Origin of the sequence: Psychrobacter sp. A3, assembly GCF_028823565.1 — a bacterium.
Lineage (GTDB): Bacteria > Pseudomonadota > Gammaproteobacteria > Pseudomonadales > Moraxellaceae > Psychrobacter > Psychrobacter celer.
In genome coordinates, this window is the sequence record NZ_JAPEHS010000003.1 from 1 (window position 1) to 57,671 (window position 57,671).

The 57,671-nt window shown below is 45.6% G+C and carries 44 protein-coding genes, 1 pseudogene and 1 riboswitch (1 of these 46 running past the window's edge); of the genes and pseudogenes, 13 read left to right on the forward strand and 32 right to left on the reverse strand.

The window, feature by feature from the left end; genetic code table 11:
• The 3 genes and pseudogenes from NK638_RS01030 to galE all read right to left on the reverse strand — a co-directional run.
• Positions 1–482 (reverse strand): annotated as a pseudogene (locus NK638_RS01030) (glucose-6-phosphate isomerase); the annotation flags it as partial.
• 3 nt (positions 483–485) lie between these two features.
• A complete protein-coding gene (locus NK638_RS01035; RefSeq protein ID WP_274631581.1) occupies positions 486–1,370 on the reverse strand; it encodes a UTP--glucose-1-phosphate uridylyltransferase in 885 nt (294 codons plus the stop codon).
• Between the two features lie 73 nt (positions 1,371–1,443).
• The gene (galE, locus tag NK638_RS01040) at positions 1,444–2,520 is read right to left on the reverse strand and encodes a UDP-glucose 4-epimerase GalE (protein WP_274631582.1); all 1,077 of its coding nucleotides are present in this window, start codon (positions 2,518–2,520) and stop codon (positions 1,444–1,446) included.
• A 215-nt stretch (positions 2,521–2,735) separates the two neighbouring features.
• Between galE and NK638_RS01045 the strand changes: the two genes are divergently transcribed.
• Genes NK638_RS01045 through NK638_RS01060 form a run of 4 tightly spaced genes read left to right on the forward strand, consistent with a single transcriptional unit; the run spans position 2,736 to position 7,163 of the window.
• Positions 2,736–3,749: a capsular polysaccharide export protein, LipB/KpsS family gene (locus NK638_RS01045; RefSeq protein WP_274631583.1), complete on the forward strand. Its 1,014-nt coding sequence runs from the start codon at positions 2,736–2,738 to the stop codon at positions 3,747–3,749.
• A gap of 19 nt (positions 3,750–3,768) precedes the next feature.
• Positions 3,769–5,028, forward strand: a complete 1,260-nt coding sequence (locus tag NK638_RS01050; RefSeq protein ID WP_274631584.1) for a nucleotide sugar dehydrogenase — start codon at positions 3,769–3,771, stop codon at positions 5,026–5,028.
• 3 nt (positions 5,029–5,031) lie between these two features.
• Positions 5,032–6,123 (forward strand): glycosyltransferase family 2 protein, encoded by a 1,092-nt coding sequence (locus NK638_RS01055; RefSeq protein ID WP_274631585.1) that lies wholly within the window; start codon positions 5,032–5,034, stop codon positions 6,121–6,123.
• Between the two features lie 2 nt (positions 6,124–6,125).
• A complete protein-coding gene (locus tag NK638_RS01060) occupies positions 6,126–7,163 on the forward strand; it encodes an ATP-grasp fold amidoligase family protein (protein WP_274631586.1) in 1,038 nt (345 codons plus the stop codon).
• 62 nt (positions 7,164–7,225) lie between these two features.
• On the opposite strand, the gene NK638_RS01065 is transcribed toward NK638_RS01060, so the two are convergent.
• The 13 genes from NK638_RS01065 to sdhC form a co-directional block, all read right to left on the reverse strand.
• On the reverse strand, positions 7,226–8,584 hold the full coding sequence (locus NK638_RS01065) for an APC family permease (protein WP_274631587.1): 1,359 nt from the start codon (positions 8,582–8,584) through the stop codon (positions 7,226–7,228).
• 94 nt (positions 8,585–8,678) lie between these two features.
• Entirely contained in the window at positions 8,679–9,737 is a 1,059-nt protein-coding gene (locus tag NK638_RS01070; protein ID WP_274631588.1) for an ATP-grasp fold amidoligase family protein, read from the reverse strand.
• 170 nt (positions 9,738–9,907) lie between these two features.
• A complete protein-coding gene (locus NK638_RS01075) occupies positions 9,908–11,503 on the reverse strand; it encodes a hypothetical protein (RefSeq protein WP_274631589.1) in 1,596 nt (531 codons plus the stop codon).
• Between the two features lie 103 nt (positions 11,504–11,606).
• The gene (locus NK638_RS01080; RefSeq protein ID WP_274631590.1) at positions 11,607–13,811 is read right to left on the reverse strand and encodes a glycosyltransferase; all 2,205 of its coding nucleotides are present in this window, start codon (positions 13,809–13,811) and stop codon (positions 11,607–11,609) included.
• Positions 13,812–13,923: 112 nt separating this feature from the next.
• Positions 13,924–14,799, reverse strand: coding sequence for a succinate--CoA ligase subunit alpha (gene sucD, locus NK638_RS01085; protein WP_274631591.1), 876 nt, complete (start codon positions 14,797–14,799; stop codon positions 13,924–13,926).
• A 187-nt stretch (positions 14,800–14,986) separates the two neighbouring features.
• The gene (gene sucC, locus NK638_RS01090; protein ID WP_274631592.1) at positions 14,987–16,153 is read right to left on the reverse strand and encodes an ADP-forming succinate--CoA ligase subunit beta; all 1,167 of its coding nucleotides are present in this window, start codon (positions 16,151–16,153) and stop codon (positions 14,987–14,989) included.
• A 186-nt stretch (positions 16,154–16,339) separates the two neighbouring features.
• On the reverse strand, positions 16,340–17,794 hold the full coding sequence (lpdA, locus tag NK638_RS01095) for a dihydrolipoyl dehydrogenase (RefSeq protein ID WP_274631593.1): 1,455 nt from the start codon (positions 17,792–17,794) through the stop codon (positions 16,340–16,342).
• 352 nt (positions 17,795–18,146) lie between these two features.
• Positions 18,147–19,394 carry a 2-oxoglutarate dehydrogenase complex dihydrolipoyllysine-residue succinyltransferase gene (gene odhB, locus NK638_RS01100; RefSeq protein ID WP_274631594.1) on the reverse strand — a complete coding sequence of 416 codons (1,248 nt, stop codon included), beginning with the start codon at positions 19,392–19,394 and terminating at the stop codon, positions 18,147–18,149.
• Positions 19,395–19,556: 162 nt separating this feature from the next.
• Complete coding sequence (locus tag NK638_RS01105; protein WP_274631595.1) at positions 19,557–22,439, reverse strand: 2-oxoglutarate dehydrogenase E1 component; 2,883 nt, start codon at positions 22,437–22,439, stop codon at positions 19,557–19,559.
• A 1,113-nt stretch (positions 22,440–23,552) separates the two neighbouring features.
• Positions 23,553–24,263: a succinate dehydrogenase iron-sulfur subunit gene (locus NK638_RS01110; RefSeq protein WP_105244551.1), complete on the reverse strand. Its 711-nt coding sequence runs from the start codon at positions 24,261–24,263 to the stop codon at positions 23,553–23,555.
• Between the two features lie 186 nt (positions 24,264–24,449).
• On the reverse strand, positions 24,450–26,300 hold the full coding sequence (gene sdhA / locus NK638_RS01115) for a succinate dehydrogenase flavoprotein subunit (RefSeq protein WP_075101403.1): 1,851 nt from the start codon (positions 26,298–26,300) through the stop codon (positions 24,450–24,452).
• A gap of 389 nt (positions 26,301–26,689) precedes the next feature.
• Positions 26,690–27,094 carry a succinate dehydrogenase, hydrophobic membrane anchor protein gene (gene sdhD, locus NK638_RS01120; protein ID WP_075101435.1) on the reverse strand — a complete coding sequence of 135 codons (405 nt, stop codon included), beginning with the start codon at positions 27,092–27,094 and terminating at the stop codon, positions 26,690–26,692.
• Positions 27,095–27,096: 2 nt separating this feature from the next.
• A complete protein-coding gene (sdhC, locus tag NK638_RS01125) occupies positions 27,097–27,483 on the reverse strand; it encodes a succinate dehydrogenase, cytochrome b556 subunit (protein WP_274631596.1) in 387 nt (128 codons plus the stop codon).
• Positions 27,484–28,570: 1,087 nt separating this feature from the next.
• Here sdhC and gltA point away from each other — a divergent pair.
• Complete coding sequence (gene gltA / locus NK638_RS01130; protein WP_274631597.1) at positions 28,571–29,851, forward strand: citrate synthase; 1,281 nt, start codon at positions 28,571–28,573, stop codon at positions 29,849–29,851.
• A 125-nt stretch (positions 29,852–29,976) separates the two neighbouring features.
• Here the strand turns inward: gltA and NK638_RS01135 are convergent, their stop codons facing one another.
• Together NK638_RS01135 and NK638_RS01140 are read right to left on the reverse strand one after the other, a co-directional pair.
• On the reverse strand, positions 29,977–30,891 hold the full coding sequence (locus NK638_RS01135; RefSeq protein ID WP_274631598.1) for a hypothetical protein: 915 nt from the start codon (positions 30,889–30,891) through the stop codon (positions 29,977–29,979).
• A gap of 254 nt (positions 30,892–31,145) precedes the next feature.
• On the reverse strand, positions 31,146–31,649 hold the full coding sequence (locus NK638_RS01140) for a type IV secretion protein Rhs (RefSeq protein ID WP_274631599.1): 504 nt from the start codon (positions 31,647–31,649) through the stop codon (positions 31,146–31,148).
• A 311-nt stretch (positions 31,650–31,960) separates the two neighbouring features.
• On the opposite strand from NK638_RS01140, the gene NK638_RS01145 reads away from it, so the two are divergent.
• Together NK638_RS01145 and ribBA are read left to right on the forward strand one after the other, a co-directional pair.
• Positions 31,961–33,250: a replication-associated recombination protein A gene (locus tag NK638_RS01145; protein ID WP_274631600.1), complete on the forward strand. Its 1,290-nt coding sequence runs from the start codon at positions 31,961–31,963 to the stop codon at positions 33,248–33,250.
• A gap of 306 nt (positions 33,251–33,556) precedes the next feature.
• Entirely contained in the window at positions 33,557–34,669 is a 1,113-nt protein-coding gene (gene ribBA, locus NK638_RS01150; RefSeq protein WP_274631601.1) for a bifunctional 3,4-dihydroxy-2-butanone-4-phosphate synthase/GTP cyclohydrolase II, read from the forward strand.
• A gap of 125 nt (positions 34,670–34,794) precedes the next feature.
• On the opposite strand, the gene NK638_RS01155 is transcribed toward ribBA, so the two are convergent.
• From NK638_RS01155 to NK638_RS01180, 6 genes are all read right to left on the reverse strand, one after another.
• Positions 34,795–35,277: an acyl-CoA thioesterase gene (locus tag NK638_RS01155; RefSeq protein WP_274631602.1), complete on the reverse strand. Its 483-nt coding sequence runs from the start codon at positions 35,275–35,277 to the stop codon at positions 34,795–34,797.
• A gap of 66 nt (positions 35,278–35,343) precedes the next feature.
• Complete coding sequence (locus NK638_RS01160; RefSeq protein WP_274631603.1) at positions 35,344–36,297, reverse strand: hypothetical protein; 954 nt, start codon at positions 36,295–36,297, stop codon at positions 35,344–35,346.
• A 99-nt stretch (positions 36,298–36,396) separates the two neighbouring features.
• Entirely contained in the window at positions 36,397–37,485 is a 1,089-nt protein-coding gene (locus NK638_RS01165) for a uroporphyrinogen-III synthase (protein ID WP_274631604.1), read from the reverse strand.
• Positions 37,486–37,575: 90 nt separating this feature from the next.
• Positions 37,576–38,610: a hydroxymethylbilane synthase gene (gene hemC, locus NK638_RS01170; RefSeq protein ID WP_075101392.1), complete on the reverse strand. Its 1,035-nt coding sequence runs from the start codon at positions 38,608–38,610 to the stop codon at positions 37,576–37,578.
• A gap of 206 nt (positions 38,611–38,816) precedes the next feature.
• Positions 38,817–39,554: a LytR/AlgR family response regulator transcription factor gene (locus tag NK638_RS01175; protein WP_274631605.1), complete on the reverse strand. Its 738-nt coding sequence runs from the start codon at positions 39,552–39,554 to the stop codon at positions 38,817–38,819.
• 324 nt (positions 39,555–39,878) lie between these two features.
• Positions 39,879–41,030 (reverse strand): histidine kinase, encoded by a 1,152-nt coding sequence (locus NK638_RS01180; RefSeq protein WP_274631606.1) that lies wholly within the window; start codon positions 41,028–41,030, stop codon positions 39,879–39,881.
• A 113-nt stretch (positions 41,031–41,143) separates the two neighbouring features.
• Between NK638_RS01180 and argH the strand changes: the two genes are divergently transcribed.
• A complete protein-coding gene (argH, locus tag NK638_RS01185) occupies positions 41,144–42,517 on the forward strand; it encodes an argininosuccinate lyase (protein ID WP_274631635.1) in 1,374 nt (457 codons plus the stop codon).
• 306 nt (positions 42,518–42,823) lie between these two features.
• A complete protein-coding gene (locus tag NK638_RS01190) occupies positions 42,824–43,114 on the forward strand; it encodes an oxidative damage protection protein (protein ID WP_075101388.1) in 291 nt (96 codons plus the stop codon).
• Positions 43,115–43,244: 130 nt separating this feature from the next.
• On the opposite strand, the gene phoU is transcribed toward NK638_RS01190, so the two are convergent.
• The 5 genes from phoU to pstS form a co-directional block, all read right to left on the reverse strand.
• On the reverse strand, positions 43,245–44,033 hold the full coding sequence (gene phoU / locus NK638_RS01195) for a phosphate signaling complex protein PhoU (protein WP_274631607.1): 789 nt from the start codon (positions 44,031–44,033) through the stop codon (positions 43,245–43,247).
• A 98-nt stretch (positions 44,034–44,131) separates the two neighbouring features.
• Positions 44,132–44,890, reverse strand: a complete 759-nt coding sequence (gene pstB, locus NK638_RS01200; protein ID WP_274631636.1) for a phosphate ABC transporter ATP-binding protein PstB — start codon at positions 44,888–44,890, stop codon at positions 44,132–44,134.
• 251 nt (positions 44,891–45,141) lie between these two features.
• Positions 45,142–46,044, reverse strand: a complete 903-nt coding sequence (pstA, locus tag NK638_RS01205; RefSeq protein WP_446739792.1) for a phosphate ABC transporter permease PstA — start codon at positions 46,042–46,044, stop codon at positions 45,142–45,144.
• Positions 46,045–46,114: 70 nt separating this feature from the next.
• Complete coding sequence (pstC, locus tag NK638_RS01210; RefSeq protein ID WP_192993400.1) at positions 46,115–47,068, reverse strand: phosphate ABC transporter permease subunit PstC; 954 nt, start codon at positions 47,066–47,068, stop codon at positions 46,115–46,117.
• Between the two features lie 209 nt (positions 47,069–47,277).
• Positions 47,278–48,444 carry a phosphate ABC transporter substrate-binding protein PstS gene (gene pstS / locus NK638_RS01215; RefSeq protein WP_274631608.1) on the reverse strand — a complete coding sequence of 389 codons (1,167 nt, stop codon included), beginning with the start codon at positions 48,442–48,444 and terminating at the stop codon, positions 47,278–47,280.
• A gap of 271 nt (positions 48,445–48,715) precedes the next feature.
• Positions 48,716–48,832: riboswitch (TPP riboswitch) on the forward strand.
• A 289-nt stretch (positions 48,833–49,121) separates the two neighbouring features.
• Between pstS and thiC the strand changes: the two genes are divergently transcribed.
• Complete coding sequence (gene thiC / locus NK638_RS01220) at positions 49,122–51,092, forward strand: phosphomethylpyrimidine synthase ThiC (protein WP_274631609.1); 1,971 nt, start codon at positions 49,122–49,124, stop codon at positions 51,090–51,092.
• Between the two features lie 114 nt (positions 51,093–51,206).
• On the opposite strand, the gene NK638_RS01225 is transcribed toward thiC, so the two are convergent.
• Positions 51,207–52,097 (reverse strand): fructose bisphosphate aldolase, encoded by an 891-nt coding sequence (locus NK638_RS01225; protein ID WP_274631610.1) that lies wholly within the window; start codon positions 52,095–52,097, stop codon positions 51,207–51,209.
• Between the two features lie 378 nt (positions 52,098–52,475).
• A complete protein-coding gene (locus NK638_RS01230) occupies positions 52,476–53,342 on the reverse strand; it encodes an EamA/RhaT family transporter (protein WP_274631611.1) in 867 nt (288 codons plus the stop codon).
• Between the two features lie 302 nt (positions 53,343–53,644).
• On the opposite strand from NK638_RS01230, the gene NK638_RS01235 reads away from it, so the two are divergent.
• From NK638_RS01235 to NK638_RS01245, 3 genes are read left to right on the forward strand one after another with little or no spacing between them, the layout of a single operon-like run.
• A complete protein-coding gene (locus tag NK638_RS01235; protein ID WP_274631612.1) occupies positions 53,645–55,570 on the forward strand; it encodes an ABC transporter ATP-binding protein in 1,926 nt (641 codons plus the stop codon).
• A 44-nt stretch (positions 55,571–55,614) separates the two neighbouring features.
• On the forward strand, positions 55,615–56,505 hold the full coding sequence (locus NK638_RS01240; RefSeq protein ID WP_274631613.1) for an alpha/beta fold hydrolase: 891 nt from the start codon (positions 55,615–55,617) through the stop codon (positions 56,503–56,505).
• Between the two features lie 17 nt (positions 56,506–56,522).
• Positions 56,523–57,140 carry an alpha-ketoglutarate-dependent dioxygenase AlkB family protein gene (locus NK638_RS01245; RefSeq protein ID WP_274631614.1) on the forward strand — a complete coding sequence of 206 codons (618 nt, stop codon included), beginning with the start codon at positions 56,523–56,525 and terminating at the stop codon, positions 57,138–57,140.
• A 23-nt stretch (positions 57,141–57,163) separates the two neighbouring features.
• Here the strand turns inward: NK638_RS01245 and NK638_RS01250 are convergent, their stop codons facing one another.
• Positions 57,164–57,671, reverse strand: the 3' portion of a protein-coding gene (locus NK638_RS01250) for an NADP-dependent oxidoreductase (protein WP_274631615.1). 512 nt of this gene lie beyond the right edge of the window; 508 of the gene's 1,020 nt are visible here — the last part of the coding sequence; its start codon lies off the right edge, out of view; it ends in the stop codon at positions 57,164–57,166.

Sequence of the window (57,671 nt, forward strand, 5' to 3'; positions counted from 1 at the left end):
CCGCCGACGCCGATATTGACCACATCAGTAATGGCCTTGCCCGAAAACCCACGCCACGTGCCATTGCGTACCCGCGCTGATAGGCGAGCCACCTGCGCCAGACTGTGATGCACATCAGCCACCACATCTTGCTCGCCGACTTGTAGCGCGGCGCTCGCTGGCAGACGTAGCGCTGTATGCAGTGCCGCGCGCTGCTCGCTGGTATTAACCATTGCGCCTTGTAGCAGCGCCTCGATACGAGCCGATAGATCGCAGCTATCAGCAAGCCCTAACAGAGCGGATAACACCGACGTATCGATACACTGCTTGCTATAATCCATGTATAGCGCCCCCGCCCGCGTACTAAAACGCGTGGCGCGCGTGGCATCTTGCGCAAACAAATCCGCCACCGACCAGCGCTGCGCCGCTACACTCTGTAGCTGCGACCAATATAACGAGTGGCGGGCGCTGCGATAAGCGCTATCTTGCTGTCTATCGTCCATGGGTTACTTATCATCCGCGAGTTGGCGCTCGGCAAAATAGACAAACGCCTGCATATATGAGCGCATATCGCCAGCATCATAGCTATCGCCGCGCATCGTCGTCACATTGACCCCCGATTCACTAATAAGCGCATCGATGGCATCGGTCAGCTGAATCTCACCGCCGACCGAGGCTGTGGTATTGACCAAATAATCAAAGATTTGATTGCTAAACACATACCGGCCGACCACGGCGAGATTGGACGGTGCGTCTGCTAAGCTGGGCTTTTCGACGAACCCTGCCACCTTAACACTGCTATTGCTGTTTGTGTTGTCATCGATATCGCTCACATCACTAAATGCTTGACTCAACTGCGCGATACCGTATTTATGCACATCCTCATCTGCCACGCTCTCGACCAATATCTGTGAATGACCATCGTTGGCAAAGGCATCGATCATAAAGGCTAAGTTATCCACGCTCATGTCGGTGGTGTATGGATCGAGCACCACATCAGGCAATAACACGGCAAAGTCATGCTCGCCTATAATAGGTCTAGCGGCCAATACCGCATGACCCAACCCCAATGCCTTGCCTTGACGGATCATCGACACCGTCACATCCTCTGGCAGCCAGTTGAGGCTATCGGCCAGTGCGTCTTTGCCTTTATGACGCAGCTGCGTATCTAGCTCGGCATTGATATCGAAGTAGTTTTCGATCGCGCTCTTTTGCGCATGACCGACGAGGACGATGTGTTTGATACCAGCAGCGATGGCTTCTGCCACTACATAATGAATGGCGGGGCGATTGCCCAGCGGCAGTAGCTCTTTGGGTACGGATTTGGACAGTGGCAGCATACGGGTGCCAAAGCCTGCGACGGGGATAACGGCGTGGGTGATATTTTTCATAGTGGTTTATTCAAATCGATTTATTATAAAGTAGAAGCATGATAGGGTTTTACTCGTACTGAGTACATTGCGTTCAGTGGCTATCATAACCGTTTGGATTTTGACTTTGCCAGCGCCACGTGTCTGCACACATCTCCGCGACAGACAGCTTAGCTTGCCAGCCAAGTAGCGACTTTGCTTTATCGGCACTGGCATAGCAGCTGGCAATATCTCCGGCACGCCGCGCGACAAACTGATACGGCACGCGCTGCCCTGTGATGTCGGTAAAGGCATTGACCAGCTCTAACACAGACGTACCTGTGCCAGTTCCTAAATTAATAGGCAAAAACCCTACTGAGCTTTTCTTATTGATACTGGCTTTATCAGAGCTGTTTTGTTCTGAGTTAACTTGCTGCTGTAGGTAGTTCAATGCCGCGACATGACCGGCTGCCAAATCACTGACATGGATAAAATCCCGAACGCCTGTACCATCGATGGTCGGATAGTCATTGCCAAAGATGCTAAGCTTCTCCAGCTTACCGACAGCGACTTGCGAGATATAGGGCATGAGATTATTTGGAATGTCGTTTGGGTCTTCACCTATCTGCCCTGAGGGATGCGCGCCCACTGGATTGAAGTATCTCAGAGAGATTAGACTCCAGCTAGGATCGGAGACTGCTAGATCTTCTAGGATATGCTCGACGGTCAGTTTGCTCTGACCATAGGGATTGGTACAGGAGCGCGGGGCAGTCTCATCGATAGGCAGGGTTTCAGGATCACCATAAACCGTAGCAGAGGAGGAAAAGACAAGGTTTTTAACGTCGTACTCTGCCATGACTTCGAGTAAGGTGATGGTGCCACTGACGTTATTATTATAATATAGTAAGGGCTTGGCGACGGACTCACCGACGGCTTTGAATCCGGCAAAATGTATGACACCAAAGAATTGATGCGCGTCAAATACTTGCCTCAATGCCTTGACATCACGGATGTCACCCTTAATAAACTCAATAGGTACACCGATAAGGTGAGAGACACGATTTATCGCTTCACGGCTACTATTAGATAGATTGTCATAAACAACTATCTCGTAGCCTGCCTGATGCAAGGCTATACAAGTATGCGAGCCGATGTAGCCTGCGCCGCCTGTGACGAGGATTTTTTGTTTCATAGACAGTGCCAACAATTTTATTGTGTGTTATTTCATTTTTTTGATTATAAATGCAACTATACTGGTAACCAATCAATATTACCAACATCAATAGCTTATATACAGCTATCGCCAGCTATAAATGCCATAAAGATCAAAGCTGACTTTAGCACATTATGGTTGAAGCACGTTATACTGGTATTTGTTTTCTACCTACTCAAGCTATCCATTATATTATGAAATTTGAAGCCTATATCCAGCCACTACTCTCAGGCTACTACAAACACTATCGCCAGCCTGAACAACGGTTAGCCTTGGTCGTCGGTATGTGGCCATGGCGAGATATGGTGGGCGACTGGGTATTTGAGTCATTTCATATCCAGATTCAGCGGCACTTTACTCAGCGCTATTTTGAACAGTGGCTCAAACCCTTTATCAGTCGGGTCAATCCTGTCATCTATATTTGGGGCTATAAGGCACCTTCATACTTTATCGATTATATCCGTGAGCAAGGTTTAGATATTTTTTTCTTAGAAGATGGTTTTATCCGTTCAGGTCCTGATGATGATAGTAACACGCCGCCGTTGTCTATCGTAATGGATAGCCAAGCGCCGTATTTTGATACTACTAGGCCTAATGACTTGACTGATCTCATCGCAAACTTTGACTTTGAGCAAGACAGCTACGACGATGAATGGGCGCAAGAAATGCTAGATTATTATATCTCGCATCGGGTGAGCAAATACAATCATCAGCCTTATGTCGATGTCGCACCCATCTATGGGGTGAAAACTAAGAAACGGGTACTGGTACTAGGACAAGTGCCGCATGATGACTCATTAAAATACGGTGGCGGTGAAGATATCATATTGCTGGATGTGGTCAATCAGGCCATCGACGACAATCCTGATGCGCAAATCATTGTCAAACCACATCCGATGACACTAGATGACCTCTCTGTCGTTAGCACCCTTACTGACTTGAACTGTCTAATCCTTACCCAGTCTATTCATTTGGTGGATGCATTGGACACCATCGATCACGTCTACACGATTACGTCACTGGGTGGATTTGAGGCGTTACTCAGAGGAAAAAAAGTCACCGTATTAGGGCGACCTTTTTATGCGAATCTCTATAATAGTGATGCAAAATCAAACATACCGTTACTTTCTCAGTTATTTTATATCTGCTATTATGCTTATACTCTAAAAACGACTACCTTAAATAGCCGAATATTGTTTTCTAGTTAATTCTTAAAAAGGTCATCTAATGATTTCTAAAAAAATCGCCGTGATAGGTTTGGGTTATGTAGGTTTACCACTGGCTTGTGCATTTGCAAAGAAATACGATGTTATAGGCTTTGATATAAATGAAACACGTATTAGCGAGCTATCGAATAACATCGACAAGACCAGAGAGGTCACTAGTGAGTACTTACAAAATACTTCCAACCTTACATTTACTTCTGAAACCGGCAAACTAGTTGAAGCCAATGTATTTATCGTTACGGTTCCTACGCCAATCGATGATAACAACCTACCAGATATGACACCATTGATTAAAGCATCGCAGATGCTAAGTGAAGTCATTAAATCAGATGATATTATTATTTATGAGTCAACCGTTTATCCAGGAGCAACAGAAGAAGTATGTATTCCTGAGTTAGAAAAGTCTGGGTTGAAATTGAACGATGATTTTGGGGTTGGGTACTCTCCAGAGCGGATAAATCCAGGAGATAAGCTGCGTACTGTAGAAAACATACTTAAGGTCACGTCAGGCTCAAATACTTACTATACCGATATAGTAGATCAGCTGTACAACTCAGTAATCACTGCAGGTACTTTTAAAGCATCCTCTATTAAAGTTGCTGAAGCGTCTAAAGTTATTGAAAACACTCAACGCGACGTCAATATTGCTTTGATCAATGAGCTAGCACTTATTTTTAATGAAGTCGGTATAGATACTCATGAAGTTATAGAAGCGGCTGCTACTAAATGGAATTTTATCAAATTAATGCCCGGTCTAGTTGGTGGGCATTGTATTGGTGTAGATCCTTATTATCTCGCTCATAAAGCTTCATCTTTAGGATTAAATCCGAACTTGATACTAACTTCGAGATCCATAAACAATTCTATGAGCAAGTTTGTGGCTGAACAGACTATTAAGAAGCTTATCTCGCAAGGGAAAAACATCAAAGATGCCCGTATTTTATTACTAGGTGTCACGTTTAAAGAAAATTGTCCTGATGTAAGAAACACTAAGGTAACTGATATTGGAGCTGAGCTTGAGAAGTATGGCGTACGTATGACTTACTCTGACCCTTGGGTGACTAATGAAGACTGGAATAGTTTAAATGTTCATCATGTTGACTATCAGAGCATTGAAGAAAACAGCTTTGATGCAGTTATTGTTGCTGTTAATCATGCAGACTTCGTAGGTGAAGATGATAAAATCAATAGTTTTTGTACTGAGTCTAAAGTTATAATTGATGTGAAAGGGGCACTATTAAATCCAGATTGGCGCTTATAACCGATGAGTCATATATTAAAAAAGTTTGAACACTATGTTCAAACTCAGCACTATTCTAAAGCAGACGCTTTGGTAAAGGGTCTGCTTAATTCTAATACCATTACTGACTTAAAAAGAAAGGACGCTCTCCAGCTTCTATACAGAATAGGATATGTCTATCCTGACTTGACTCTAGAGCTCTGCAACCAACGTGATGATATTCCTAGACCATTTAAAGATACTTTAAGAATAGCTCTAGGAGATATCCCTCCTCTGCGCTTTTACAAACAAGCTGATACGCTAATTGCTATAAAAATCGCTCTTATGCGACATAAACCTTTATTGGCAAAACTACTCATTTATAGGTTTTACCGTCAGTATGGGCTACAACCTATCAACTTAGTTAAAAGCAATAGACTTACTATTGGTAATAATCGTAAAAAAGTAAAAAAAATTCATAACTCTCAAAAAGTCAGCATTATAGTCACTACCTATAATTCTGTAGATTTCATAAATAACTGTATTGACTCTTTGTTGAATCAGTCCATTAACAATCTTGAAATCATTGTAGTCGATGATGCTAGCACTGATAGTACTGTAGAAGTGCTCAAAAAGTATTCATCCATAAAAATCATTGAACTTAAAGAAAATCGTGGCACATATCACGCTAGAAATATCGGTATACAACATTCATCTGGCGAGTTTGTAACTTTTCAGGATTCAGATGATTGGTCACATCCAGAACGTGTCGCACGACAACTATTACAGTTGAATGAAAATCCCCATACTATAGCCAATTTTTCTAATTTTTTTAGAGTAGATGATCAGACAGGATTGCCTATTTGTCGTCAAAACTATCCACTTCTACGGCTTAACCTTTCTTCAATGATGATTTATAGAAAGACAATAGAAGCGTTAGGAGGGTTTGATGATCAGCGCAGAATTGAGTCAGATAAGCGCTTTCTTAATAAAATCCTTTCTAATCATGAAGAAAACTCTATTAAATATATTAAACTTCCTTTAGCCATTGGGCTACTGCGAAAAGATTCTTTAACTACCTCGAAAGACTCAGGGTTTGATAAGTATGGTTGCTCACCTTTAAGAGAGTTAATATAATTATGACTAATGAAGTCACTCCACCTAAATTATTGATGAATGCTCTATCGCAGCTTGATATAAATATTAAGCAGTTTGGAGCTATTCAGGAACATATAAGTTTGACTTTAGATAGAGTAGCGCTGTTATACGGACGAGACAGCCAAGAATACACAGAGAGCTTAAAAAAAGTATATAAAATCATACCTTTAAAAGAGATCAGACAATCATATATCACCCCTTATATGTCTTTACCTGCTACATACTCTCATGTAGCAAAACAAGTAGAGTATATGCGATTCAAACAGCATCTGAGTGCTATAGACTACCATATATCTCCTTGGAACAATAATAAAAAAATAGACCAAGAATTTGCAAAATCTCTAGACATTCCAACTGTAGAACTGCTTCAAAGTGAATGTAAGTTTGATGATATTGAATTTTCTGACTATATTGTTATCAAACCTTCTTTTGGTAGCTCTTCTAGAAACGTTTTCCTCTATTTTAACAGCGAGAGCATAGTAGAAGTCAAAACAAACCAGACTTTTACAAGCTTGGAGGCATTCAAAGCAGAAATAGCTCGTAGACAAATCCAAGGTTTGTGGCAGACTGAAACTCTTATATTGAACAATAACGGGAAAGCAGCTCATGATATAAAAGTATATGCTTATTATGGAAAAATCGGAGCCGTATTAGAAATAAAAAGAACAGATAAAGCCTATCAGTGCTGGTACAACGCTGAAGGCGAAATATTAGAGAGTGAACGTCGTAGCCAGCCATGGTTCGAAGGAACAGGGTTTGAGTCTCAAGTAATAGAATACGCTAAGAAAATATCTTTGAACATTCCTGCTCCATTTATGCGTATCGATTTTTATAAAGGTGCAAATGGCTACTACTTAGGAGAGTTGACACCTCATCCTGGTCGTTACTTTCCAGAGTATAGTCCAGAATTGGATAAGCAGTTAGGTAAATTTTTCTGTGAAGCAGAGGCTAGGCTATTTAGAGACTTGCTAGATCAAAAACACTTTGACAGATATTCAGAGTTTTATAATCGTAAATAACTGTCAAAGCACTAAGCCTACGGCAATTAAAACTCACAACCGACTTATAAGGTTATAAGACTTTAATAAGTTTTTTCTAAATAACAGTCTATACTTAATTTTTTGTAGCCTACAGCACCTATAGTAACAAAGCATACTAAGAGTATATAAGAATTTAATGATAATGCGGCAGGTGAAAAAGGTAAAAGAAGTAATAGTATAAATACTATGCTTACTATAACAGACAGGTAATTAGTAATATTAGCCTTATTTTTCCGTCTCTCATTAATAAGATCTGCTATCGTCACATAACTGAATCCAACAGTGATACCTAGAGAAGCCATATTTACGATATCAAGTAAGTAATTTCTACCAAGCCATGGAGATAATAAGCAGATTAAACATATTAAGATTACTATTCTCTTTTTGCTAAATTGATTATTACTAATAAAAACTGATGGCAATAAAGATGACTGACCCATTGATTCTAGCAACTTAACTGAAGAGAGTATAAAACCATTTATACCACTTAAAATTGAACCAATCATAGCAACTGATAGCAGCCAAATACCCATGCTACCAATACGACTATCAACTCCTTCACCCGTAGCCCAAGCACTATTTTTAATACGCTGATAATCAAAATCCATATTCAATGCAGTAAAATAATTTATTAAGAAATAGAATAAAAATCCTGCTACTAATGAGATTAAGATTATACTTTTAGTTTTCGTCTTAGAATTTGCAATAGACTTGGATATCTGGGGTGTGGTTTCAAAACCAACATAAGCCCATGGCATTATAGCCAGAATAGGTATCCATGCTAAACTTGTGACTGAGCTGGTTTCTATACTGTTTGGTAAGAACGTCTGAGTTGCTGGCACAGCCCAAAGAGATCCAAAAAAGAGAGCAGTTACTGACAGTATCATAAATAAAGCTATATATAACTGGACCTTAGCACCAACTTGCATCCCCTTTAGATTAATATAGCTGAATAGCAAAATAGCAGCACTACATACAACTACTTCACTTGCATAAACTTCCCAACCTGCAATAGTATATAAATAACCTATTTGTAGACTACTGGGTATCAGATATCTTAATAATAATGCTACAGCAGAAATATTTAAAGCAACAATAGATATATACCCTATAGCTACCCCCCACCCGTAAACATAAGCATGTTTCTTATTAAGATATTTTTCAATCCAGTATATTCCTCCTGACTCATCTTCAGGAGTTTGAGCTAGTAAGTTGATATATGCCTGTGCTACCGTATAAATAGCTATTGTACCGATAACAATTGCTATCGAAGACCCCAATAACTGCGATTGGGGCAAGAAGAGATCGCCTGGCATAATGTAGGCACCCCACCCTATTATTGCACCTACACTAATTGCTATCGCTTGTAAATAACTAATACTTTCAGTACTGTCGCTCATAGAATCCTCCTTGAAAACCAACACTCCAATAAGAGAACACACTCATTACAGAGTCAAATTTATACATGTTATTCCTTGATAACAAGTTTGTAAGTTACTTCAAGTACCCTTTATAAGTATCAAAATACAAATCAAATTTTTTACCTTTTATTAAATCGGCAAACAAACGAGCTTCAGCCTCTACGAAGCAGCGGCCTAACTGACTATCTACCTGATTACTATATTCTGTATAGTATTTCCCAGGATGAGGAGTAATCTCACCAAGATAGTAGTCATTTTCGTCTTGATAAAAATCTATTCTTAGAAATGGTGTAGGTGTCGCTAATGCTATTTTACTAGCATATTCAAGTAATTTAGGACTAAAACCATTGCCATTGAACCATTCGGTCTTTAAATTCTCGGATTCAAGAATTTTGCCTTCTGGCGAATACCAACAACGATAAGTCTTATCCTCTCGAAGCACCTCCATGACACCACCTGTTTCGCCATAGTAAGCATAAACTTTTAAATCGGTAGAAGGTTTACCATCAACACCTGTCATCAATTGCTCTGTCTGCCAGGTTTTATTATAACCAGAGGCACTTATGTAGGATTTCATAGCTGATATTGAATCAAAACATCTCGCAGACTTCGCTTCCACAATCTTACTTATGGAATGCACGTAAAAAACGTTTTTAGCATTCGAACCGTAAGTAGGCTTCAAAACAAAAGGAGCCTTTTCAAAACTTACATTGTCTAATGTGATGTTCTGTTGATATACAGAAGGAGTCGGTATGTTTAAAGCATCAGCAAACTTCATATCTAATAACTTGTCATTCCCACCTGGACTAACTGTCAGACCATATTTCCTTCTTAGTATTCTTTTAAAGAATATTAAGTCTATTTGTTTTTCTATTTGTGAATACTTTTTTTCATTATTTAATACTACTGATAAGTACCTTTGCTTAGTCATTCTAGTAGGTAATTGCTTTAGAGCATCAGACATAATTAGTTCTATTTCTAGGAAACATTCATTAGCTGATTTCTTCTTATTTCTTTCAATTACTAAACTATCTAAAACCTCTTCTAAATTCAAAATGTTTTTTTTAAACTCTTGTTTTATTTTATCTAATTCTTCTTTTGCTTTATTTAATTTTTCTTTCTCAATATTCATCGAGCACCTATAATTAAAACGTTTTAGAAAAGTATAATAATTTTAAGATAAACAATTATACTAGTGATGAGACTGAAGATTTATAAAGGGTTAATCTATCTTTAATTCATAAATTTAAAACTAAAGATTAGATACAGAAATATGATTTAAATCCCACTAAAACATTTGTTCTAATCAAAAAGGCTGGCTGCAATAATAGCTGCAATACTTTGCGCATAAATAGCATGAGGAAACCTTTTACTCTCAATTGCATCAGCCATGGCTGTCTCAGCTTGTCCAATAAATTCTGTACCAAAAAATTCTTTAACAAAACTATTCTCTTTAGCCTTTTGAAAATCAATATTTAGCAACTGTAGTGCGGGTAAGGTCTTTTCTTTATCATGAATTTTAGGATTATTATCGATATAAACATTACCAGTTTCAAACTCTTGCCAGCTATCTAGAACTGTAAGGTTTTCTTTCCTGACTTCATTGAGTGCTTTTGCTTCATTATCGAATGGTATATTTAAGATATCGGGAAGCAGAGTTGCCATAAGATCATAATTGAGTTGGCCTACCTTTAATCTGTTTTCACCTGCGACCTCAGATACATCTTCTAGAATTTTAGAGCCTAGAGGATTGAATAGTGATATGTATTGTGGTGTCCTACCCGAGTGCATTCTATTCCTATATTCTCGGTAGTGCAGTATTAATGGATCCATTTCAGAGTTCGCATTAGTCATTCTCTGCAATTCTGTCTCAAGGTCCGCAATAACATTATAAGACAACCATTTTGGTGACACCTTAGAAGCATTAGAGTTTACAAAATCCTGTACACTAGGATTTTTATAAAAATGACGATGATTCTCCGCACCTGCACCGCCAAGTGATACTATATGATGCTGAGGTCCAGAGTTAGGAAAATATACAGGATGATATACTCCTAAACAAAGGATTTTCCAAGATAAAAAAGACTCTTCTCCTGAGAAAGTATTGACTCTATCGATACCTTTTTCATTAATGGGAAAATTATAAATATTGGCAATTTTTGTAGCAATTTCTAAATCAGTTGTATTACTTGGAGTAGATCCTGAACGCAGTACAGGGATATTATTAGCTCGTATAGTTTTTTCTGCTGCTTTCTTCAAAAATGTAAACACAGTTCTTGAATCTGCACCACCGGTTAAGTCTGCCTTTATATTTATACCATGATTAAGCAATCCCGCTAATCGTGCAATCCAAGTTCCTATAAATATAGACAATCCTTCTTCGTAGCTATCAAAGCTTCTAGTTTTCTCAATCTTTTCAATAGAATATCTTGATTTTGATATTTTTAGACTATGACCAATAGGGAGCAACTTGATATTATTCACGAAAGTATCAATAGAATATAGCTGATTAAAGAATGAACCTCTAGGTACTGCTATTGCAGCTAATTGCGAATAATTAACAGATATATTAATATTATTATCTTTCAAATGCTCAACAATCAAAAATATAGAATTAGAAACAACCCAAAAATCAGGGGTCCAATAATAAAATATTTTTTTATTTCCAGAAAAATCAGATGATAATAAAAAACTATCATCTACGCTTTCAGCTATTACGTAACAGCCGTCCTCCCCTCCAAAAATGTTATTACCTGTCTCATCGTAGTACTTCTGCCTACCTATATCTCCAAAAATATAATCAGTACCTACAAAACAGTAACCTTGAAAGAATTTATTTGGATTTTCCAAATCACTAGCAAAAACAAAGTACTGATTCTCAAGTTTTTTAACATTCATAAGTAGCCTAATTTGATAGAATTTAGAAAAATGGGATTTTAAGCATTATTTGATATTCGAAATAGCCTAAATTATTTATATAATCATTTAATATAAAAAGCAGTTAAAAATTAAAATTTGTTTCTATACTCTTAATAGCTCTTAATATATTTTCTTTCGGTATCTCTGTACCTTCAGGAACCTGAAACTTCCTATCTAAATGAGGAAACTCTAGGTATACATCATTCTTATTGATGGTTTTATGCCACTCTGTCCACTGCTCTTTGTAAAACTTCCTCGTGGGAGATATACCCGAAGTTTTAGAAACACCGTGTATAGGATGATTGGTCAGACTAGTAGGCTCATCTAAACAAATCATACTTAATGATTTATAGTTTTTAAACTCATCACCAATGACCATTTTACAGCGGCTTATAATTTCACTATCGGCACCGAAACGAGAACAGTCCCATCCTCCTAGCGTATTACGTAAGAAATTTACTTCAAACATACAGGTAATAGAAGCCACTCTCATAACTCCATCATGGCAGAATGGACCGAATGGATACAACGGTAGATACCCACTTTCTTCCATTCTGATCATACGTGTATTACTAGCACGAGGCGGTGTAACTTCAGACCTTATAAGTTTCATATGCTGCTCAAGACGCTGCGGATAAGCCCAATCATCAGCATCATGTCCAGTAATATAATCGCCAGTTGCAATTTTTAAGCCTAGATTTTTGGAAACGTATGCCCCCACATTACATGGGTTATCTATAAACTTAACTCTTGAATCAGTTAAAGCTATCTTTTTAATAATCTCAGATGTGCGATCAGCACTACAGTCATTAATAACAATCAACTCTAAATTTTGCCAAGTTTGATTTAAAATTGATTTCATAGAAAGTTCAATTGTCTTCTCAGCATTGTACGCTGGCATGATGACAGATATCTTTGTTCTATCTTCGACTTTGTAACTTGTTGAACTATGAATACGATAAAATTTTTCTTTTTCGTTTTCTTTTAACTCTATAGGTTGCATACCATGATCTTTAATGTATGTATTTATATAGCTTAACCATCTTGTTTCATTGATTAGTTCATTGTTGGCATAAAAAATATTAATCGTACTTTTTTGATCTTCAGGAGTATATTTTTTTAAAAATAATAGTGCAATGTCAAAACCCTGTTGTTTTTGTATCTCTATTGCCTCTCTAAATAGTGAACTCTTCTTCTTAGGCTTAGGAATTATTCTCTCATTGGAAATAACTTCGTTACTATTGTTCAGGCTATCACTATCTAAAATAATATTATTATGATGCCCTATCTGTAAAAGATGTATAAAAGAAGGAACACCACGTTTTTTTCTAAAAACAACTTCAATAGTTCCGTTGGAACTCATTACTTGCATAAACTGATGAGCTTGATCATCATTAACCGTAATAGTAATCGTCATAGCTTCGTTAGCAGAAAGATGATGCACATGCTTTAGATCTGGCATTATTCTGAAAATAGCATCGCTTTGATGTGCGCGAATTGTTAGTTCAATGTCAACAGTTGCAGAGGGTTTTACACCATATAGCTGCAAATCTAAAGATCCTTTGAAGCCTTGATTAAAAATAATCGTGTTGGGTTTACTTTTGAGTGGCAAAGTCGCACTTTTATTGAAAATTGTATATTCTCTATTATTATTATAAATTGGTTGCGAGGCTGAAGGCACAGTTTGCGTTATGAGTGATAAGGTAGAAGAGTTATCAATTTTAGACTTAACAGAAACATAATCGTCCAATAAATTTTTTGGTAGTTTTAATAAGTCTTTTGATTTTTTTAATCCAATTATCCTGCTGCCGAGTTTATATGATAACTGGTTTTTCAGATTATCGTAGCGTTGCTCTTGTTTTTCAATATTATTTTCTAGACTAACTATCTCTTGTCTCAGTTTTTCAGTTAATAGCCTGTAATTAAAAAGCTCCTTCTTGTCTGCTGAGTATAGCTCAAAAAGTTTTCTGTTATTTTTTTCATGCTGTTCCATCTGTTTTGCATAATGGTCTTTTTTCTTAATATTCTTATTATTTTCATACTCTAAGTTTTCTTTTTCTGTTTTCAAAGATGTGATTTCTTGAGTTAATATTCGATTTTTAGAGTTGGCTTCTTCTAGTTCTTTTCTCAACTTACTGAAACTTAGAGATAGTTCAGAATCGTTTTCATCGTTAACGATATTTGTATGAGCATTGACTTTAGAATCAATTGCAGCATCTTCTACTCGCTGGCTCAACTCAATGAGCATTTTTTTGAGGTTGTTGATTTCATTCTGAGCATCTGACATAACTGTTGATCCATGTGGCTAAGCAAAAAAAGACACCCCATTGTAGGGGTGTCTTAATCATATTTCAATATAGTTTTAGTAGCTTAACTGTAGGCTAATGTCTATTTTACTCTTACCAACCGGTAACTTCTTTAACGGTTTCACCAATCTTAGATGGGTCGCGAGTATAAGCGATGCCCGCATCTTCGAATGCTTTGAATTTCTCTTCAGCAGTACCTTTACCACCAGAGATAATTGCACCAGCATGGCCCATACGCTTACCTTTAGGGGCAGTAACACCAGCGATGTAACCGATAACTGGCTTAGTTACGTGCTCTTTGATGTATGCCGCAGCTTCTTCTTCAGCAGTACCACCAATCTCACCGATTAGTACAATCGCTTCAGTTTGTGGATCTTCTTGGAACATCTTCAAGCAATCGATTTGGTTCATACCTGGGATTGGATCACCACCAATACCGATACAAGTAGACTGACCAAAACCAAGCTTAGTAGTCTGTGCTACTGCTTCATAAGTCAAAGTACCTGAACGTGAGATGATGCCCACTTTACCTGGCAAGTGGATGTGGCCTGGCATGATACCAATTTTGCACTGACCTGGAGTGATAACGCCTGGGCAGTTTGGACCAACCATTTTCACATCGCCAGCTTGCTCGATGTAACGCTTCGCTTTAAGCATGTCTAGCGTTGGAACACCTTCAGTAATCACAACAATTAGCTTAACGCCAGCGTCTACTGCTTCAATGATTGAATCTAATACAAATGGTGCTGGAACATAGATAACTGACGCATCAGCGTTAGTCGCTTTCATAGCTTCCGCCATAGTGTTGAACACTGGTAGACCTAGGTGAGTTTGACCACCTTTACCTGGGGTTACACCACCCACAACTTTAGTACCGTACTCAATAGCTTGTTCTGAATGGAAAGTACCATTTTTACCAGTAAAACCTTGCACCAATACTTTGGTGTCTTTGTCGATTAATACACTCATTATTTTTTCCTTGTATTCGGTTGTCTTGTGACAGCGACTTGACGACTGATGACCACTATCAATAATGATCTGACAATGACGATCCGAGCCTAGCAAGTGCCATCACGCTTTGACGACTATGCGATAGCGCTTATATGCTTAGAGTTTGGTTTTATCGCCCTACTCTAAAGCACTGGCGCAATCGGTATTAAGCTTTTACAGCTTCGACAATTTTTTGTGCAGCGTCTGCGAGGCCCTGAGCTGAGACCAGTTTTAGACCAGACTCTTCTAGGATTTGCGCGCCTTTTTCAGCATTGTTACCTTCTAGACGGACGACGACAGGTACTTGTACATCGACTTCTTTGACCGCAGCGATGATGGCTTCTGCGATCATGTCACAGCGTACGATACCACCGAAGATATTGATTAGAACGCCTTCTACGCTGCTGTCTTCTAGGATGATTTTGAACGCTTCTACAACGCGATCTTTGGTTGCACCGCCGCCCACGTCTAGGAAGTTAGCAGGCTTGCCGCCGTACAGTTTGATGATGTCCATGGTCGCCATGGCAAGACCAGCGCCGTTAACCATACAACCGATATTACCTTCTAGAGCGACATAGTTTAGGTCAAACTCAGCCGCTTTTAGCTCGCGCTCATTTTCTTGTGATGGGTCATGTAGCTCAGCAATTTTTGGCTGACGGAATAGCGCGTTTGAATCAACACCGATTTTGCCGTCAACACAAGCCAATTCGCCGTTTTCACGAACTGCTAGTGGGTTGATTTCAATCATATCGAAATCGTTTTCGATGAACGCTTTGTATGCGCCAGTCATTAGTTTAACGAACTGGTTGATTTGTTTGCCTTCAAGACCTAACTTGAAACCAACTTCACGAGCTTGGAAAGGCAATAGACCAACTAATGGATCAACAGTGATGCTGAAGATTTTTTCTGGCGTTTCTTCTGCAACTTTCTCAATCTCAACACCACCTTCGGTAGATGCCATAAAGGTCACACGGCGGGTAGCACGGTCGACCACAGCACCAAGATATAGCTCAGTCTGTACTGGATACATATCTTCTGCAACCAAGACGAAGTTGACGGGTTGACCATCAGCATCAGTCTGGAAGGTGACCAAGTTGGTACCGATAAGCTCTTCTGCCACTTGCTTGGCTTCTTCACGAGTCTTAACCAGCTTTACACCGCCCGCTTTACCACGGCCACCAGCGTGTACCTGTGCTTTGATGACGGCGATATCGGTTGGGGTTTTGTCAAAAGCAGCAGCAGCTTCGTCGCCATTGTGGGCGATGATGCCTTCTTGAATAGGCAATCCGTAGCTTTTTAATAGCTCTTTTGCTTGATACTCATGTAAATTCATTGATTGTATCCTTTGTTTTTTTACAATTAATAAAAAGTGAAAATAAGTGCGCGTAGAGCAGAGTCTGGCGCACTTATGACCATAACAGCAGCGCCGATAGCAGTACTATCATTGACGCCTAAATAGTCAAGTCATAAATCGATACTTACTTATTTGTTTGCTTGTTTTGCAACGGTAGCGAACGACTTATTTTTTACGCTTTTTACGCTGGATAGCGTGGATAGCACGGCCATCTGCAGATAGCGCCGCTTCGTGTACTGCTTCTGAGATCGTTGGGTGAGCAAACGTCATCAGCTGCAGGTCTTCGATACTAGAAACAAACTCCATCGCGATCATGCCTTGATGGACGATATCACCTGCGCCTGCAGAGATGGCATGCATACCTAACAAACGATCTGTTTTGGCATCGGCGACGACTTTGATAGAGCCTTGGCCTTCGCTTTGCGCGAGCGCACGACCGTTGGCCGCTAGGTTAAATGAGCCAGTTTTGACTTCATAACCTGCTTCTTCGGCTTCTTGCTCAGTCATGCCAACCCATGCGATTTCTGGATGGGTATAGATGACGTTGATAATGGTGTCATAGTTGACCTGAGCTTTTTCGCCATGGATACGCTCGACGGCCATCATGCCCTCTTCCATCGCTTTGTGCGCAAGCATAGGACCACGTACCAGATCACCGATGGCATAGACACCATCTAGATTGGTTTTGCACTGCTCGTCGACATCGATTAGACCGCGCTCGGTCAAGGTGATACCGCTGTCTTCGCCCAGTAGTTTTTCAGAGTAGGCACGGCGACCGACACAGACGATTAGCTTATCAAAGCTCTCCTCGCTCGACTCGCCTTTGGCTTCGCTGGTCACAACGACTTGATCGCCTTTGACTTCAGCGTTGGTGACTTTGGTATCGACACGGATATCAAGGCCCTGCTTTTTCAGCAGTTTGCCGGCTTCTTTGGCGATGTCTTTGTCAGCAGCAGCCAAGAAGCTCGGTAGTGCTTCATATACCACGACCTCACTACCCAAGCGGCGCCATACAGAGCCTAGCTCCAGACCGATCACGCCTGCACCGATCACGCCAAGGCGCTTCGGAGCTTCAGTAAAGTCCAGTGCGCCAGTTGAATCAACGATACGGTCACCGTCAGTTTTGGCCACTGGAATCTCGATCGGCACAGAGCCTGCCGCAAGAATGACATTTTTTGCGGTGATGGTCGTTTCGCTGTCGTCTTCTAGCGCGGTAAATTTAACTTTCTTCTCGCTACCTTTACCATCGATGAGCGTACCCCAACCTTGTAGCCAGTCAACGCCATTGCCCTTGAGCAATGCTGCCACGCCGCCGGTCAACTGCTTGACGATGCCTTCTTTGCGAGCGATCATCTGCTCGATATCGATAGAGACATCACCTGTGCTGATGCCATGCTCAGCTAGGTCATGCTTGGTCGCTTCATAACGATGCGAGCTATCCAGCAAGGCTTTTGATGGGATACAACCGACGTTTAGACAAGTACCGCCAAGCGCAGGCTCGCCTTTATAAACGCGTTTTTCGATACAGGCCACGCTCATACCAAGCTGACCTGCGCGAATGGCTGCTTCATAACCGCCAGGACCGCCGCCGATGACGACCAAATCATAATTGTCTTTCATAGTACGTTCCTATTTTTTAGATTATTTTAGATTTTGCTCATGTTGTGTAAGGTATATCGGCACGATGGTGTCACTTTTGTGCAATAACGACCGATCTCATCTTTAACCGCAGAGTCAATCATCTGTCTAGTTGATGAAGTATTTAGTAGCCAGTAGGCTGCCTCAAATGCAGACAGCTCGATAAAGCGTACTAACGACCCGCCGTCAGACGCCGCCCTATAGGACTGCGTCTTCATTAAATGTCATAATTAAACGGCTTGATTATTGCTAAGCGTGATTTTGCTCAAATGACAATGGCCGATACCAAAGTTAAAAAACTTGTATCAGCGATTGCCAATACAAGCTTATAAGCTTACAGGTCTAAAAGAAGCATAGTAGGATCTTCGACCAATTCTTTTAGTGTCACTAAGAATTGTACCGCTTCTTTACCATCGATCATACGGTGGTCATAAGACAGCGCTAGGTACATCATTGGTAAAATCTCAACTTTACCGTCGACTGCCATTGGGCGCTCGTTGATCGCATGCATACCCAAGATAGCAGTTTGCGGTGGGTTCAGGATAGGCGTTGACATGAGTGAACCAAATACACCGCCGTTTGAGATAGTGAACGTACCACCCGTCATCTCGTCTAGACCAAGCTTGCCTTCTTGCGCCTTGCTACCGTATTCACGGATTTTGGCTTCGATGTCCGCCATGCTCATACGGTCAGTATCGCGCAGTACTGGAACGACGAGGCCGCGATCTGATGATACCGCCACACCGATGTCATAAAAACCATGATAAACGATGTCATCACCGTCTAGTGAAGCGTTTACCGCTGGGAAGCGTTTGAGTGCTTCGGTCGCCGCTTTGACAAACAAGGACATAAAGCCTAAACGTACGCCATGACGTTTTTCGAACTGGGCTTTGTACTTAGCACGCATGTCCATCAACGGCTTCATATTGACTTCGTTAAAGGTCGTCAACATAGCAGTTTCTTGAGTAGCTGACAGTAGACGCTCAGCGACACGCTTACGTAGGCGCGTCATTGGAACGCGTTTTTCGGTACGCTCACCAGTTGACTCTGCCACAGGACGACCGCTATCTGACTTGATAGAGCTGTCGGCTTTTAGCGTTGGGTTTGCCATATCACTCTTGGTCACACGGCCACCGCGGCCACTGCCTTCGACGTTTTTCGGATCTACGCCAGACTCTTTGGCCGCTTTACGAACGGCTGGGCTTTGATCTTTATGGTCAGCTTCGTCTTTTTTGTCAGTGGCTTGTACTGGCTCACCGCCATCTGTACCTTGCTTAGCTTGCACTGGTGCCGCTGGCTGGTCTGGGTTGACTGCTGGCTCATCGTTTGAGTCTGTGCTGCCACTTGCGCCCGCTTCAAACTCAGCGATTAGCTCGTCAGATAGTACTGTGTCATCTACTTGCTTGACGATTTTGGTCACAACACCATCATCAGGTGCCACAACTTCTAAAACAACTTTGTCGGTTTCGATTTCAGCCAATAGGTCATCACGGTTTACTTGCTGACCTTCACTGACATGCCATTCGACGATCGTGCCATCGGCAACCGATTCTGGAAAAACGGGGGCTTTGATATCAGCCATCGATATACTCCTTAGATTTGGATATTTATATGCGTTATTAAGTCGTGATAGGCAGTCAATACTGTGTGCAACAATGTCACTGATAGATATTGCCAGTACTGACTGTCATCGCCTGCTTCATGTGTCTTCTATAATCTATAACTTGAACGTCTGTCACTTATCTTACTTTGCCAGCTCATCGACACTAATACCAAGACCGCCTGCGATCAGTGCTTGCTGCTGCTGAGCATGCAGTTTTGGCGACCCTGTCGCAGGAGCGGCACTCGGTGGACGTGCCACTGGCTCCATGACTTTTGCCTTGGTTGGATGTGGTACGACGATACGGAACATATGCGGCGCCAGATAGTACCAAGCACCTTGGTTCAATGGCTCTTCTTGCGTCCAAACGATTTCTTTTAGGTTGCTGTATTTTTCGATCTCAGCAATCAAGCGTTTTTCTGGCAATGGATAAAGCTGCTCAATACGGACGATGGCCACATGATCAAGGCCAAGCGCACGGCGCTGCTCAAGTAGATCATAGTAGACCTTACCACCACAGAGCACCATACGAGTGATGTTGTCTGCATTGTGCTCATCCATCTCTGGCAGTACCGTCTCAAACTTACCGTTGGCAAGCTCTTCTAAGTGAGAGGTTGCCAACTTATGACGCAGCAGGCTCTTCGGTGACATAACGATAAGCGGCTTACGAATTGGGCGTACCGCTTGACGACGTAAGGCATGATAAATCTGTGCAGGCGTCGTTGGGGTAATCACTTGCATGTTGTCTTCGGCACATAGCTGCAAGAAACGCTCAAGACGTGCTGATGAATGCTCAGGGCCTTGACCTTCATAGCCATGTGGCAACAGCATGGTTAGACCACAAACGCGCTGCCATTTGGTCTCGCCGCTTGAGATAAACTGATCAATCACCACTTGCGCGCCGTTGACGAAGTCACCAAACTGCGCTTCCCAAACGATGAGCGCGTTGGGTACGGTGGTTGCATAGCCGTATTCAAAGGCCAGTACCGCTTCTTCTGACAACAACGAGTTATAAGTGGCAAAACGTGCTTGGTTTTCGCTGATATGTGATAAAGGCACATACATGCTGCCGTCATTGATGTTGTAGATCTCACTATGACGATGCGAGAAAGTACCACGGCCGACATCTTCACCAGTGATACGAACCAAGGCATTGTCATGATCGACCAATGATGCATAGGCCAAAGTTTCAGCGGCGCCCCAGTTCAGTGGCTCTTCGCCTGTTTGCATGGCTAGACGCTGATCGACCACTTTTTGTACTTGGCGCTGTAGCTTGTAGCCTTCTGGCATTTGCGCCATACGGCGGCCATACTCTTTTAATTTTTCGATATCGACGCTGGTATCCCATTCATCGACCAAATCATGACCTAGGTAGGGCTTCCAATCGACAAATAACGCTTCGTTTGGCTTGCTGACCAATGAGTTGGCGACATAATCACCACGGTCTAGCGACTCACGGTAGTCATTTTCGTACTGTTTTTCTTCTTCTGCGCTAAGGACGCCATCGGCGATGAGCTTTTGTGCGTAGAGAGTACGCGTCGTAGGCAGTTTTTTGATAACTGCATACATCAAAGGCTGCGTCGCTGATGGCTCGTCGGCTTCGTTGTGACCGTTACGACGATAGCAGAACAAATCAATGATGATGTCTTTGCCAAACTCATGACGGTAGTCTAGTGCCAATTGCGCAGCAAACACCACAGACTCAGGGTCATCGCCGTTGACGTGTAGGATAGGTGCATGCACCATCTTGGCCACATCAGTACAGTACTCGGTTGAGCGTGCGTCTTCTTGACGGCTGGTCGTAAAGCCGACTTGGTTGTTGATCACGATATGAACCGTACCACCCGTGGTATAACCACGCGTCTGTGACATCTGGAAGGTTTCTTGAACCACACCCTGACCGGCAAAAGCAGCATCACCATGGATGACGATTGGCAGCACTGAGTTACCGCCTTTGTTGTCCATTAACGGCTGATCGTTACGGCGAACTTGACGTGCACGTACCGAGCCTTGTAAGACGGGCGCTACGATTTCAAGGTGCGATGGGTTAAAGGCTAGAGCCAAATGCGCCTCACCGCCTGGTGTCATGACGTTAGAAGAAAAACCGTTATGATACTTAACGTCACCTGAGCCTTTTTCTGGCTGTACTTTACCATCGAACTCATCAAACAAATCGGCAGGGTTTTTACCTAAGATATTGACCAATAAGTTTAGACGGCCACGGTGCGCCATACCAATGACCATCTCTTTGGTGCCATAGCCGCCAGCACGTTGGATGATTTCATTGATGGCCGGGATAAAGCTCTCGCCGCCTTCTAGACCGAAACGTTTGACGCCGGTATATTTACGAGCCAGATATTTCTCTAGGCCTTCAGCCGCTGTCAGACGCTCTAAGATAGATAGGCGTTTTTCTTTATCAAATTCGATATAGCCTAGATTGGTCTCGAGGTATTTTTCCATCCAGCGTTTTTCGGTGCTGGTGGTCACGTGCATGTATTCAACACCGATGTAACGGCAGTATACACGCTCCATGATTTCAATGATCTCACGGAGTGTCGCTTCGTCTTTACCGATGTTTAAATCATTGGTTGGAAATACCGTATCGAGATCGGCCTCTGATAGGTTGTGATACTCTAGCGTCAGATCTTCTACTTCGGCACGCGGATGCAGATCTAATGGATCTAGCTTGGCACGGCGATGACCACGGCGGCGGTAAGCTGAGATCAACTGCTGCACACCCATTTGTTTAGGATCCGCACAGTCGGCACTGCCAGCAGACGCGCTACTGGTGTCGGTGTTGACTTTATTGGCGGTTTGATTGCGGGCCAGCAATAAAAACTGATCTTTAATAGCATTGTGTTTGGCGTCATTTGGCGACTTGTACTGTTCAAAATACGTTTGCCAGTCCGCATCCACACTATCAGGATCTGTTAGGTATTGCTCGTAGAGCGCTTCGATATAATTGGCATTGTCAGCGGCCAGTTCAGTATGTCCTAGCTCTGCTGCGTCTTTGGTTATACTATTCATAATAATCGTCTATTTGATAGATAAATGAATGGAATCGTGCTTATTATTGTGTAATCTGTCGTATATCTGCTATGTAAACCTTGTGTCACATCAGCGGTTGAGCGTTTATTGACTGAGCGCTTATTGGTTGTCAACAGTCTGGATAACCTCTGACGTAACTTACGTCAAGCAAAAGTCAAGCAAATTGAGCGCTGACCGTCTCTCGTCTACTTTTGCATTGCCGCTAACATACGGTGTCGACAATAGCTAAGTAGTGATGATCGCAGTTATTACAATACCGTTGGTAAAAATATAACTATTTGTGAACGCTCAGTTTTCTGAACCAACTCGTTTCACAACATTAATTTATATATAATGCAAAAAGCCATAACAAATCTATTAACTAACATTTATTAACCATGGGTTATCCATGCTGGTGTATGGCAAGCTCATAGTATATATCCACCTGACATATATGGCTGGTTAGGTGCGTATAGGTATTACGCTAGCAACCAATGAGTCGCCAGTTTTCCTGCTTTCAGCTAGTCTTTTATACGGCTATTTTGGCTGAACTGTTATCCTATCAATGAGATAGGTGACACTCTTAGCCAAATATACATTGCTGTATAGGGTAGCATGTCTACTTTTTGCGACATAGTTTGTTTGTTCAATACTAGGTATTTACATAATGAATATCTATTATCAATATAATGATATCATTATTGGCTGATGCTGGCTTGCTATTATACCCAAAGTAGCAAAATCTTCCTAAGCATTCGGCCTAATCAAGCACTAAAATTACCTAAATAAAGGCAAATACCTCATCAAAACCCTGAGCTAATGTACGCTTACCCCTATGATTTCTATATCAAGTGTAGGCTAATAGTATTGCGTATCTAATTATATAGGCCGCGCGTCTTTATCACAGACCTTCTTACACATGACCAACGTACTGTCAATATAGTTTTACCATCATACTGTCATCGATGCACGCTAAAAACACATCGCGCTTGCGCTGCTGCCTGTAAAGGTAGGTTGAAAAGCTGACACACGCTAATCAATAAAAAACACCACCTAATAGCTAGGTGGTGTTTTTTTTACAGTATCTGTAAAAAACCATGCAATTATAAACGATTAACCTGCTTGGTCAATCAACATATTACGCAGATGACCAATTGCTTTGGTTGGATTCAAGCCTTTTGGACAAACTGACACACAGTTCATGATACCGCGGCAACGGAACAAACTAAACGGATCGTCCAAACGAGCAAGACGCGCTTGCGTATCACTGTCACGGCTATCAGCCACAAAACGATAGGCGTGTAGCAATGCTGATGGGCCTAAGAACTTATCAGGGTTCCACCAGAATGATGGGCAGCTGGTCGAACAGCATGCACATAAGATACATTCGTACAGACCGTTTAGTTGTTCGCGCTGCTCAGGTGATTGCAGACGCTCTGTCGGCGGTGCTGGCTGATCATTGATTAAGTACGGGTGTACTTTTTCGTATTGCTCATAGAATTGGTTCATATCGACGACCAAATCACGAACCACAGGCAGACCTGGTAGAGGACGGACGGTGACTTTTTCTGGCAAGGTGTTCATGTTGATAAGACATGCAAGACCGTTTTTGCCATTGATGTTCATGCCATCAGAGCCACAAATGCCTTCGCGGCAAGAGCGGCGGAAAGTGAGGGTCTCATCTTCTTTCTTTAGGCGTAATAACACGTCAAGCAACATACGATCTGAGTCTAACAGCTCAATCGTATAGGTTTGCATGCGCGGCGCTGCGTCCACATCAGGATCGTAGCGATAGATTTCGATGGTGCGAGTACCTCGGCTCATAATGCTAAACTCCACACATAGGTGATGGCGGGCATACAAAGACTGCGACCTCACCGCGCTAACGATTGGTTTATCATTAGCGCGGGCAAGTGCATGTAGCTGGCGGTCACCTTTTAATAAATGAATAAGGGATAAAACGTTTGCGCAGTTTATATATCGAGTATATATCAGGCGCGGCGTCCAATATTAGTAGACGCGGACTTTTGGCTCGATATAGTCGACTGTCAACGGCACTTTACGAACTGGCTTGTAAATGATGCGGTTGCCTTCAGAATACCACAAGGTATGCTTCATCCACTCGTGATCGTTACGGCCATTTGGTGCGTAATCATCATCTTCTGGACGATCGTAATCAGAGACACTATGCGCGCCGCGGCTTTCGTGACGATGCGCCGCTGAAATCATCGTAGCTTTCGCAACTTCGTATAAGTTTGCCACTTCAAAGGCTTCGATACGAGCAGTGTTAAAGACTTGTGATTTATCGGCCAAGTGGATCTTGTCGATTTTTTCACCCAGTGCCAAGATTTTTTCAACACCTTCGTCCATGATGGCTTGGGTACGGAATACGCTGGCATGTTTTTGCATGGTAGCACGGATTTCATCAGCGACATCTTGCGCATTGTAGCCTTCAGTAGACTGCTGCAGCTTGTCTAGGCGACGCATGGTGAAGTCAAGCACACGTGGATCTAATGGCTTATAGTTGTGGTCGGCATGGTGGAACTCATCAACGATGTGCTTACCAGCTGCGCGGCCAAATACCACCAAGTCAAGAAGTGAGTTGGTACCTAAACGGTTGGCACCGTGGACACTGACGCACGCACACTCACCGATGGCATAGAGGCCTTTTACCACGTTGCCTTTAGCGTATAGACCGTTTTCATCGGTACCCGCTTCTAGATCTGGTACGATGACCTGACCATGAATCGTGGTTGGAATACCGCCCATCATATAGTGAATGGTCGGGATAACTGGAATTGGCTCTTTGGTGATGTCGACGTTGGCGAAGTTTTTACCGATTTCAAACACTGATGGTAGACGCTTCATAATGGTATCGACACCTAGGTGCGTCATGTCCATTACGATATGGTCAGCGTTCGGACCACAGCCGCGGCCTTCTTTGATTTCTTGGTCCATCGAGCGCGATACAAGGTCACGAGGCGCTAGGTCTTTGACCGTTGGCGCATAACGCTCCATGAACGCTTCACCATCTTTGTTACGCAAGATAGCCCCTTCACCGCGGCACCCTTCGGTCAATAGTACGCCAGCACCATGCACGCCGGTTGGGTGGAACTGCCAGAACTCCATATCTTGTAGCGGGATACCAGCACGCACGGCCATACCAATACCGTCACCTGTGTTGATATAAGCGTTGGTAGACGCGGCGAAGATACGGCCTGCACCACCTGTCGCTAGTACGGTGATTGGTGATTGGAAGACAGCGATGGTACCAGTTTCTTGCTCAATCGCCACCACACCGTTGATGTTGCCGTCTTCGTCTTTGATCAAATCAAGCGCGATCCACTCGATAAAGAACTCGGTGCCTTGCTCTAGGTTTTTTTGATACAGCGTATGTAGCAGGGCGTGACCTGTACGGTCAGCTGCCGCACACGCGCGTTGTACCGCTTTTTCGCCATAGTTTGAGGTATGACCACCAAATGGGCGCTGATAAATCGTGCCATCTTCGTTACGGTCAAACGGCATGCCCATGTGCTCAAGCTCATAGACGACTTTTGGCGCTTCACGGCACATGTATTCGATCGCATCTTGGTCACCCAACCAATCTGAGCCTTTTACGGTATCATAAAAGTGAAAATGCCAGTTATCGTTACTCATGTTACCCAAACTTGCACCGATGCCACCTTGGGCTGCGACGGTGTGCGAACGGGTTGGGAATACTTTGGTCAAAACTGCAACCTTCATGCCTGACTCAGCCAAATGCAGTGAAGCACGCATCCCTGAACCACCACCACCGACGATGACGGCATCGTAGTTTAGGGTCTTAATATTACTAATGGTATTATCTTGTCTAGTTGCCATTACGGTTTTCCTAATGCCTGTTAATGCTTAGAAGTAAATAAAAAGGCTATCTGTCCTGTGTCTGTACACCAATAGTTATCTTCTCAGTGCAGCCTATCTAAAGCCTATGACACATCTGGCCTTTAACCACTTAATTTGCATATCTATCGTTATACTGGGCTGAGCGGTATTATGCTCGGCGGCTTATCTATCGAGCGCCCTATCAGCGCATTTGTCTTTTTAAACATAAAATATTAGACATAGAATAAATAAGTAACCAAACCCAATGCTATGACTATTTTCGGCTATGTATGAATGGCAGTGATAACCAAGCTATCAATCACGTTTACAGCCATCCATTTTTATCGATATTTTGGCGTTACCACCCAATTTGGGTGCTCACCTCATCATTAAACAGCAACGACACCAAAGCCATTACCCCAAAAAATCATGATGCCCCAAAATAAAAAGACTAAAATAGAGATAATCATCAAAGTCTGTAATACCAAACGCAATCTTGGCGCGCTCTCACCCATCTTGCCTGAGGTGATATAGTCAGTGAATACGGTCCACATACCTACCCAAGCATGGCCTGCAAGTGCCACCACAGCGACCAAGCTAAACAGACGCATCGGTAAGCTGGTCATAAATGACGACCACTCAAGATAAGTGACATCGCCATGGGTCAAAAAGAAACCCAGCAACACCACACTATAAACGGCCAAAACGACCGCGCTGATACGCTGGACAATCCAATCACGTGAGCCTGAACCTGTCAGACCAGTTGCGCTTTTGATTCCTGAATCATTTTTAATCATTAGAACATCACCCATACAAATGACGCGATAATTAAAATCGCTGCAATCACAAAACTGACCTTAGATGCGGCGCGGCCAGATTTTAGCTCTTCGTTCATGCCCATATCAGCAAATAAGTGCTTGATGCCCATCACAAAGTGATAAGCAATCGCAGCCACAAATATCCATGCTAAAAAGCGCACAAGTACGTTGTCAAACACGGTCTCAAAACTCTCAGGCGACGCCAATGAGTTCTGTAGTAACCACAGCATGACAGGAATCAATAAAAATAAAATAATGCCAGAGATACGATGCAAGATAGAAGCGATCGCAATCGGTGAGCGATTAACGCTAATCACTTGGCTTAAAGGCAGATCAATAGGTCGGTTGCTTTTCACAGCGGGCATCCTTTTTGCGGTTATACTCCTGTATCTGCTATCAACGCATGACATAGGTCGGGATTGTGTCAATTAAGCGTAGAGCAACACACGAGACGAATAAAGTAAGGAAGAGCTAGCTGACTTCGTTTAGTTTGTGCTAAAGGTGAAGAAAGAATCATGTGGTAAGGTATTGATACTTTGTCTACGACTGCTCGGTTTACAACTGCTTGGCAAACAGATCGGTCAAACAACCTGTCTATTATACAACAAAGAAAATAAACATGAGTAAGATCGATTAACTAGTCTATTTTTACTGGTCGCACTTATCACAAGATAACCATATTTTGTTATCTTGCGATTGTGTTATCTATAAGGGTGCAAACCTGACGCTAAGTGTTTAAAAATAGAACAGTTAACAAGAACATTCAAACCGTCGGTTGGGTTTGGGTCTATTGACATTGTCCAGCTGTAACCAAATATGAATACCAGTATGAATAGAGAAGCTCTAGACGACACTATATCATGACCACTTATCAATCCGCACAAAACTCGTGCCAGTTAAGTAGCTGCAATTATAAAATGACTGGGCGATAATTACAAATTTATCCATTATGTGGTAAAAAAGGAACAATCAGTTCACAATACAACAGCGTTTTGTCTTATCAAACATAGCGATACGGCCAGCAATCCTAAAAAAATTTGCCGCACGTACTTTGTCTGTCATATCCATACTGCCAGCTTGCACAGACAAATCATCTCGCCAATTGTGGATACCGAGTCTGATACTTATAAAATCCAAGTGACATCACAGCGCGTCTTTGCTGCCAATAAAAAGTAAGATTTGCGGCAAAATAACCAATCAGACATATTTTGATACAAAAATTACAGTGAACAAACACGACCAAACCGTGCCTATTGGCGGCATTGATGGTAAAAGTCTTTTCAAATCGCAAGGAATTGCTGCTAATATACCCAGCATATTAAATGCGTTAAATGTATTTTGACCGTTTGACTGAGCATGGCGTGAGGGTAAGCGCCTGTAGTAATCCTGGGCGCGAGGGTATGCGTCTATAGTAATTTTATTCTAACAAGTTAAATCAATGGAGAGCAATTTATGGCTGACACTAATGCCAAACTAACCGTCAATAGTGAAGAATACGAACTTCCTATCATCAAAGGTACTTTAGGGCGCCCAGTTATCGACATTGCTGCTCTACAAGACTCAGGCTTTTGGTCTTATGACCCAGGTTTCAAAGTAACCGCTCCTGTTGAGTCAAAAATTACCTATATCGACGGTGGTAAAGGTGAGCTGTTGCACCGCGGCTACCCTATCGATCAGCTGGCAAACAATGCTGAATACCTAGAAGTGGCCTACGCCTTGATTCATGGCGACTTGCCAAACGCCGAGCAAAAAGCGGACTTTTTTGAAAAAATCCGTAAGCACACAGGCGTGCATGACCAATTACGTAAATTCTTTGAAGGCTTCCGCCGTGACGCGCATCCAATGGCGATTATGGTGGGCGTTGTGGGTGCCTTGTCAGCGTTTTATCATGACAACCTAGACGTCAGCAACGAAGCACACCGCGAAATCACTGCTATTCGTCTGATCGCAAAAATGCCAACGCTTGCGGCGATGAGTTATAAATACTCGCAGGGCGAACCGTTCATGTATCCACGTAACGACTTTAGCTACGCGGAAAACTTCTTGTACATGATGTTTGCCACGCCTGCTGATGTGGACTATGAGCCAAACGACGTGGTCACCCGCGCCATGGACAAAATCTTCACCTTGCACGCAGACCACGAGCAAAACGCCTCGACCTCTACTGTGCGCCTAGCCGGCTCAACGGGTGCCAACCCTTATGCCTGTATCGCCGCTGGTATCGCCGCCCTTTGGGGTCCATCACATGGCGGCGCCAACGAAGCTGTGCTTGAGATGCTAGATGAAATCGGTACTGTCGAAAACGTGCCAGCATTTATGGAAAAAGTGAAGAGCCGTGAAGTGAAGCTCATGGGCTTTGGCCACCGTGTTTACAAAAACTTTGACCCACGTGCCCAAGTCATGAAAGAGACCTGTGATGAAGTACTCGGCGCCCTAGGCATCAACGATCCTAAGCTTGAGCTGGCCATGGCACTAGAAAAAATCGCTTTAGAAGATCCGTTCTTCGTTGAGCGTAACTTGTATCCAAACGTTGACTTCTACTCTGGCATCATTCTAAAAGCCATTGGTATCCCAACGTCTATGTTTACTGTCATCTTCTCATTGGCGCGTACCTCAGGTTGGATCAGCCACTGGTTAGAGATGCACAGCGCACCGTTCAAAATCGGTCGCCCACGTCAGCTATACACTGGCGAGACGCATCGTGACTTTGTCAAAGTAGAAGACCGCAAGTAATCTGCTTAGATACGGCACGTGTATAAAAAAACCATAAAAAATCCCGCTATATGCGGGATTTTTTGTGGTCGATAGATAAGCGCTGTGATGCTGGCTGTCGCCGTCATAGCTTGAGCGGTGGCTGTTTATTCAAATGCTTTAAGCGTTTGTTCGTACTTGGCAATTTGCTCATCATAACCCTTGATGGTCTCGTTAAACTTGGCCATGAGTGCTTCAAACTCTTGTTGTTGATTGAGCTTCATTTGCTGCATATCGATGACTTGCTGCGCCTCTATCTGCTCCCAAACCTGATGCTGAATGATAAGACGTGCCAGCGCTGGACTTTTGGCACTGAGCCTACCTGCAATCTCAGCATGCTCAAACAGCTGCGGCACCAAAGTCGCTATGTTTATCAAGGTATCTACCTCGTCAGCGCTCAGCGGCGTGATCACTGGCTGATAAAGTGCCGCCGTTGCCTGCTGGTAGCTGTCGATGATCTCATCTTCTGTTTGCATGACAGGCTTGCGTGGCTCGAGGCTAATACGTTTGAGGACGGTCAAATCGCGCTCGCCCACTTCTGTGCTGGTATTGATGTCTGCTGCTGCCTCATCGCCACTTTCTCTATTTTGAGCCGTCGCGGCGTCACCGCTATTTGTCGTGTTATCGCCTGCTGTATCCGCACTATTTAACAACAAATCTTCGGCACTTTGGGTCGAGTCTGCCGCTTGCAGCGACTCATACTCGGCCTGTAGCCGGCGCTGAAGGCTTTGCATTTGCGTCACATAAATTGGCTCAAACTGCTCAATACGCGCCGCTGCCGACTCACTTTGCGGTACAGGCTTGCTATCTTCGCTAGCTACTTGCTCAGTCGCTTGACTATCATCGACGACAGGTGCGGTCTCGGTCTGCTGCTGACAGCCGCCGAGTAGCAATGCACCATTCAGCGTCGCAGCCAGTACAGTCATGGCAACATACTTACGATTAGGTGATGGTGTTTTATTCATATGACTATCATGAGCGGTATCATGACTCTTGGCTTTATCTGGTAAAAATTTATACATCAGAGTACATATCCTTTGTTGACGCAAAATAATGAGTTGACGCAAAATAATAAAAGATAGGCGTATCACCGCCATCCGTTGCTGAGTGATACTGTGCTAGCGTCTGGGTCATAAACCTCTCATAACACTATTTAGCATAGTGGTTATTGATGTCAATAAGAAGCGTCAATTGTGAACGGAGTGTCGAGCTGGCGACGTTGACAGTTGATTTTTGACAACAGTAGACTTGTGGCATTAAACGTGTGACCTCAGACTCAAGAAGCGGTCGTCAAAAACGGTATACAGCGCTCAAAATCACGGCAGTCCTGACCACGCTGGCGACGGACAAAATAGTCTTGTACCATACGCGCCTGCTGCTCGATACCATATTTAAAAAAGGGCTTGCCTACTGTAAATACATAGTCATAACGCCGATCGACCAACGCCCCGCGTACTACCTTGATACCCTGCTGTAGCTGCCAAACGTGCGTCAGCTCATGTATTAGCCAGCTTTGCTTACTTAAGGAGGACTGGCTAAAGTCTGTGATCCAGTCTGCTGGATGAAAGTAAATATGACCATTGGGGCTGACAGCGTAATGTCTAAGCACCCACCACGCTGTTTTTAATTGCACATCCTCCAGCCTAATACTGTCGCCAAATACCGAACGTGCCAGCGCAACCTCACCTGCACTCAGATGACGCGACCGCCTCTTTGGGCGCTGATGACTTGATAAACGCCGCGCTTGGCTCAATAACTGCTGTATGGTCTCACGTATCATAAACAATCAATGCCGTTATGTAGGTGCATAATATAAGTGCCGTTATATAAGATATAAGTGCCTAGATAAACACCTAGGAAGTACAAGTGCTGCTATAACTGGTGCTGTCTTATTTGTTTAATAAGGCTTTTGATATAAAAATAAAAGTCGCGAAGACAGAAGTTATACATTAGGGTAAGGAGTGCTAGGATAGTCCTACGCGCAATTGATATCCTATGATAGATAGTCGATACATTTTAATTTGATACTGAACCTGTGCTTTTATATTGACTATCCTTTTGCCGCCCCATTGATTAACGATAGAGAGTGTTATGCCGCCAAACTTTCATGCCGATACCCCGCTTGCCCAGCGCATGCGCCCAGCGACGCTCGATGCCATCATCGGTCAAGAGCACCTGCTGGCAGCTGGGGCACCGCTACGACGCTTGGTCGAGCAAGGCCATCTGCCCTCCATTATCTTGCACGGTGAGGCAGGCATCGGCAAAACTACCATTGCTATGCTATTGGCTGATGCCGTGGGTCGGCCGTTTCATGCGTTGTCGGCACTCAATACGGGGGTCAAACAGTTACGCGAAGTGCTGGAGGTTAAGGACTCGTTGAGCTTTGAGTCGCCGGTGGTGTTTATCGATGAGATACACCGCTTTAACAAAGCGCAGCAAGATGCCTTACTTGGCGCCGTTGAGTCTGGGGATATTACCTTGATTGGGGCAACCACCGAAAACCCCTCATTTAGCGTCAACAATGCTTTGCTATCGCGTTGTCAGGTTTATCGCTTGGAGCCACTGACACCCGAGCAAATCGCCGCCGTGTTGCAGCGTGCTATCTCAGAAGATAGCATTTTCAAAGACTTGGTCGTGGATTTGCAGGCACAAGACACCATTAGCCAACTGGCACAGGGCGATGCCAGAAAGGCGCTTAATCTACTAGAGCTGGCCATACAAACGGCGGATACCAGACAATCGCCGCTGATCATCGATGATGCGCTGGTCGCTCGCGTCGCACAAACGGCGCTGGTACGCTATGATAAAGACGGCGAGCAGCATTACGATATTGTCTCCGCCATGATAAAGTCCGTGCGCGGCTCCGACCCTGATGCGGCGCTCTACTGGATGGCGCGGATGCTGGTGGGCGGAGAGCCAGCTGAATTTATCGCGCGGCGTTTGGTCATCTTGGCGAGCGAAGATATCGGCAATGCCAACCCCAATGCCCTACTCCTCGCTGATGCCGCCCTGCGTAGCGTGCAGTCCATCGGTATGCCTGAGGCGCGCATTATCTTAGGACAAGTGGTGGTGTATCTGGCGACCAGTGCCAAAAGCAATAGCACTTATAAAGCGATAAATGCGGCGATGGCCTTAGCAGAAAAAGACGCCTCTCCCGTACCGCTACATCTGCGCAATGGCGTGACCAAATTGATGCGACATCAAGGCTATGGGCAGGGCTACGCCTATCCACACGACTACCCCAATCATTATTATCCGCAGCATTATCTGCCAGATACGCTGCTGGGTACGCGCTTTTATCACTTTGCTGATAATCAGCGCGAGCAGCACAGCAAGCAGTTTATGGATTGGCTAAAATCCCAATCTGCCAGCAACTCTTAAAACCTGCCCGTTTATTAGTAATACTGAACGCTGTTTTTGACAGACTTCGGGATATAGTTTATAGATGGGGCAGCACGATAGGATAAAAAGCGTTAAAATGTCCTCATAATGATATATAAGTAATTAGGCAATCGTGCCTAGCGTCCGTACCTATAGCCGAGTCGTGCCAATCATCGAATAAATGTAGACAGCGGCGCGTTGCCTAATCGCAACAGCCTATGGCGTCAGCGGCTGTTACTATAGGCAGATCATGCTATATATGTTACCTCACACCTATCTACACATAATAAAATATCGAGACTTACTATGAGTTTAAATACCATTCCTGAGATTATCGAAGACATCCGTGCTGGAAAAATGGTCATCTTAATGGATGATGAAGACCGCGAAAACGAAGGCGATATCATCATGGCCGCCACCCATGTGCGCCCTGAAGACATCAACTTTATGATCACCCATGCTCGCGGCCTAGTGTGTCTGACCCTATCGCAAGCGCGCTGCCAACAGCTAGCACTACCACTAATGTCTGATCGCAACGAAGCAAAGTTTAGCACCAACTTTACGGTGTCTATCGAAGCGGCTGAAGGCGTCACCACAGGTATCTCAGCGGCTGACCGCGCGCGCACTATTCAGGCAGCGGTCTCTGCATCAGCCAAACCCGAAGACATCGTACAACCTGGCCATATCTTCCCTATCATGGCACAAAACGGCGGCGTCCTGCACCGTGCCGGCCACACCGAAGCAGGCTGCGACTTGGCTCGCCTAGCGGGACTGGAGCCTGCAGCGGTCATCGTCGAGATCATCAACGCTGATGGCACGATGGCACGTCGTGACGATCTTGAAATCTTTGCCAAAGAGCACGACATCAAGATGGGTACAATCGCTGATCTGATCAATTACCGTATCGCCAACGAGCAAACGGTAGAAGAAGTAGAGACGCGTCCTTTTGAGACCGAGCATGGGACTTTTTCCTTGCACCGCTTCCGTGAGTTTGGCGCTGAAGAGACGCATTTGGCCTTGGTCAAGGGCGATGTCAGCGAAGGCGTCAGTACTGTCCGTGTCCATGGCTTCCATCCGCTGCGTGACTTGTTTGCCGCCAAAAACGATATGACAGGTCGTAGCGGCTGGAGCGTACAGTCAGCGTTGGAAGAAATCAGCGCCTCAGAGCGCGGCGTGCTGGTTTGGATTGGTAGCAATCAGCCCGTTGATCTAGGCGATGCGCTGGATAAAGCGGCGGACAATCAATCGCAATCAACCATCACCCAGCAGCCATATCGTAGCATCGGGGTTGGCGCACAGATTTTGCGTCATTTAGGCGTGCGTGATATGCGCTTATTGTCATCGCCCATGAAGTTTTATGCACTGTCAGGCTTTGATCTAAACGTAGTAGATTTTGTGCATGCACCCAAACAAGGCTAGGCACTGTGATTATTATTTAAGCACTATTCGATAGTGATTAAGTGGCCTTATCAATCATAAAAAAAGCACGCTTATAAACTGAGCGTGCTTTTTTATGTGCGAGTAACATCTATAAAAGTTGAGGCTCAGACCTCAGGAGTATGACCAACGGTCGCTTCTAATGCCAATAGGCGCTCGCGCTCGGCGCTGCTCCACGGCAATTTGTCCTTACCAGCGCTGTCCAAGCGCACCACCACTGCCTCAGCCGTCGCCACTACCAGACTTTGCGCCGTACTATAGTAACTATACTCCATCACGATACTGGTACGGCCCAAACGCTGGCAGCGCACTCCTAATAACAAAGTATCAGGGTAGACCACAGGACGCAAATACTGACAGCTTGACTGTGCCAATACCGTCACCATGCTGCCATCAAACATGCCTAATGCCTGCAGATAAGCAATACGCGCTGACTCAGCATAACGATAAAACACCACGTTATTTAGATGTTTAAAGGCGTCCATCTCGCCCCAGTGAATCGGCTGATGATGGATGACAGGATAGTGAGTCAGCTCAGTCGCTAGGGGTTCATTGACTGTCGGTAAATCGGCTGTTAGGGAGCGGTTCATAAAGTGTCCTTTTTTATCATGCTATTTTTTATTATTTGGGTGTGTCTTATCATCGAGCACCAACGACTAGCGCTGCGATTTGCCTAAGACTTGCGTGGTCAATAGCGCCGTGGGCTTGGGTGCTTCGACAATCAATTGATCTAGCCAATTGATCACCTCTGCCACGTCGTTGGGGGCTTGCATCATCGTGATATTGGCCGTTTGATCTGACGCTTGCAGGTTGGCCTGTGTCTGTTTCTGCCGCTCATCAGCGCTTGGCGTGAGGGTTATGAGCTGTTTGCGTGCCTGCGACAGATAACTGATGAGCTGCTCACGGTCGCGCATATTGCTGGCTTGCATGGCCAAATTCAGCGTCATAATAGTCTCGTGGATGGTCAGCTGCCTACGGGTCAGTGCCTCTTTATTTTTAGCTGTGTCTTCAGCTGGGGTTTTATTGTCCTTGCTACCCTCTTTATGGTCGTGACGCTCATGGCGATGCAAAAAGGTTTGGATATTTTGCATGGCCAAGTTATGCATCTGCCACGGGCTTGGCTGCGCGCTTTGCGCTTGTAGACGCTCAATGTCTTTTAGCAGGCTTTGCTTAATCACCACCGTCAGCGCAGGGGCAATCTCATTACTGCTTTGCGACAGCTGCCAGTGTAGCCCTCGCAGCAAATCAATCGCCGCGCTATCGTTGTTATCCACCAGCAGCCTATCCACCGCTTTTATTTGAATACGCAGTAAATCCAGCTGATTTTGCGCTTGGCTACTGGCTGCCACGCGCGGCTCAGGTAGCGTCTGCTGACTCATGGCAAACAAGCGATCATCCATCTCGTTTAAACGGCTGACAACTTGCTCGTTACTTTGCAGACGCTCGTGAACACTCTGCTCAAAACGCTGCTGGCTGATATATAACCAGAGTAAGGCGGCGATAAGCAATAAAATCGTCAGCCATTGCAAGCGTATGAGTAGCATATTTGCTTGCCGGCGCTGCTGAATAGCAGAAGGGTCCTTGGATGAAGACTCAGGGTTCATAGACATAGTACAGCACCGTTACTGGTAGATTGGGTCATGGTTGTCGCAAGCCGTATAAAACGGGAATAATCATCCTGATGACAAAACAGCCATATCCTAGGCGTATCAAGCACTGATCGCAGCCAGTATGGTGGCTGGTGCCAAATCCTCCACCCGCCAGTAGCTCAACTGCTCATCGGCAACCATATTGGCCAAGCGCTCACCCAGCACCACATAAGCAAAGTCCGACAGCTTGAGCTTGGGCAACCCATCAGCCCCTGTACTGTCTGCCAATGGCTGCTTTACAGTATCCTCAGCACTCGTCTCATCATTTGCTTGTCGCTTACCTTGACTGATCACTTGGCGCCAATGCTCAAAGGCGGTGGCACTACTAATGATAACGACCGGTTTTGACTGTTTGGGTATAGGCTTTGGATGCTGAGCGGTGCTTGGCGCTGCTGGTATTGCTTCTGATGATAGGGGACTAGGCACAGAAGCGGCCGTAGAAAACTGCTGTAACCACTGATTGTATTGCGTACAGGCCTCATGAGGCATAATACGCTCGTACCAAGCGATGCTATCGATATGGACACCGCGCGCTTGTAACGTGTTAACCAATAAACGGCGGCCACCAAGACCGCGCCATACCAACAGCTTGTCCCCTGCTTGCAAGCTGTCGATCTCTGGCATCGCAAGCATGCCTTCGTTATTGGCCACGCGCGGCTGCAGCACGTGATAGCTTGCCGCCTTGATTTTTGCCTCATTTAAGACCGCAGCTGTCGCCTCTCCTACCGCAATCAAGTGACTGGGGGCACTGAGGTTTTGCCGCTCGGTGGTTTTTTGGCTTTCATTGTTTTGGCTTTCATTGTTTTGCTTGTCACCATTTGTCTCAGAGTGCTGGGTATGGCGCTCGCGGGCAAGCGCTTGCCAAACCGCTAGTCCCGCTGCTGCCGCCGTAGGACTGACGATGACCAGTGCCTGATAGTCGCCTGCAAACCACTGACGCATCAGCGCCATGTCCGTATCTGTGGTAGGACGCGGCTGTAACGTCAGCATCGGAATCTCTACCACGCTTAGACCCGCAGCTTGTAGGTGCTGCGTCAGCGGAGCGGCACGCTCTACCGGTCTGGTATTGATGACCACGCGCGCAGGCGCTGATGGGGCCGCGCTCTTATGCCGAGCGGTAGATGTTGGATGAGATGAGGTGGATGACATAGACGTACCATGACAAAAATCGAAAGAAATAAACAAGTCGCAAACCCATCTTAATTACTGGCTTGCAGCTCAGACAGCGGTATCTGCGTATTATTTGGTATCATAAATCGCTGATAAAATAGCGCCTGCACCATCAGCAAGTAACATATCAGCCACATCGATACCCAGCTGATTGGCCTGAGTTTCTTGCTCGTCTTGGTTACCAGTTAAGGTAATGCGTTTTTCTGCTTTTAGCAGCTCGCTACCATCGGCCTGCCCCACGCGCCCGCGCAACCACAATATGTTGCCGTCGTCATTGTTGCCATTTTCGGTATTTTTCGCACGATCATCCTCGGTCTCGTCTGCCATTTGCAAGACTGCATAGGCTGCGATCGGTACCTGACAGCCGCCTTCTAAATGACGGTTGAGGGCACGCTCAGCAATCAGGCGAATACGCGCTTTATTATCATTTAGCGGTGCCAATAACTGCAATACTGCATCATCGCCCTCGCGACACTCAATCGCCAACGCTCCTTGCCCAACCGCGGGCAGACAAGCATCGATATCCAGCTCACCGCGAATACGCTCGTCCAGCTCAATACGCTGCAAACCACTGGTGGCCAAAATAATCGCGTCATACTCGCCTGCGTCCAATTTGCTCAAACGGGTACCAACGTTACCGCGCAGGGTTTTGATTTGTAGATCTGGGCGATAAGCCTTGATTTGACACTGACGGCGCAAGCTTGAGGTGCCAACGATAGCGCCTTGCGGCAACGCATCGATACTATCGTATGTATTAGACACAAACGCATCGGTTGGGGCGGCGCGCTTGCAGTACACCCCCAACGTCAAGCCTTCAGGCAGCTGCATGGGCACATCTTTTAGCGAATGCACGGCGATATCTGCGTCTTTATTATAAAGCGCTTGCTCAAGCTCTTTGACAAACAAACCCTTGCCGCCAATTTTTGCCAGTGGCGTATCCAAAATTTTGTCACCCTTAGTGACGATTTTTAGCAAATTAATCGTCATCTCAGGATATAGCGCCAACAGACGATCGCGGATATGCTCAGCTTGCCACAAGGCTAATGGGCTTTGGCGCGTGGCGATGTTTAAGGTAGTCAAAGCAGGTTGCTGCAGATTGCTCATAAAAGGCCTCAATAAGTTTGATATACAATATCAGTGCGAATCATCTCTGCATGAAACGATACGGTCGATTTGCCACAAAAATGGGCGCTATCACTCGTTGATAGTAAACGCTGACGCAAAAAAATACCCCTATTTAAGCATAAATAAGGGTTTGATGATATGGGATGATTATTTCTCTATAAAAACAGTCAGTTACAGATAGCGCTTTACATGCTTTGGATTTTATCACGTAACGCTGGCAGGTGGCGACGACTCACCGCCAATGTCTCATCGATGCCTTTAAAGCGCACTTGATATTGGCCGGCATCCAAGGTTTCTAAGTAGTCCAAAAAGCTCAGATTGATAATGGCATTGCGATGGACGCGGAACAACCGGTCTTCAAACTCTTGCTCAAGCTCTTTTAGTGTCTCATCAATCAATACGATACCATTCTTGTGACGGACTTTGACGTATTTTTGATCGGCAGTAAAGTAGTAGATGTCTGTGAGTTTAATCAATTCGACACCGCGATGGGTACGAGCGGCGATATGCTCACGTATTGGCCGCGCTGTCGGGTCCTCAAGCTTACGGATTTCGTTGAGCTGGGCGGCATTTAGGTTTTTGGCTTTGTTTAGCGCCTCCAGCAGCTCGTCTTTATTGGCAGGTTTGAGCAAATAGCCGATGGCATTGGCCTTGAGAGCAGCAATGGCATAGTGATCGTAGGCGGTGACAAAGATAATGGCTGGCGGATGCTCAAGCTCGTTCAGCGCTTGCGCACAGCGCACCCCATCCATCTCAGGCATACGAATGTCTAACAATATGATATCTGGCTGCTGGGTTTTGACAGCGACAATGGCTTCTGCCCCTGTCGTGGCTTGTGCCACCACCTGATGGCCTGACTCTTGTACAATTCTGGCCAAACGCTCACGCGCCAATGGCTCATCATCGCAGACTACGATCCGCATGCAAACTCCTGTTTTAGGACATACTTAATACGATTTAGTGAAATAATTCATCAACCTACTATCAATAATAACACTAACGCCCAAGGACTTAGCATAAAAAAATGTTTGATTATTGCAGGTATTCTGAACATTTAATTTGGGCAGCGACAGCGCTTATTTATCGGTCAAATATATAGTAGATATTGACGATTATCGTGCAGATTATAAACAGTACGGTGCAATAACTGTGTCATGCTTCATATTAATCGTATTAAACAAAAGTTTGTATTAGTAATGGGTATCTATTGATAATCGCTAGCTTACAGATAGCTAGATGACAGACCGCTATATCCCGACGTCTTGTAGCGGATAATCAATCAAGGTAATGATTTGGCTGTTGGTCACTTTGCTTCTGATATCGGCGCTTTGGCCAAAGTACGAGCGCAGACGCTCTGCTTGGATATAAAAATTCATGTGCTGGCGCAAGTCATGATTGATCATCAAGGTTTTTTTGGGGAGCTGGACGCTGATGGTAATGTTGACGCGGTGCTCATACCAAGTGACTTTGATATGAATAAAAATCGTCTCTGTGGTCATCTCCACCACGTTAAGAAGCATTTTTTCTAGCACACTTTGTAGCGTTAAAGCGGTGATGACCATATCATACATGATGTCTTCATCTGGCAGCTGCCAAGTGACATCAAGCTTGTCAGATAGCCGGCTAGACTCGATGGCCAAATAGTGCTCACACAAAGCGATCTCTTCTTCAAAGCTGATCTCACGCGCGCCACTAAAGCTGGCGCGAAACAGCGCTGAGACATGCTGTAGCAACTGGGAGGCGCGCGCTGGATTAGACTCAATCAGCGACACCAGTGTGTTGATGGTATTAAAGAAAAAATGCGGTGTGATACGGGCTTTGATTAAGTCGTTTTGGGCGTTTAGTTTGTGCTCAAAGGATTGACTAAGGGCATTCATCTCATGATAACGGCGCAAAAAGTACAATAAAAACACCAAGGCAAAACCGCCTGTAAGGATTAAGTCAAAAACCACTTCTAACACGAAGTTTTGTAGGCTGTATTCGTGCCAGCCCATGTTTGTCATGACCAGCAAGACCAACACCATAGAGACAGCAGAGGCCAGCATAAGGATGGCGAGCACATACATACTGACCTTGGGTATGCTCATGCTCTTAAAAACAGGGCGCAGATAATCGATGATATATAAAGAAGGGATGATGCTTAAGGTGTTTTGTATCACTCGGCTGCCAAGCTTGATTATAAAGTCAGACCAAGTAGCTAGATCATGGCGGTCGATCACCGTGACAAACAGCGACCAAAAAAAGATATAAATCAGCCACTGCCAAGGCTTCATGACTTCCATGAGCTTGGGGATAAAAAACTCTAAGCGCTCCGCTAGTAAGGCAACCTCATCATTTGCTATACTTGAGTTCTTATTCTCTTGACTTGTCTTGTATCGATATGAACGCCAACTCTTCAAACCCTAGTAATCCTGAATTAAATAAAAACGTGTCAGTCTCTGATTCTAGCACAGATGACTCTACGACAAATAACGCGGCGCAAAACAATCCTGCCAGCGCGCCAGGCCAGCAGATGTGGGGCGGACGCTTTAGTGAAGCGACGGATAGCTTTGTGGCTGCTTTCACCGCTTCGGTCGGCTTTGATCAACGCTTTGCCCGTCATGATATCGAAGGCTCTATCGCTCATGCGACCATGCTCAAAGAATGCGGAATTTTGACCGCTGATGAAGTGGCGACCATCATCGATGGTCTACAGCAGGTATTAGCTGAGATCAAAGCAGGTGAGTTTAATTGGTCTATTACCCTAGAAGACGTACACATGAACGTCGAGTCACGTCTGACTGATATCGTCGGCGCGGTGGGCAAAAAGTTACACACTGGCCGTAGCCGTAACGATCAGGTGGCCACCGATATCCGCCTGTGGCTACGCGAAGAAACCGACAATATCATCGCGCTGTTGGTGCGTTTACAAAACGGCTTGCTGGATTTGGCCGAGCAGCATACCGATACGATTATGCCAGGCTTTACACACTTGCAGACCGCTCAGCCGGTAAGCTTCGGTCATCATGTGATGGCTTGGTTTGAGATGCTCTATCGCGATACCGAGCGCCTCGTCGATGCCCGTCGCCGTATCAATCAGATGCCACTTGGTAGTGCTGCGCTTGCTGGTACGACCTTTCCGATTGACCGTACTATCACCGCCAGACTGCTAGGGTTTGATGGCATTTGCCAAAACTCACTCGATGCGGTCTCAGACCGAGATTTTGCCATTGAGTTTACCTCAGCAGCCTCTATCCTTATGATGCATATGTCGCGTATGAGCGAAGAGATTATCCTATGGATGTCGGCGCAGTTTAACTTTGTACAGATACCCGATCGCTTCTGTACTGGCTCGTCGATCATGCCGCAAAAGAAAAACCCTGACGTGCCAGAGCTGGTACGCGGTAAAGCGGCGCGGGTCTTTGGTCAGCTGATGACATTGTTAAGCCTGATGAAAAGTCAACCGCTTGCGTATAATAAAGACAATCAAGAAGACAAAGAGCCGTTATTTGACTGCGTCGATACCTTGACAGGTTCGCTACTGGCATTCGCTGATATGCTACCAAACATCACACCAAATAAAGACAGTATGCGTCAAGCGACCATGAAGGGCTATGCGACAGCGACTGATTTGGCAGATTACCTAGTACGTCAAGGCGTGGCATTCCGTGATGCCCATGAAGTCGTCGGCAACGCTGTGGCTTTAGGCATCAAAGAAGGCGTTGATTTAAGTAACTTGTCATTGGCGCAGCTTCAGCAATTTAGCGACGCGATCGGCGATGACGTCTTTGATTACTTAACGCTAGAGGGCTCACTCTCCGCCCGTGATCATCTGGGTGGTACCGCGCCCAATCAGGTCAAGCAAGCGGTGGTTAATGGACGCGCGCGCTTAAAAGCTTTTGCATAATTTGCATAAACAGAGACATGATATTCCGACGCAGAACGGGTATAAACTTTCCTTATGGGCTGTGCCTGTTCGGACAGATGCTGCGTAAAACTCACCCCAGTCCCGCTGTATCGTTTTTATCCTGAACTCACTATACAACACCCGCGCCTAGCACTTACGTCTTAGCGCGGGTGTTTTTTTGTCATCACATCGCCAAAACTTTCATCAAACCGCTTGGTTGTTACCGTCTATACACCCGATAGCCTTTGCTAAATTTACTCAGATCGTTATCATAGGGTGATATTCATAGTTTATAAGGAGCCTCTAATGACTGAGACTTTTAACCCGCAAGCCAATACCGTGTTTTGCCGCAAATACAAGCAAGAGCTGCCAAAAATGCCGCATCCACCCTTCCCCAATCAAAAAGGCAAAGAGCTACAAGAAACAGTCTCTGACAAAGCGTGGAAAGAGTGGCTAGAGCAGCAAACCATGCTAATCAACGAAAACCATCTAAGCATGATGGACCCTGAGGCCAAAAAGTTTTTGACTGAGCAGCGTGAGAAGTTTTTGGACAACGAAGACTATGAGCGCGCGCAGGGCTGGACACCAGAAAAATAAAAACTCGGCATCACTTTTATACTTATACCAGTATGTTAAATATTAGAACGCGCTATCTTTAAATAGCGCGTTTTTTTAGTGCACACTTAGTGCACACAAGGTAGGATTTTTATAGTTCCTCTTATCACCTTTAGTCCGTATCTGGCAATCCAGCGTCCGTGGTTGACATATCTGCTGACGTTGCGCCAACGTGACGTGCCGCCATCCGATCATTGGCTTCTTGCACCGCTTTTTCGACCAGTGCATAGTCTGAGTGGCGTACATCTTGGCCGCTGATATAGTTGATGACCAGCTCGGCGATGTTTTGCGCATGATCACCAATACGCTCGAGCGCGCGCAACACCCACACGATATTGATGACCTTGGAGACGTGGCGCGCATCTTCCATGATATAAGTCATCAAGGCACGCATCGCTGATTGATACTCTTCATTGACCACATCATCATTGCGCATCACCTCAAACGCCTGCTCAGCATTGGATTGACTAAAAGCCTCTAGCGCATTGTGCAGCATCAGACGTACTTGATTGCTCAGATGCTGCACTTCGGCATAGCCATACGCTGATTTGCCTTGGGCGGCGAGCTTATTGGCCATTTTGGCGATTTTGACCGCTTCATCACCGATGCGCTCCAGATCCACCACGCCTTTACTGATGGACATCACCAAACGCAAGTCACCGGCCGCAGGCTGGCGCTTGGCGACCAATAACAAGATATGCTCATCTAGCTCGACTTCCTGCCGATTGATATCAAAATCCATCTCGATGACTTCTTGCGCCAGTGTCTCATCCTTGTCAATAAGTGCGTGAATGGCTTTGGCAACTTGGCTGGCTGCATGGTCGCCCATCACCAAAAACAGACGAATGGCTTCATCCAAATCTTGATCAAAACTTTTGGAGATATGCTTGTCACTTTGCATAAGAGGTATTCCCTGAATATCTGTATATTAACGGCGTGCTGCTAGCATAGCTGTATTGTTGTTATTAAAAATTAACGATAGTTTTAATCTGTACAGCGTTAGCCATAACGACCCGTAATGTAGTCTTCCGTGGCTTTTTGCATAGGCGTGGTAAATATCTGATCGGTCTCGCCCATCTCAACCATATCGCCCAGATACATATAGACCGTATAGTCTGACACTCGCGCCGCCTGCTGCATGTTGTGAGTGACGATGGCGATGGTATAGTCGTTTTTTAAGTCTTCAATCAAATCCTCAATGGCGCCTGTCGAGATTGGGTCAAGCGCCGAAGTTGGCTCATCGAGCAGTAGCACTTCAGGCTTGGTAGCGACACTACGAGCGATGCACAGACGCTGCTGCTGCCCGCCTGATAGCGACAAACCTGAGGCTTTGAGCTTGTCTTTTACCTCCGGCCATAGTGCCGATTTTTTTAGCGCCCATTCCACCCGATGGTCCAGCTCAGCTTTGCTTAGTCTTTCATAAAGACGCACACCAAAGGCGACATTGTCATAGATAGACATCGGAAACGGCGTCGGCTTTTGAAATACCATACCGACCTGCGCGCGTAGCAGATTGACATCGATGTCTTTGCCCAAGATATTTTTGCCATCGAGGTTGATACTGCCTTCTGCACGCATGCCAGGATATAAATCATACATACGGTTAAAGGTACGTAGCAGGGTCGATTTGCCGCAGCCGGATGGCCCGATAAAAGCAGTCACTTTTTTATCAGGAATGTCGATATTGATGTTTTTAAGTGCCTGAAAATCCCCGTAATAAAAGCTTAAATCACGAATTTGCATCTTCGCTGCTGGCATGTCTTTGGGAATATCATGCTGTGTTTGCTTAGTTAAGTTTGCCGCATCTGGCTGCGACAGTTGCGTGGTCGTCGCCATCGGTCTGTTTAATAAGCTGGCTGTGCTCGTATCAAAGTTGTTGCTATCTGCTGTGCTACGCGTTTTGCTGATGACGTCATTCATAATGTTATCCAACCTAGCTTGATGAATATAAATTTAAGTAACTGCTATATATAAGGTGATTTGGCGGTAGGCGTTATCTACTCTGGCTGCTATTTGCTGGAGCTGCGACCACCGATAAACCTTGCCAATACATTTAGTACCAATACCGAAGCAGTAATCAGCAATGCAGCGGCCCATGCAAGTGTATGCCAATTATCATAAGGACTCATGGCAAACTGATAAATAGTGTTCGGCAAGTTGGCAATCGGCTCGCCCATATCGGTACTAAAGTATTGGTTATTCAATGCTGTAAATAGCAATGGCGCCGTCTCACCAGTGATTCTGGCAAAGGCCAACAGCACACCAGTGGTCAGCCCCGCTCGAGCCGCCTTAATCGTCACTTGCGTGACCATCTTCCACTTCGGCGTGCCCAGTGCATAGGCCGCTTCACGAATGCTATTGGGCACCAAATTGAGCATGTTTTCTGTCGTGCGTACCACCACTGGCACTACAATCAGTGCCAATGCTAGTGCGCCCGCCCACCCAGAGAAGCCTTGACCTTTAACCATCAAAGCATAAATAAACAGACCAATGACAATCGAGGGTGCAGAGAGCAAAATGTCATTTAAAAAACGCGTCACCTTGCCAAGCAGGCTGCCTTGCGCAAACTCAGACAAATAAATCCCTGTCATCAGGCCAATGGGCGCCCCGATAAACAATCCTGAAAACGCCACCATCACCGAGCCGACAATGGCGTTGCGTAGGCCGCCTTCGCTCATCGGCGGCGGCGTGTCGGCAGTAAAGATAGGCATTTGCACCATGCCCTGAAAGCCTTCGATAAACAGCGTCACCAGTATCCAAAACAGCCAAATCAAGCCAAATACCATCGCCGATATGGCAAAACCCAAACCCAGCTTATTGGCCCAGCGCCGTTTGTTATAAAGACGCTTGTCGTAGCGGCTATCAAAGCCAGTCTGCGCAGGTAACGCTGAGTGCATCGCATTAGTAGGCATAAAACTCATTTCCATTTTTCAAGATTTTTTGTCAGCTTGTATATCGCTATCGTCTGTATGTCGTTATGTATTAGCGGTTGCCTGCTTTTTGATCCATACGCATCAGCATGAGCTTAGCCAGCGACAGCACAATAAAGGTGATGATAAATAGTATGAGGCCAAGGTGCAGCAGCGAGGCCAGATGTAGCTCACTAGAGGCTTCGGCAAACTCATTGGCCAGCGCTGAGGTAATGGTGACGCCAGAGGTAAACAGACTTGGACTGATATTAAAGGCGTTGCCAATAAGGAAGGTCACGGCCATGGTCTCACCCAGTGCCCGACCCAGCCCCAAGATAACCCCGCCGACCACGCCTGCTTTGGTATAGGGCAAGATAATTTTAAACATCACTTCCCAAGTGGTCGCGCCCATGCCGTAAGCTGACTCTTTGAGCAGGTCTGGCACCACAGAGAAAACATCGCGCATGGTAGCGGCAATAAAAGGAATAATCATAATGGCAAGCACCAATGAGGCGGTAAACATACCCAATCCCATTGGCGCACCGGTAAACAGCTTGCCGATGATAGGCAATGGGCCGATATGCTCGATAAACCACGGCTGAATGTGGTCGCCAAAAAATGGCGCAAAGACAAACAGTCCCCACATACCGTAGATGATAGAGGGAATACCTGCCAGCAGCTCAATGGCGATGCCGAGGGGCTTTTTTAAGAAGGTCGGACACATCTCAGTCAAAAATATCGCAATACCAAAGCTGACTGGCACAGCGATTAAAATAGCGATAAACGACGTCACCAGCGTGCCATAAATAGGCGCTAGTGCACCGTACTCATTGGCGACCGTATCCCAGTTATTACTGGTATAAAACCCGAGGCCAAATGCTTGAATACTTGGCCAAGCGCCAATGATCAAAGAGAGCAAAATACCGCCCAATGATAGCAGCACGAGAATAGCAAATGCCTTGGTGGCATTGACAAATAATGCATCGTAACGTTTTTGTTTTGCCAGTTGCGACCTTAAATCATTCATAAGTGTCTCAGCATTAAATAATATTAAATCAAAATCTTTAAAAGACTCATCAGGTCTTATCACAACAAACTAAATCTTAATAAAGGGCGCTATTAACGGTCATTAATGACGCTATTTTTAAATTTGTTGTGATAAAACCTTTGAGACAACCACCGGAGAATAGGTGTCTCAAAGGGGCTTACAAGCTCTGCTATATATATGTATAAAAACTACTGAGCTGGGGTGTAGACGGGTTGACCATCGCTACCTTTGACTTCATTCCACTTGTCTTTAAACAGTGCCACTGCGGTATCAGAGAAAGGCACATAATCAAGCGCCATGGCACTATCATCACCTTCAGCATACGCCCAATCAAAGAAGTTCAGCACGCCAGCCACTTGCTTCGGGTTTTCTGGCTGCTTGTGTACCAAGATAAAGGTGGCAGCGGCGATGGGCCACGCTTGCTCGGTCTCAGAGTTGGTGATGACTTTATAAAAGCCTGCTTGCTGTGACCAATCGATATCACCTGCCGCAGCAAAGGTCTCAGCAGATGGCTGCACGAAATTACCCGCCGCGTTTTTTAGGGCGGCATGCGCCATGTTGTTTTGCTTGGCATAGGCATACTCGACGTAGCCGATAGCGTTTTTCATGCGGTTGACGTAGCTTGATACGCCTTCGTTGCCTTTGCCGCCTGCCCCTGTGGCAGAGGTTGGCCATTTGATGGTTTTATCGACACCCACGCTGTCTTTCCAGTCAGTTGAAACCTTCGCCAAATAATCGGTAAAGTTAAAGGTCGTGCCTGAGCCATCTGAGCGAAATACGGTGGTAATGGCAGCATCTGGCAGGGTCAAATCTGGGTTCATGGCGGTGATGGCAGGGTCATTCCATTTACTAATCTTACCCAGATAGATATCGGCTAGGGTTGCGCCGTCCAGCTTTAGCTCACCTGGTCCGACACCATCGATATTGACAATCGGTACCACGCCGCCGATGACGGTCGGAAACTGAATAAGTCCTGCCGCATCCAGCTCTTCAGGGGTCATCGGGGCATCAGAGGCGCCAAAGTCAACGGTTTTTGCTTGGATTTGTTTGATGCCACCTGAGGAGCCGATAGACTGATAGTTGACCTGACCGCCAGTCGCGGCATTATAGTCATATGACCACTTGGCATAGATAGGCTGCGGGAACGACGCGCCAGCACCAGTGATGTTCATAGCGATGTTCTCAGCTGATTTAAAATCGCTTGCTGGAGAAGATGTCGCTGTGCTGGTGGTTTCGGCCACTGTCGCCGCGCTGGTGTCACTCTGCGCTGCTGACTCTGCGGGGTCGGTGGATTTATTACAAGCGGTGAGTACTAAGGTGCAACTAACGGCGACTGCCAATAACGAATAACGCATGTAGAACTCCTAAAGTTTAACAACGATTGAACAAAGCATGATTGGTGACATGTGTGACATCTTGACAAGTTTTTATGACAGTTTGATGACAACCGCCCAACTCTTTTATCTGCATGACAAATAGGGTCAAATCTGGCGGCGCTTGAGGCTAACGCTATTAGCCTGCGTGTCATGACTCATGGCCTCGTGCGCACGTTGACTGACATACCGGTGGTCAAACACCAGTAGCCCTCATGGCAGAAGTTTGTTAGTATGAGACTGATTTACAACACTGACAGACTCGGGGTGCGGTGTACGAATGGCTGACTGCCTTTGTACATTCGCTGAGAGATCACCCGCCGAACCTGATGCGGTTAGTACCGACGCAGGGAAGTCTTCAGCACTTTATTATGTATGGCAAAGACGGGCAGAAATGCCTTGTTATCCTCATGACTGTTGGCCTAAATGCCCGCTTGGTGGTGCTAATCTTTATAGGGTTAAGTAGTGCCAAATAATGATGAGAGATACCAAGCGTCGCTTACAGGTTGATGACATCCTCCGCGAAGGCAGATTTTCGCGATGATAGATTTGACAGCCAGTGACGACGACGCAGCAAAAATTGCCTAGATGATAAGTGCTACCCCCGCAGCTTCTGGCGGTGTTGCTTTTATTCAAAAACCAACACGCTAGGACAGCATATGACAACCTCAACCCTATCTCCAAAGACCCAGAAAAACACCGACGCGCTAAAAACACCTGCGCACCGTAGCGCCAAAGACACGCGCTTTGAAGAAGACGCGCGCGACTTACACCGCATTCTCCCCGCCTCGCAAAAAGTCTATATCCAAGGCTCAAGACCTGATATTCAAGTGCCGATGCGCAAGATCACGCTAGATCCCACGCCTATTCAGGGCGTGGATGAGTCCGACTGGGAGCAAAACCCGCCGTTTTATGTCTACGACACCTCAGGCGTCTATACCGACCCTGATGCCCAAATTGACCTAACCCGCGGCTTGCCCAAACTGCGCGAGGGCTGGATAGCCGAGCGCGGTGATACAGAGCAGCTAAACGGTTTATCCAGCTCATACGGGCAAGCGCGTGCGCGTGATATCACCACAGCCAATCTACGGTTTGCCCATATTGATAAGCCGCGCCGCGCCAAAAAAGTCAATGGTAAAGCAGGCAATGTCACCCAGATGCATTATGCGCGCCGCGGTATCATCACCCCTGAGATGGAATATATCGCCATTCGTGAGACGCAAAAACAGCATGAACTGACCGATATGCGCCAACATGACGGCGAGAGCTTTGGTGCCAATACCCCAAAAATCATCACCCCTGAGTTTGTGCGTAGCGAGGTCGCGGCCGGTCGCGCCATCATCCCAAATAATATCAATCACCCTGAGTCTGAGCCGATGATTATCGGGCGTAATTTTTTGGTAAAGATTAACGCCAATATCGGTAATTCAGCACTTGGCTCGTCTATCGATGAAGAAGTGTCGAAGATGACATGGGCCACGCGTTGGGGCGCGGATACCATCATGGATTTGTCGACAGGCAATCATATCCACGAGACCCGTGAATGGCTGATTCGTAACTCGCCTGTGCCCATCGGTACGGTACCAATTTATCAAGCATTAGAAAAAGTCGACGGCATCGCCGAAGACCTAACGTGGGAGATATTCCGCGATACACTTATCGAGCAAGCCGAACAAGGCGTTGATTACTTCACCATTCATGCAGGCGTGCTGCTGCGCTATGTGCCACTGACGGCCAATCGACTCACAGGTATTGTCTCTCGCGGCGGCTCTATCATGGCGCAGTGGTGCCTTGCCCATCATACAGAGAGCTTTTTATACACCCATTTTGAAGAGATTTGCGAGATTATGAAGCAGTACGATGTGGCCTTTAGCTTAGGTGATGGTCTGCGTCCTGGCTGCTTGCAAGATGCCAATGACGAAGCGCAGTTCGGTGAGCTGCGCACGCTTGGTGAGCTAACGAAAATCGCATGGCAGCACGATGTACAGGTGATGATCGAAGGCCCCGGACATGTGGCGATGAACCGCATCAAAGAAAATATGGACTTACAGCTAGAGACTTGCAGCGACGCGCCGTTTTATACCTTAGGGCCGCTGACCACCGATATCGCACCCGGTTATGACCATATCACCAGTGCTATCGGTGCGGCGATGATTGGCTGGTTTGGCACCGCCATGCTCTGTTATGTGACACCAAAAGAGCACTTAGGACTGCCGAATAAAAAGGATGTCAAAGACGGCATTATTACCTATAAAATCGCCGCGCATGCCGCTGATCTGGCTAAGGGCCACCCAGGCGCGCAAGCTCGCGATAATGCCTTGTCTAAGGCGCGCTTTGAGTTCCGCTGGGATGATCAGTTTAATCTGGCGCTCGATCCTGATACCGCCCGCGAATACCATGATGAAACGCTGCCAAAAGACGCGCATAAATCAGCACACTTTTGCTCGATGTGTGGGCCGAAATTTTGCTCGATGAAAATCACCCAAAACGTCCGCGAGTACGCTAAAGGTTTGGACGCGTCAGAAAGCTTAGGCACAGACGCTATGAGCACCGCTGAGATTGAGCAAGGCATGAAAGAGATGACTGAAAAATACCATAGCGAGGGTCGACAGCTGTATAAAGAGGTATAACTCCGCTGATTTGACTGCTGTATATTTAATTACTTTATATAGCAAAAAGCTCGCTTCTTATGCCTGTAGAAGCGAGCTTTTTTTATGATAAGTATTTCTTAGCCAAAGAGCTGTTTACACATTTGACGCCTGATAAATCTCTTCAATTGAGGCGTTCATGGTATCAGCAAACTCTTTATCGCTTTGTTGTTTGCTCAACCCTTCGGTAAACGCGCGTGAGAAGCTGGCAATCATACCGGGGTTTTGCTTAAGCTTTTCGCAGGCCTCACGACGACTATAACCGCCAGATAATGCCACGACTTTGAGTACTTTTGGATGATCAATCAGCTCTTGATAGAATCCGCCGTCGGTGGGCAAGGTTAGTTTTAGCATCACTTGATGGTCGTCATTTAGACGCTCGAGGTTTCGCAAAATATCCGCTTTGAGTATCACTTCACACTCATGCTTTTGGGCGCTATCGATACTAACCTCAGGCTCAACGATTGGCATAAAGCCTTTGGAGAGGATTTGCTTAGCCACATCAAACTGCTGCTGCACTACTTTTTCGATACCATCGACACTTGGCTCATAAATGACTGAGCGCATCTTAGTGCCAAACACGGGATAGTTTTTGGCTTTATCCAGTAGCGCGTCCAAGTCTGGCATCGGGCGCATGACTTGTACGCCGCTCATTTGCTCGGCCAAACCCTTATCGACCTTCAAAAACGGCACGATGTTTTTATCTTCCCACAGATAGTTTGCCGTTGGCTTGCCATTGACCTCGCGCTCCATGGTGTCTTCAAATAAAATCGCGCCAAGGACACGCTCATTATCAAAGGCATCACAAGTCATGATACGCGCGCGCATCTCGTGCACCAGATCAAACATCGCGTCATCATTGTCATAAGCATCGCTACTGATGCCGTAGTTTTCTAGGGCTTTTGGTGTGCTACCGCCGCTTTGATCAAGCGCGGCGATAAACCCTGAACCATCCTTTATACGCTGTCGTTGTTTTTGGTATTCCATTGAAAAAGTATCCTATTTCTATTGATTAAAGCCAAACATCACCAATCGACTCAATCTATATGAGCCTTGCTATTTGTAGACAACCTTACCATAGGATGCTTTATCTGCCTATATAGGATGCGTGACAGCGCCGCCAATTTTTATGATATATCAGTTGAAAATAGCCAGTTGAAATAGCTAGTTGAAAATAAAACGGTTATATAAATTTAAACACGCTGCTGATATAAATTTTACTGACGTGCGGCGCTCTCAGAGGCTGCACAACCTACATTTAAAAACAGCATCCCAGTAGCGCTACGATGCTCTTTTAGAGTGCATCGACTATAGGTATAAGAATATTATGCCAAACCACGTACATCAAAGCCTTACATCAAACTCTTATGCCAAAAACAGTACCGCCACACAGCCAATCGCCAGCAGCAAGCCTAGCACATTGATACGACCGAGCCGCTCTTTAAACACAGCCACACCGATGAGCGTCGCGACGGCGATGACCCCGACGTTCATCCCAGTAAAGACAATACTAGGAGAGTCGGACAATACTTGGTGGGCGCGCACATACGCATAGATATTGCCCATGTTTAGAGCGCCCAGTAGTAGCCCTGCTGCCAAGGCATTACCCTGCCAACGCACGCGTGTCACAAGCAAATAAATCAGCAATAACAATCCTGCAACGCCAAAGCTGACAAACAGTGTCAGTGGAAAGGCCGTGCCTTGTTTGGCGACTTTTTTAAATAAGATATCAACGATGCCATAGCCTGCCCATACGCCAAATAGCCATAGCGGGGTACGCGCGGCGGGCGGGCTCATACTAGTGTTCTCGCCCCCACCGGTATGTTTGGGCCGGTAAACCAAAGCTCCCAACGCCAAAAACCCTAAGACCAGACCAAGCACTCGCGTGCCCGTCAGCACCTCACCAAATAACAAAAAAGCGGCGATAATGGGAATAATCAACGACAAGCGCTGGGCGGCATCGGTTGCGACCATGCCGACCGATGCAATCGCACGGCCCAAGATAATAAAAACCGTCGGCAGCAGTATCCCAAGCGCCAGAATGATGCCCCATGCGTTGCCAAGCGTGCTTATGCTGCTGACATCTGGCGTTAATAAAAACCATGTCAGCAAAAAAGCCACGGGATAACCTGCGACGATGGTCTGGCGAATATCGATATTTTTTTGCCGCAGGATTTTGAGCAGTACCGAGACGGCCACACTGCACAGTACTGCTATCACCAAATACATCATAATCCCTACCTCTATCCTTGATTCATGTCAGAGCAACACCGCACGTCAGCAATACACAAAACCATGGCAAACACTATAAAACCACTGAATGTAACAAAATATTTCCAATACAACAATGGCTTTTTGGTGTTTTGTTGTGCTGATACTCATGGCATCTATATGCACGCAATTACAATTAGCCTGCAGGTCTGACAGGAAATTTTGCTAAAATAGCCATCACTCCCAATCACAAAGTAAAGATTCAAAATAACGACCGTCATCGTTTGTTTTGGCGTACTGCTATTGATGTTTTATCACTGCCTATGAATGCTCTATTTCGCTTTTTTGAAAACCGCTTACCGGCCTTCCCCACTACCCCCATGCCGCTGCCCTCGCCTCGTGACGGTATGCTGCAGTTTTTGTGGGCTTGTACAAAGGGGCTGCGCGGCTGGCTGCTGCTATTTATGGTGTTGTCAGCAGGCATCGGCATTTATGAAGCAATGCTGTTTGCATGGATTGGCGATATCGTCGATTGGCTTGGCGTCTATACGCCGCAGAACTTATGGCTAGAAAAAGGCGATATGCTGCTGCTGATGCTGGCGGTGATGATTGTCAGCCCGTTTTGGATTGCCTTATCCTCGTTTATTCATTTTCAGACCTTGCAAGGCGTGTTTCCCATGCAGATGCGCTGGCGTTTTCATCAGCGTATGCTTGGGCAGTCCATGCAGTTTTATCAAGACGAGTTTTCTGGACGTGTCTCGGCCAAGGTCATGCAGACCGCGCTTGCGGTGCGTGATACGGTGATGACCGTCACAGATATGTTTATGTATGTCACCGTATATTTTGTGACCAGTGGCCTTATTTTATTTAATTTAGACAGCTTGTTATTGATTCCCTTTATCCTTTGGTTTGGGTTGGTGGCTCTGGCGATATGGTATTTTATTCCAAAGCTCAAACAAACCGCCATCGTACAAGCAGATGCGCGCGCGTTGATGACGGGGCGCATCACCGATGCCTATGCTAATATCATGACTGTCAAGCTGTTTAGCCACTCACGCCGTGAGCTTGGTTATGCCAAAAACGCCATGGGGCAGTTTTTAGGAACGGTACATGCGCAGATGCGTTGGGTCAGTTATTTAGAGATTTTCACCCATCTTATCAGTGTGATTTTAGTCAGTAGTACCGCAGGGATTGGCCTGTATCTATGGCAACAAAGCGCGGTCGGGGTCGGGGCGATTGCCGCGGCGACGGCGATGGCGCTACGCCTCAATGGTCTGACGCGCTGGATCATGTGGCAAACCGCCAGCCTTTTTGAGAGTATCGGCACGGTACAAGACGGCATGCGCACACTATCCGCGCCGCAGACGATCGTCGATAAGCCAGACGCAGCTGAACTACGCGTCACCGAGGGGCATATCGTCTTTGATCATGTCGACTTTAGCTATGAGAATGAAGACCAAGATAACTATCACGCCACCGATAAAACATTTAAACCGTCGGTAGCGACCACTGACATGGCGCAAGACAACTCGGTCAAGCTGCTTGATGACTTTTATTTGGATATCAAACCAGGAGAAAAAATCGGCTTGGTTGGGCGCTCAGGAGCGGGCAAATCCACGTTGGTCAACTTGCTGCTGCGCTTTTTTGATGTCGATCGCGGTAAGATATATATCGATGGTCAAGCGATCGATGATGTCACACAAGACTCTCTGCGTCAGCAGATCGGTATGGTGACCCAAGACACCTCACTGCTGCATCGTACCATACGTGAAAACATCGCTTATGGCCGTCCCGGCGCCTCTGACGAAGAGATTATCCATGCCGCCAAACAAGCTCAAGCATGGGACTTTATCAAAGACTTATATGACGATAAAGGCAATACAGGTCTTGATACCCAAGTGGGTGAACGCGGCGTCAAACTCTCCGGCGGTCAACGTCAGCGCATCGCCATCTCTCGTGTTATGCTAAAAAACGCGCCGATCTTGTTATTGGATGAGGCCACCAGCGCGCTTGACTCTGAGATTGAGTTTGCCATTACCGAGAGCCTCAACGATATCATGACCGGCAAAACTGTGATTGCCATTGCCCATCGCCTCTCTACCATCGCTGCACTCGATAGGCTGGTGGTGATGGAAAAAGGTCGAATCATCGAGCAAGGTAGCCATGACGAGCTGTTGGCACAAGACGGCGTCTATGCGCGCTTGTGGCAGCGTCAAAGCGGCGGTTTTTTGGGCGAAGACACCCCCTAGACCACCATCATCATAAAAATAAAACATAAGGAAGTGGGCAGTTTATGGAAGCCTTTACCCATCGTATCAATTTAAGCGGCAAACAAGCACGCTACTACGACCTTGGCAGTATCAACCCATCAGTAGCAGCAGAGCACAACAAACGTGCGCCTGCGCACTTTTATGGAGGCAACAGCTTTACGGTCGGTACTTATACGCCGCTGCTGCATGAGCTGGCAGCAACGTTTGATATCAGTGCGCTTGCCCTACGCGGCTACTGGTACGATAAGCCGCAAAAACGCCGCCTCACTCGAGAGCAAGACGCTGAGCTATTGATTGAGTTTTTGGAGCGCACCCAAGATCGGCCTGTGGTGGGTATCGGTCATTCGCAAGGTGCCACTGCCACCGCCATGGCCGCCGCCAAACGTCCAGATTTATTCTCCCAGCTGTATTTGATAGAGCCGGTCACCTTTACCAAAAACCAAGCACGACTGTATAACTTATTGCCGCGGCGGTTTTTGCTCAGTCGAGAGCCTTTTAAAAGCACACTGACCAAACCCGCTATTTGGACGAGCGTTGATGCGTACTATCAAGCCCTACGAGCCAACCGAGCCTACAAACGCATTAGCGATGCGCATTTATACGTGTTTGCTGAGCAAAGCTTGAGCGTCAATGCCGATGGTAGCCACACGCTGATGTTTGCCCCAGAGCAAGAGCTTGCCAACTATTTTGGTGCGCCGCATATCGACACCGCTCTAAAAAACCTTCGCTGCCCTTATACATTGATCACGGGCAAGCCAACCTTATTTATTAGCAATAAAGTCCGTAAGCAGTGGCAAAAATTTGTCCCTGCCGACAGTATCATCTCTTTACCAGATTACGGCCATCTTTTGCCAATGGAAGCGCCCAAACTGTGCGCACAAATTATCAATGGGCATTATGAAAACAATCACTAAGCTGAGCAATGTAAGCCATGAGCGACCTTTTTGCCCCTGCCCCAACCGATAACTTATTGCCTTACGATGGCAGGGTAAATGACTTCGGCTGCATCATCGATGATCACTGCCAGCTCTACGATGCATTATTGACCGAGCTACCATGGCAGCCTGATATCGTAACCTTATTTGGTAAGACGCACATCACCACTCGCCAAGTGGTATGGATGGGTGAAAAAGAGCTTAGCTATCAGTACTCAGGTCATACCCGTCACAGCTTGCCATGGTCAGACACCGTGTTTCACGTGAAACTTTATATCGAACAGCAACTATCAAGCATCGGTATTGATGTCAATTTCAATTCTTGTCTGCTCAATTACTACCCGGCAGGGCATGATGGCATGGGCTACCACGCCGACGATGAAAAAGAGCTGGGCGCGCAGCCTGTGATTGCTTCTTTATCACTGGGTGCCACACGCAAATTTGTCTTTAAGCACAAAAAAACTCAAGATAAAGTCGCGCTTTATCTTGAGTCCGGTCAGCTAATCGTCATGCATGGCGAGACGCAGCGCTTTTGGAAACACAGCATCACTAAGACAAAAACCGTCGCCGATGGGCGCATCAGCCTAACTTTTCGGCACCTACAGCCAACTTAACGAATATAACTGCATGGGTCTGGCTAATCGCTTTTTTGTTTTACTTGTAAGACTATCTTGCCAAAGGCATCGCCTTTTTGTAGCTCATGATGCGCCGCCACCACGTCAGAGAGTGGGTAGACGCTTTGAATCTTTAAGTGTAACTTATCATCAGCGATGAGTTGTAAAACGCGTGCCATATCATCACCGCTGCGCTGCGCTTTGTAGCCTGTGACCGTTAGCTGCTTTTGCTCACCTGCTGCTTTGAGTTTATCAACCCAGATAGTCGGCAAAACAAAAACCCGAGCCGCAGGCTTAAGCACGCTCAGCGCTCGTACGCCTGCCTCATCACCGACCAGGTCCAGTAGCACATCAGCTTGTAGATCAGGAAACGCCGCGTCTTTGGTATAGTCAATCCAGCCTGCCAGCTTGTCTGTATCGATTAAGTCTGCAAGCTTGTCATACTTCTCAGGTGAGCAAATGACCGTGACCTTGATATCGTCGTTGTCTACTTTATCCATCAATAGCTGTATCGCTAGGTGCCCCACCCCG

What these genes read in the sequence shown, in the direction of transcription:
- NK638_RS01190 (WP_075101388.1), top strand. Translation starts at nt 42,824, where the DNA reads ATGACTGAGACTTTTAACCCGCAAGCCAATACCGTGTTTTGCCGCAAA.
- NK638_RS01245 (WP_274631614.1), top strand. Translation starts at nt 56,523, where the DNA reads ATGAGCGACCTTTTTGCCCCTGCCCCAACCGATAACTTATTGCCTTAC.
- pstA (WP_446739792.1), bottom strand. Translation starts at nt 46,044, where the DNA reads ATGCCTACTAATGCGATGCACTCAGCGTTACCTGCGCAGACTGGCTTT.
- NK638_RS01035 (WP_274631581.1), bottom strand. Translation starts at nt 1,370, where the DNA reads ATGAAAAATATCACCCACGCCGTTATCCCCGTCGCAGGCTTTGGCACC.
- sdhC (WP_274631596.1), bottom strand. Translation starts at nt 27,483, where the DNA reads ATGCCCGCTGTGAAAAGCAACCGACCTATTGATCTGCCTTTAAGCCAA.
- sdhA (WP_075101403.1), bottom strand. Translation starts at nt 26,300, where the DNA reads ATGGCAACTAGACAAGATAATACCATTAGTAATATTAAGACCCTAAAC.
- NK638_RS01240 (WP_274631613.1), top strand. Translation starts at nt 55,615, where the DNA reads ATGGAAGCCTTTACCCATCGTATCAATTTAAGCGGCAAACAAGCACGC.
- hemC (WP_075101392.1), bottom strand. Translation starts at nt 38,610, where the DNA reads ATGAGCAATCTGCAGCAACCTGCTTTGACTACCTTAAACATCGCCACG.
- galE (WP_274631582.1), bottom strand. Translation starts at nt 2,520, where the DNA reads ATGAAACAAAAAATCCTCGTCACAGGCGGCGCAGGCTACATCGGCTCG.
- NK638_RS01105 (WP_274631595.1), bottom strand. Translation starts at nt 22,439, where the DNA reads ATGAATAGTATAACCAAAGACGCAGCAGAGCTAGGACATACTGAACTG.
- NK638_RS01155 (WP_274631602.1), bottom strand. Translation starts at nt 35,277, where the DNA reads ATGAACCGCTCCCTAACAGCCGATTTACCGACAGTCAATGAACCCCTA.
- NK638_RS01070 (WP_274631588.1), bottom strand. Translation starts at nt 9,737, where the DNA reads ATGAATATTGAGAAAGAAAAATTAAATAAAGCAAAAGAAGAATTAGAT.
- sucD (WP_274631591.1), bottom strand. Translation starts at nt 14,799, where the DNA reads ATGAGTGTATTAATCGACAAAGACACCAAAGTATTGGTGCAAGGTTTT.
- NK638_RS01075 (WP_274631589.1), bottom strand. Translation starts at nt 11,503, where the DNA reads ATGAATGTTAAAAAACTTGAGAATCAGTACTTTGTTTTTGCTAGTGAT.
- NK638_RS01045 (WP_274631583.1), top strand. Translation starts at nt 2,736, where the DNA reads ATGAAATTTGAAGCCTATATCCAGCCACTACTCTCAGGCTACTACAAA.
- pstB (WP_274631636.1), bottom strand. Translation starts at nt 44,890, where the DNA reads ATGCCAGCAGCGAAGATGCAAATTCGTGATTTAAGCTTTTATTACGGG.
- NK638_RS01225 (WP_274631610.1), bottom strand. Translation starts at nt 52,097, where the DNA reads ATGGAATACCAAAAACAACGACAGCGTATAAAGGATGGTTCAGGGTTT.
- NK638_RS01235 (WP_274631612.1), top strand. Translation starts at nt 53,645, where the DNA reads ATGAATGCTCTATTTCGCTTTTTTGAAAACCGCTTACCGGCCTTCCCC.
- NK638_RS01140 (WP_274631599.1), bottom strand. Translation starts at nt 31,649, where the DNA reads ATGATACGTGAGACCATACAGCAGTTATTGAGCCAAGCGCGGCGTTTA.
- pstC (WP_192993400.1), bottom strand. Translation starts at nt 47,068, where the DNA reads ATGAATGATTTAAGGTCGCAACTGGCAAAACAAAAACGTTACGATGCA.
- argH (WP_274631635.1), top strand. Translation starts at nt 41,144, where the DNA reads ATGTGGGGCGGACGCTTTAGTGAAGCGACGGATAGCTTTGTGGCTGCT.
- NK638_RS01060 (WP_274631586.1), top strand. Translation starts at nt 6,126, where the DNA reads ATGACTAATGAAGTCACTCCACCTAAATTATTGATGAATGCTCTATCG.
- NK638_RS01175 (WP_274631605.1), bottom strand. Translation starts at nt 39,554, where the DNA reads ATGCGGATCGTAGTCTGCGATGATGAGCCATTGGCGCGTGAGCGTTTG.
- sucC (WP_274631592.1), bottom strand. Translation starts at nt 16,153, where the DNA reads ATGAATTTACATGAGTATCAAGCAAAAGAGCTATTAAAAAGCTACGGA.
- NK638_RS01145 (WP_274631600.1), top strand. Translation starts at nt 31,961, where the DNA reads ATGCCGCCAAACTTTCATGCCGATACCCCGCTTGCCCAGCGCATGCGC.
- NK638_RS01110 (WP_105244551.1), bottom strand. Translation starts at nt 24,263, where the DNA reads ATGAGCCGAGGTACTCGCACCATCGAAATCTATCGCTACGATCCTGAT.
- NK638_RS01050 (WP_274631584.1), top strand. Translation starts at nt 3,769, where the DNA reads ATGATTTCTAAAAAAATCGCCGTGATAGGTTTGGGTTATGTAGGTTTA.
- ribBA (WP_274631601.1), top strand. Translation starts at nt 33,557, where the DNA reads ATGAGTTTAAATACCATTCCTGAGATTATCGAAGACATCCGTGCTGGA.
- phoU (WP_274631607.1), bottom strand. Translation starts at nt 44,033, where the DNA reads ATGCAAAGTGACAAGCATATCTCCAAAAGTTTTGATCAAGATTTGGAT.
- gltA (WP_274631597.1), top strand. Translation starts at nt 28,571, where the DNA reads ATGGCTGACACTAATGCCAAACTAACCGTCAATAGTGAAGAATACGAA.
- NK638_RS01160 (WP_274631603.1), bottom strand. Translation starts at nt 36,297, where the DNA reads ATGTCTATGAACCCTGAGTCTTCATCCAAGGACCCTTCTGCTATTCAG.
- NK638_RS01135 (WP_274631598.1), bottom strand. Translation starts at nt 30,891, where the DNA reads ATGTATAAATTTTTACCAGATAAAGCCAAGAGTCATGATACCGCTCAT.
- odhB (WP_274631594.1), bottom strand. Translation starts at nt 19,394, where the DNA reads ATGGCTGATATCAAAGCCCCCGTTTTTCCAGAATCGGTTGCCGATGGC.
- thiC (WP_274631609.1), top strand. Translation starts at nt 49,122, where the DNA reads ATGACAACCTCAACCCTATCTCCAAAGACCCAGAAAAACACCGACGCG.
- NK638_RS01065 (WP_274631587.1), bottom strand. Translation starts at nt 8,584, where the DNA reads ATGAGCGACAGTACTGAAAGTATTAGTTATTTACAAGCGATAGCAATT.
- NK638_RS01055 (WP_274631585.1), top strand. Translation starts at nt 5,032, where the DNA reads ATGAGTCATATATTAAAAAAGTTTGAACACTATGTTCAAACTCAGCAC.
- pstS (WP_274631608.1), bottom strand. Translation starts at nt 48,444, where the DNA reads ATGCGTTATTCGTTATTGGCAGTCGCCGTTAGTTGCACCTTAGTACTC.
- NK638_RS01230 (WP_274631611.1), bottom strand. Translation starts at nt 53,342, where the DNA reads ATGATGTATTTGGTGATAGCAGTACTGTGCAGTGTGGCCGTCTCGGTA.
- lpdA (WP_274631593.1), bottom strand. Translation starts at nt 17,794, where the DNA reads ATGAAAGACAATTATGATTTGGTCGTCATCGGCGGCGGTCCTGGCGGT.
- NK638_RS01165 (WP_274631604.1), bottom strand. Translation starts at nt 37,485, where the DNA reads ATGTCATCCACCTCATCTCATCCAACATCTACCGCTCGGCATAAGAGC.
- NK638_RS01080 (WP_274631590.1), bottom strand. Translation starts at nt 13,811, where the DNA reads ATGTCAGATGCTCAGAATGAAATCAACAACCTCAAAAAAATGCTCATT.